Consider the following 57340-nt stretch of genomic DNA (forward strand, 5'->3'; position numbering starts at 1 on the left):
GGAAGAGCAGCGCGTAGCCGATCTGACCGGCCGCGCCGGTGACGGTGACATTGACGGGAGTGCGGGTCATGGCGATCTCCTGCTGCGAACTGGGGTTGGGTGTCCCTGCCCATATGAGGCGGACCTCTCTCGGTGTCAAGAGATCCGGCGTCAGGCTATCCGACGCCACCCTCCCAGAACGCCCGCCCCCATGTGGGACGCCTCACCGTTCGCCACGGCGGGCTGCCGCCGCTATGGGTGCCCCATTCCGCGCCGTGCGGGCGCAGCGCTGTCCTCAAACGCCGGACGGGCTGGACCGGGTACCCACTCCGGCTCCGGCCTGCCCCCGTTCCGCTCCGTGCGGGCGCAGCGCCTGCGGCGCTGTCCTCAATCGCCGGACGGGCTGGTTGTGGACTACGGTCCGCGAGAACCAGCCCGTCCGGCGTTTGAGGACAGCGCCCGGAGGGTGCTTCCCGCCGCAGGCGGCGAACCGGCCCGCACCAACCGTCAGGCCCGCGGCAGCGACACCGTGCAGCCCTTCGTCCCCGACGTGAGGGTGACGCACGCCGTCGCCTGCCCCGGCGCGGAAACGGCCACCATGGGCGTGTAGCCGTCCGCAGGATGCCCGGTCCCGCCCACCCGCCCCGCTTCGGTGCGGGCCGGCACCTCCCCATGTGCCCGTGCGTTTATGCGCACCGCGTCCCCCCGACCGGCCTGAGTTATCCGCCCCCAGGCCGCCCCGCACGCCTCGCTGTAGCGCACCTCGACGTGGGACGTGCCCACCGTCGCGGTGCCCGCCGTCGTCGCGTGGGCGCCGCCGCACCCCATCGCCTCGGGGTCCTTGCCCGCGCAGGCGTCGCCGGTGCACTTCACCCCGGCGGGCGGCGCCGCCGGGGCGCTCGTGGCGGGCGGCGGGGCGGGCGGCGGGGCCGCCGAGTCCTTGCCGTCGTCGCCCGAGCCCAGCAGCAGCACCACGGCGGCGGCGACGAGGAGGGCACCCACGACGCCGGTGGCGAACAGGACGGCCCGGCGGCGCGACGGCCGCTCGACGGGGATGGCCTCCGCCCGGTAGTCCGGCGGCCGCGCCGACCGCGGCACGGACGGCTTGCGGGGCTCCGGGGCCTCCTCGGCGAGCGCGGTCCGCACCTTCTCCGGCGCCTCCTGGCACAGCGGCTCGGAGTAGACCGGCTCGGGAGGTCCCGCCGGGGCGGCCGGCCCGAACTCGCCCAGCGCGGCCCGCGCCTGGGCCACCCGGAGGGCCTCCATCGTCACGTCGTGCCGCAGCTCGGAGCGGCTCCAGGAGCGCTCCGCGAGCTCCCACATGGTGCTCAGGTGGCCGACGTCGGTGCCCGTCGCCTCGGCGAGGGCCTCGGCGGCGCCGAGCGGCGGCAGCAGCCGCCCGTTCAGATAGCGTTCCCAGGACGTCTTGCTGTAGCCGGTGCGGTCCGCGACGGCGCCGAGGCTCAGCTTGCTGCGCTCGACCAATCTGCGCAGCTGTTCGGTGAATTCGCGGACTTCTGGATCGAGTTCTTCCGGTAAAGCCCTCCAACGAGGCATTGCCCTCCCCCTGTCCCCCGACGCGTTTCCCGTGGTCCCGTTCCGTGCCCCTCGTGCGGCCCCGGTGCCGACTACCCAAGGGGATGCCGCAACTCAGCATGGCAGTTCCCGGCCCGGGGGCGCACGGTCGCACCGGGTGCGAACGGCCGTCACGACACGCGCCCTTGTCACGGACACGGCACAACTGGTACGGAACGGCGACCTCGTACCGGAATGGTCACCCCCCGGCCACAGGAGGCTTGAAGATCTTGCCCGGCGTCGTCGTGATCATGATTCTCGGTACCGGGCGGTGCCGCGTCTTCCCACGGGGGTGGAAGACGGGGCACCGCGGCCGCTCACCAGCGGCGGGGGCGGTCCGTCCCCTCCCGGGACGGGCCGCCCCCGCCGTGCCGTCAGCCCGCGGCCATCGCCTTCCTGAGGTTCCCGTCCAGGGCGTCCAGGAACTGCTCGGTGGTCAGCCAGGGGGTGTCCTTGGAGATCAGCAGCGCCAGGTCCTTGGTCATCTGACCGCCCTCGACGGTCTCGACGCAGACCCGTTCCAAGGTCCGCGCGAACCGCGTGACCTCGGGCGTGCCGTCCAGCCCGCCGCGGTGGGCGAGGCCCCGGGTCCAGGCGTAGATCGAGGCGATCGGGTTGGTCGAGGTCGCCTTGCCCTGCTGGTGCTGCCGGTAGTGGCGGGTGACCGTGCCGTGCGCCGCCTCCGCCTCCAGGGTGCGGCCGTCGGCGGACATCAGGACCGAGGTCATCAGACCGAGCGAACCGAAGCCCTGCGCGACGATGTCGGACTGCACGTCACCGTCGTAGTTCTTACAGGCCCACACATAGCCGCCGGACCACTTCAGCGCCGCGGCGACCATGTCGTCGATCAGGCGGTGCTCGTACGTCAGGCCCGCCGCCTCGAAGTCCGCCCTGAACTCGGCGTCGAAGACCTCCTGGAAGATGTCCTTGAAGCGGCCGTCGTATTTCTTGAGGATCGTGTTCTTCGTGGACAGGTAGACCGGATAGCGCCGGTCCAGGCCGTAGCGGAACGAGGCGCGCGCGAACTCGCGGATCGACGCGTCGTGGTTGTACATGCCGAGCGCCACCCCCGCGCCCGGGAACGTGTGGACCTCCAGCTCGATCGGCTCGCCGCCGTCCTCGGGGGTGAAGGTCATGGTGAGGGTGCCGGGACCCGGGATCCTGAGGTCGGTCGCGCGGTACTGGTCGCCGAAGGCGTGGCGGCCGACGACGATCGGCTCGGTCCAGCCCGGCACGAGCCGCGGCACGTTCGCCATGATGATCGGCTCGCGGAAGATCACGCCGCCGAGGATGTTGCGGATCGTGCCGTTGGGCGAGCGGTACATCGCCTTGAGGTTGAACTCCTCGACCCGCGCCTCGTCCGGGGTGATCGTCGCGCACTTCACCCCGACGCCGTACTCCTTGATGGCGTGCGCGGCGTCGACCGTCACCTGGTCGTTGGTGGCGTCGCGGTGCTCGATGCCCAGGTCGAAGTACTTCAGCTCGATGTCTAGGTACGGCAGGATCAGCCGGTCCTTGATGAACGACCAGATGATGCGGGTCATCTCGTCGCCGTCGAGCTCGACGACGGGGTTGACTACCTTGATCTTGGCCATGGGGAAATCTTCGCCCCGAGCACCCGGCCAGTCACGTCTCCCACGCGCTTCCGACCGGGTGCGGCTGCGGGGAGCCGCGGCATCGGCCACATCCAGCCCGTCCTGGGGGCATCTCCTGGGGGTCCCCCCGGACGGAGTCTGGGGGAGGTAGCTGGGGGAGTTCGAGGACACCGCCGCGCAGCGGTGGTGCGGAACACTGCGGCCCGCGGACGGCGACGCGCCCCGGACACACACCACCGCTCAGACAGTGAAGTGCAGCACGTCGTCCAGGAACGGAATCTTCACCCAGGCGTGCGGCTGCGCCATCAGCGTCAGCAGCACGATCGTCAGCCCCAGCCCGCCGTACGTGACCATGTCGGTGAACCGCGAGCGCACGGCCAGCATGCCCACCGACGGGAGCGCCCAGCGCAGCACCGCGCCGCCGATCATCGCCAGCCCGATCAGCAGGGTGCCCACCCGGAACACGTCGCAGGCGACGAGCAGCAGGCCGACGCCCGTCACGGCCAGTACGGCCAGCAGCGGCCACTGCCGGGCCGGGGCGGGCGCGTCACCGGGGGCCGCGCGCCCGCCCCCCTCGGGGCGGGCGGTGTCCCGCGTGAGCTGGAAGCGGCGCGACTTGCCGGGCGTCGGGGCCATCTCAGCCCGCATGGCCGATCCCGGCGGCGCGCTCCGCGGCCTCCACGACGTTGACCAGCAGCAGCGCCCGCGTCATCGGGCCGACGCCGCCCGGGTTGGGGGAGATCCAGCCGGCGACCTCGGCGACGCCCGGGTCCACATCGCCCATGATCTTGCCCTCGCCGTCGCGGCTGACGCCGACGTCGAGCACCGCGGCGCCCGGCTTGACGTCCTCCGGCTTGATCAGGTGACCGACGCCCGCCGCCGCCACGATGATGTCCGCCTGGCGCAGCTGGGCGGACAGGTCGCGGGTGCCGGTGTGGCAGAGGGTGACGGTGGCGTTCTCGGAGCGGCGGGTCAGCAGCAGCCCGATGGAACGGCCCACGGTGATGCCGCGGCCGACGACCACCACGTGCGCGCCGTTGATCTCCACCTTGTGGCGGCGGAGCAGTTCGACGATGCCGTTGGGGGTGCAGGGCAGCGGGCCTGTCTCGTTGAGGACGAGACGGCCGAGGTTGGTCGGGTGCAGGCCGTCCGCGTCCTTGGCCGGATCCATCAGCTCGAGCACCCGGTTGGTGTCGATGCCCTTGGGAAGCGGGAGTTGGACGATGTAGCCGGTGCAGTCGGGGTTGTCGTTGAGCTCGCGGACGACCGCCTCGATCTCCTCCTGCGTGGCGGTGTCGGGCAGTTCGCGCTGGATCGACGCGATGCCGACCTGGGCGCAGTCACGGTGCTTCCCGGCGACGTACCACTTGCTGCCGGGGTCGTCACCGACGAGGAGGGTGCCCAGGCCGGGGGTGACGCCCCGGGCCCGCAGCGCTTCCACGCGGCTGGTGAGTTCGGACTTGATCGCGGCTGCGGTGGCCTTGCCATCGAGAATCTGGGCGGTCATGCCCCCCATACTCCCGGATGGACCGGCCCTCGTTCCAATCAGGTCACGTCCCCCGGCACGGCGCTTGTCGGCCATCGGGCTGTGCCTACGATGATCGGCGCCGCGGCGGAAGCCGCGGCCGTCCCCGTTCCGCCCGTGCCCGCTCGAAGGACCCACGTGACCCACCCGAACCCTCCCGGCCCGTACCCGTCGTACCCCCAGCAGCCCGGCCAGCCGCCCTACGGCCAGGTCCCGCAGCAGCCGGGCCCGCCGTACCCGGGCCAGCAGCCGTACCCGGGACAGGCCTACCCGGGGCAGCAGCCGTATCCGGGACAGCCGTACCCCGGCCAGCAGTACCCGGGCGGCGGTCACGGCTACGGCCACCCCGGGCACGACCCGTACGCCATGCAGCGGCCGCCGTACGCGAGCTGGGGCGCGCGCGTGGGTGCCACGCTGCTCGACGGGCTGCTCGGGTTCATCCCGGCGATCCTGTTCGTCATCGGCCTCGTCATGATGATCGCGGCTGCGCACGACAGCAGCTGCACGTCGTACGACGCGAGCCGGGGTCTGTGCACGCAGAGCACCGGCTCGGCGGGGCCCGGCCTGATCGTGATGTTCCTCGGCATGGTCGTCGGGGTCGCGCTCGGCTTCTGGATGCTCTACAAGCAGGGCAAGACCGGTCAGACGTGGGGCAAGAAGGTCGTGGGCATCAGCGTCCTGCGCGAGCGCGACGGCATGCCGACGGGCTTCGGCATGGCCTTCGTCCGCAACCTCTGCCACATGGCCGACGGTTTCTTCTACCTCGGCTACCTGTGGCCGCTGTGGGACGAGAAGAAGCAGACCTTCGCCGACAAGATCGTCAGCACGGTGGTCGTCCGCGTCAAGTGACGCCCCGAGTGACGCCTCAAGTCACCTGCTGATCAAGGCTGCTGGAGGCCGCGCCCCGGATCGTCCCGGGGCGCGGCCTCCCGCGCGTGTCAGTGGAACACGTGTCAGTGGATACGCGTATCAGTGGAAGAAGTGGCGCGTGCCGGTGAAGTACATCGTCACGCCGGCCGCCTTCGCGGCCTCCACGACCTGCTCGTCACGGACCGAACCGCCCGGCTGGACCACGGCCTTGACGCCCGCGGCGGTCAGCACCTCCAGCCCGTCCGGGAAGGGGAAGAAGGCGTCGGAGGCGGCGTACGAACCGGCGGCGCGCTCCTCGCCCGCGCGCTGCACCGCGAGCTTCGCCGAGTCGACGCGGTTGACCTGGCCCATGCCGACACCGACGGTCGCGCCGCCCTTGGCCAGCAGGATCGCGTTGGACTTCACGGCGCGGCAGGCGCGCCAGGCGAAGGCCAGGTCGGCCAGCTCGCCGGCGGACAGCGCCTCGCCCGTGGCGAGCGTCCAGTTGGCGGGGTCGTCGCCGTCGGCCTGGAGCCGGTCCTTGGCCTGCAGCAGCAGCCCGCCCTCGACGGGCCGGGACTCGCCGTGCGCCACGGGGGCGTCGGCGCAGCGCAGCACACGGATGTTCTTCTTGCGGGCCAGCACCTCGACGGCGCCGTCCTCGTAGGCCGGGGCGACGATGACCTCGGTGAAGATCTCCGCGACCTGCTCCGCCAGCTCGACCGTCACCGGGCGGTTGACGGCGATGACGCCGCCGAACGCCGACAGCGGGTCGCACGCGTGCGCCTTGCGGTGCGCTTCGGCGACGTCCGAACCGACCGCGATGCCACAGGGGTTGGCGTGCTTGATGATCGCGACGCAGGGCTCGTCGTGGTCGTACGCGGCCCGGCGCGCGGCCTCGGTGTCGACGTAGTTGTTGTAGGACATCTCCTTGCCGTGCAGCTGCTCGGCGTAGGCGAGGCCCTTGCCGGTGCCGTCGGTGTAGAGGGCGGCGGGCTGGTGGGGGTTCTCGCCGTAGCGCAGGACGTGCTTGCGCTCGTAGGAGACGCCCATGAAGTCCGGCCAGGGGCCCTCGTCGGCACCGTAGCCCTCGGCGAACCAGTTGGCGACCGCCACGTCGTACGCGGCGGTGTGCTGGAACGCCTCGGCGGCGAGCCGCTTGCGCTGCGGCAGGTCGAACCCGCCGTCCGCGGCGGCCTTGAGGACCTCGGCGTAACGGCCGGGGTTGACGACGACCGCCACGGAGGGGTGGTTCTTGGCGGCGGCCCGGACCATGGAGGGGCCGCCGATGTCGATCTGCTCCACGCACTCGTCGGGCGAGGCGCCGGAGGCGACCGTCTCCTTGAACGGGTAGAGGTTGACGATCACCAGCTCGAAGGGCTCGACGCCCAGCTCGGCGAGCTGTGCGCGGTGCGAGTCGAGCCGCTGGTCGGCGAGGATGCCCGCGTGGACGCGCGGGTGCAGGGTCTTCACCCGGCCGTCCAGGCACTCGGGGAAGCCGGTGAGCTCCTCGACCTTGGTGACCGGGACGCCCGCGGCGGCGATCCGCCCGGCCGTCGAACCGGTCGAGACGAGCTGGACGCCGGCCGCGTGCAGCCCCTGGGCCAGCTCTGCCAGCCCGGTCTTGTCGTAGACGCTGACCAGGGCGCGGCGGATGGGTCGCTTCGTACCGTTCTCGGCGGTCACGGGATTGTTACCTTTCGTCCCTCTATGCGGTAGCCGTGGCGGGCGAGACGCCCCACGACATCGACGAGCAGCGCTCGCTCGACTTCCTTGATCCGCTCGTGCAGCGCGGATTCGTCGTCCTCGTCCCGGACCTCCACCGCGCCCTGCGCGATGACCGGGCCGGTGTCGACGCCGTCGTCGACGAAGTGGACGGTGCACCCGGTCACCTTCGCGCCGTACGCGAGCGCGTCGCGCACACCGTGGGCGCCGGGGAAGCTGGGCAGCAGGGCGGGATGCGTATTGACCGTCCGGCCCCCGAAGCGGGCCAGGAACTCCTTGCCCAGGATCTTCATGAAGCCGGCGGAGACGACGAGGTCCGGCTCGTGGGCCGCGGTCGCCTCGGTCAGCGCCCGGTCCCAGGCGTCACGCGTCGGGTGGTCCTTGACCCGGCACACGAAGGTGGGCAGCCCGGCGCGCTCGGCGCGCTCCAGCCCGGCGATGCCGTCCCGGTCGGCGCCCACGGCCACGATCCGGGCGCCGTACCCCTCGGGGTCGGCGGCGATCGCGTCGAGCAGGGCCTGCAGGTTGGTGCCCGAGCCGGAGACCAGCACGACGAGGCGGGCGGGGGGCGCGGGAGGCGGGGAGGCCACAGCGGGGCCCTTTCTCGCGGGTGGAGCGGTTTGTATGGTCGTACAAGCCGGAGGGGTCCCCGAATACGGGGGACTCTACGAAGCCGCCGACCGCCAGCAACGATACCGGCACACCGAACGGCCCCCACGGGACGGGGGCACGCGCGGAAGGTAGCGTCTGGAAGCAGCGCACGGAAAGCGCGGGCAAAGCGCATGGAATCCGAGCGCGACGCCGTACGTTCGGTGTGCAGTACGTCATGGCGTGCGGGGCACGCCGGGGACGCACAGGACGACGACACAAGGGGAAGACACACTCCACATGCCGGACCGACGCCTCCACGCGGCTCACCGCTTCCCGCTGCCCACCGACCGGCAGGCGGCGATGAGGAACGCCCGCATGTCACCAGAACGCCCCTCGTCACCGTCCCCGGGCTCGGACGAGCAGCAGGACAACCCCTTCGCACCGCCGCCGGAGGGCAGGCCCGACCAGCCCTGGCAGCCGCGGCCGGAGGGGCGCGGCGGCGACGGCGACGGCGGCGACAAGGACGGCGAACGGCAGCAGCCGCCCGCGTGGGGCAGCCAGTGGAGCAGCAGGCAGCCGGGCCGCCACGACGGCGGCTTCGGCGGCGGTCAGGGCGGGCAGCGCCCGCCGAGCGGCCAGGGCGGCGGTCAGGGTGGTCAGGGCGGCGGGCTCCGCTGGGACCCGACGGACCCGGCACAGCGGCGGGCACGCTACGCGCTGCTCGCGGGCCTGTGGGGGTTCTTCTTCGCCCTGTTCAGCATTCCGCAGGTGGCCCTGCTCCTGGGTGCCCTGTCCGTCTACTGGGCCATCAGCTCGCTGCGCGCCAAGCCGCAGCGCGAGCGCCGCGCCGACCCGGACGTACCGCCCCCGCCCCCGCCCGCCCCCGGCACCCCGCGCCCCCAGACCACCGCGGCCGTCAGCGGCCTCGTCATGGGCGCCCTCGCCATCGCCATCGTCGCGGCCACCTTCGTCTTCCAGCTGGTCTACAGCGACTACTACACCTGCGTCGACGACGCCCTCACCCAACAGTCCCGCCAGTCCTGTGAAAACCACTTGCCGAAGCATTTGCGCCCCTTGCTGGGCACACAGGACTGACGCCGGTCAGGCCGGACGGGCTGAAAATTCAGCCCGTCCGGCGTTTGAGGACAAGCGGCGCAGCCGCTTCGGGGGTCCGGGGGTCTCCCCCGGTTTCGGGAAGGGGCGAGGCTGGGGAACAAGCCCGCCGCAGGCGCGAACCGGCCCGCACCCACAGGCCGGGGCCCGGGGGCGCAGCCCCCAGTCGCACACCGGCCCGCACCCGACAGCAGACCTCAGCCACCGTCCCGCGGCTCGAACTCCGGCATCAACCCACCCCCGGACTCCCGCAACGCCGCCCACCGAACCTGCCGCGCCCCCGAGTCGTGCCAAGCCCCCGCCCCCACGACGACCCCCTCCACAGCCTCCTCGGCCTCCTCAGGAACCCCCTCCACGACCCCTTCCACCGGCATCCGCGCCGTCGTCGCGGCGGAAGCCGCGTGCCTCCCCTTGGCCCGACGGCGCCGCCACCACCGCGAACGCCTCGGCTGCACAGGCTCAGGCACGGACGGAGGCACAGGCGCGGGCACGAACACGGGCGCCGCCACGGCGACCGGCTGCACCACCACCTCGGGCGAGGCCCGGACCGGCAGCTCCTCCACGGACCGCGGCACCCCGTCCGGCTGTCCCGAAGGCCGGGCCGGAGGCCAAACCGGGGGCTCTGCCACCGGTTCCGTCCGCACCCCGAAGCCGAACCACGCCGCCAGCGCCCGTACCGCCGCCGCGCCCGTCCACCAGCGCGCCCGCGTACCGACCGCCGGGGCGTCGGCCGCGGAACCACCCGTCAGCGGGGCGATCCCCAGGGCCGCCACGGCCCCCTTGCACCACGTCGGCACGAGCTCCTGCGCAGCGTCCTCGTCCTCGCGAACGTCCCCGCGAACGCTCTCGGGCACGGCCTGAGGCACGACCTCGGGCACGGCCGTACGCACGTTCTCGCGCTCCGCCTCCGCTTCGGCCGCCTTCGCCTCGGCCGCCTCCGCCTCGGCCGCTTCGGCCGCCTTCCGCAGGGCCCGGCGCCGGGTCCAGCGCAGGATCAGCGCGCCCGGTACGCCGAGGACCGCCGTCCAGGCCAGCGCCGCGCCGCCCACGAGCCACCACGGCGGGCCGAAGGCCGCGAGCCTGGACCGGCCGAGCGTGCCGGACGCCGCGTACGCCAGGAACGCCATCAGCACCGCGCACAGCGCCGCGCCCAGCGCGGCGGTACCGGCCGTGCGGGCCGGCTTCGACCGGTGCAGCGCCTCCGGGTCGCGCGGCACCGCCGCGTACGCGACCGACACACCCGTGGCGACGGACAGCGCCGAGGCCGCCGCCAGGGCAAGCGGTCCGGACGGGCCCGCCGCCGGGAGCGCCGCGAAGAGCGGGAACCGGGGCAGCAGCGGATACCCGGCCACCCCCAGCGGGGCGACGACGCCGACCGTACCGACCATGAACCCGGGCCCCAGCCCGTACGCCGCCGCCCAGACGACCGCGTTCGGCAGCAGCGCCACGCACAGGAGGATCACGGCGACGCGGCCCGACCAGGCGAAGGTCATCTGGAGGAGCGACTGCTGCGCCACCCCCGCGTGCAGGGCGAGGGAGACGACCAGCAGCAGCGTGCCGCCGCCGAGCAGGGCACCCGTGGCCGCCGCCCCGGTCCGTACGACGTCGTACAGCCGGGGGCGCGTGAACCAGCGCCGCACGCCCAGGGGAAGCGCCCCCAGCGCCCGGCGCGTAAGGGCGGGCCGTGTCGCGCCGGGGCCGTGCCCCGCCGCCCACGCCCCGATCCCGACGGACGCGCCCGCGAAGAGCGGCACATGGAGCAGGGCGCTCAGCGGATCGACCCGCAGGGGCCCCGACGAGACGTAGAGCGCGGCGGCCGCGGCCACGAACAGATAGCCGCCCAGCAGGGCCGCGACCGCCTTGCGCGGCGCGAGCCCCGCGGGGCGGCCCGCGGGCACGGCGTCGTACGGGCCGTCGTACAAGGCGTCGTACGGGTCAGGAGGAACGTCGCCCTCGGGCGGCTCGTCCGGGGCGTCGTCCGGCGGCTCGTCCGCCGGGTCGAGGGTGTGCCGGGCCGCCCGGTAGAGCAGCCAGCTCGGCAGGACCGTGAGCAGCAGCGGCGTCAGGCCGATCGGCGCGGGCGTCCCGGAGAGCGTCTCGGTCCGTACGAGGTGCGCGCCGTGCGCGAGCAGCCACAGGGCCGCGGCGACGCGCAGCGCCGTCGCGGGGCCGCTGTCGGGGTACGGGGAGGAGATCCACAGCGACAGCACGGCCACGGCGAGCGTGCCGAGCCCCAGGCCCGCGGCGACCATCCCGCCGAGGAACACCGTGCCCGCCGGCGGCGGCCCCGCGGCGGTGGACCGGCTCCGCGAGGACAACGGCGGGCTGTGATCGGCATATTGGGTCACAAGGCCATGCTGCCAACAACATGGCATTCATACGGGTAGCACGCAAATGGCCGTCGTGTCGCCCAAATACGTTTATGCACCTTTCATCCCGGAGGGTGCCCGGGGGAACGGGCGTGGGCCCGCACCCCCGAAGGGGTGCGGGCCCACGCACTCAGGACCGTACGGCTCAGGCGGACAGCGCCGCGCGCGCCAGGCGGGCCGTCTCGGACGGCGTCTTGCCGACCTTCACGCCCGCGGCCTCCAGGGCCTCCTTCTTCGCCTGGGCGGTGCCGGACGAACCGGACACGATCGCACCGGCGTGGCCCATCGTCTTGCCCTCGGGCGCGGTGAAACCGGCCACGTAGCCGACGACCGGCTTGGTGACGTTGGCCTTGATGAAGTCCGCGGCCCGCTCCTCGGCGTCGCCGCCGATCTCGCCGATCATGACGATCAGGTCGGTCTCGGGGTCGGCCTCGAACGCGGCGAGCGCGTCGATGTGCGTGGTGCCGATGACCGGGTCGCCACCGATGCCGACGGCCGACGAGAAGCCGATGTCACGGAGCTCGTACATCATCTGGTAGGTCAGCGTGCCCGACTTGGACACCAGACCGATGCGGCCGGGCTTGGTGATGTCGCCCGGGATGATGCCGGCGTTGGACTGGCCCGGGGTGATCAGACCGGGGCAGTTCGGGCCGATGATGCGGGTCTTGTTGCCCTTCGAGCCCGCGTACGCCCAGAAGGCGGCGGAGTCGTGGACGGCGATGCCCTCGGTGATCACGACGGCCAGCGGGATCTCGGCGTCGATCGCCTCGACCACGGCGGCCTTGGCGAACGCCGGCGGCACGAAGACGACGGTGACGTTGGCACCGGTCTTCTCCATCGCCTCGGCGACGGAGCCGAAGACGGGCACCTCGGTGCCGTCGAAGTCGACGCTCGTGCCCGCCTTGCGCGGGTTCACGCCACCGACGATGTTGGTGCCGTCGGCCAGCATGAGCTTGGTGTGCTTCATGCCCGTGGCGCCGGTCATCCCCTGGACGATGACCTTGCTGTCCTTGGTGAGGAAGATAGCCATGGTTGTGGAGTCCTCGTCCCTTACTTCGCAGCCAGCTCGGCGGCCTTGTCGGCCGCGCCGTCCATGGTGTCCACGCGCTGCACCAGCGGGTGGTTGGCGTCGGACAGGATCTTGCGACCCAGCTCCGCGTTGTTGCCGTCGAGGCGGACGACGAGCGGCTTGCTGACGTTCTCGCCCTTGGCCTTCAGCAGCTCGAGCGCCTGCACGATGCCCTTGGCGACCTCGTCGCACGCGGTGATGCCACCGAAGACATTGACGAAGACGGACTTGACGTCCGGGTCACCGAGGATGATCTCAAGACCGTTGGCCATCACCTCGGCGGAGGCGCCGCCACCGATGTCGAGGAAGTTGGCCGGCTTGACGCCGCCGTGGTTCTCACCGGCGTACGCGACGACGTCCAGGGTGCTCATGACGAGACCCGCGCCGTTGCCGATGATGCCGACCTGGCCGTCGAGCTTGACGTAGTTCAGGCCCTTGGCCTTGGCGGCGGCCTCCAGCGGGTTGGCCGCGGCCTTGTCCTCCAGCGCCTCGTGCTCCGGCTGGCGGAAGTCGGCGTTCTCGTCGAGCGAGACCTTGCCGTCGAGGGCCAGAACGTCGCCGTTGGCGACCTTGGCGAGCGGGTTGACCTCGACGAGGAGCGCGTCCTCGGCGACGAAGGTCTTCCACAGGGTCACCATGACCTCGGCGACCTTCTCGGCGACCTCGGCCGGGAACTTCGCCTGGGCGACGATCTCGCGGGCCTTCTCGATCGTCACACCCTCGTTGGAGTCGACCGGAACCTTGGCCAGAGCCTCGGGGGTCTTGGCCGCGACCTCCTCGATGTCCATGCCGCCCTGAACGGACGCCATGGCGAGGAAGGTGCGGTTGGTGCGGTCGAGGAGGTACGAGACGTAGTACTCCTCGAGGATCTCGGGAGCGGTCTCGGCGATCATCACCTTGTGGACCGTGTGGCCCTTGATGTCCATGCCGAGGATGTCCGTCGCGCGGGCGACGGCCTCGTCCGGGGTGGCGGCGAGCTTCACGCCACCGGCCTTGCCACGGCCGCCGACCTTCACCTGCGCCTTGACGACCGACTTGCCGCCCAGCCGCTCGGTCGCCTCGCGGGCCGCCTCAGGCGTGTCAATGACTTCACCGGCCAGCACCGGTACACCGTGCTTGGCGAAGAGGTCCCTCGCCTGGTACTCGAACAGGTCCACGCGCGTCCGTCCCTTTTCCATGGATATCGCGGTTCAGTGTCTGCGCGGGCGTGCCGCAGGCCAGCGTGACGACGCGATCTTTTACGAGGGCGGCACACGTTCACCGTTGACGCGGCATGTCCGTCTCGCAGGTTATCCCCGAGGGACGGAGGTCCCTAAATCGCAGGTCACACTCCGGCCGTGATTACCCTCACAGATCGCACACGGACCGCCACCGCGGCCGCCTCCCCCGACGCGCGCGCCGGGCCCGCCGTCAGGGCTCGGGGACGGGCAGCGGCCGGTTCTCCAGCGCGGCGGCCATCACCTCCGGGAAGAGGTCGGGAGTGCAGGCGAACGCCGGTGCGCCCAGGCCCGCGAGCGCCGCGGCACGGTCGTGGTCGTAGGCGGGGGCACCCTCGTCGGAGAGCGCGAGCAGCGTCACGAACCGCACACCGGACGCCTGCAGCGCGGCGACCCGCCGGAGCATTCCGTCGCGTATCCCGCCCTCGTGGAGATCACTGATGAGGACCACAACGGTCTCCGCCGGGCGGGTGATGCGGGACTGGCAGTAGGCGAGCGCCCGGTCGATGTCGGTGCCGCCGCCGAGCTGCGTGCCGAACAGGACGTCGACCGGATCGGCCAGCCGGTCGGTGAGGTCGGCGACAGCGGTGTCGAAAACGACGAGCCGGGTGTCGAGGGAGCGCATCGAGGCGAGGACCGCGCCGAACACGGACGCGTAGACGACCGAGGAGGCCATGGAGCCCGACTGGTCGACACAGAGGACCACCTCCTTGCGCACCGACCGCGCCGCCCGCCCCCGGCCGACGAGCCGCTCCGGGACGACCGTGCGGTGGGCGGGCAGATAGTTCTTGAGGTTGGCCCGGATGGTGCGGTCCCAGTCGATGTCCTGGTGCCGGGGCCTGCGGACGCGCGCCGACGACCGGTCGAGGGCACCGCCGACGGCGGTCCGGGTGCGCCGCGCCAGCCGCTCCTCCAGCTCCCGGACGACCTTGCGGACCACAGCGCGGGCGGTTTCCCGGGTGGTCTCCGGCATGACCTTGTGGAGCGACAGGAGAGTGCCCACGAGATGCACGTCGGCCTCGACCGCCTCCAGCAGCTCCGGCTCCCGCAGCAGCGCGGCCGGCCCGAGCCGGTCGAGGGCGTCCCGCTGCATCACCTGAACGACGGACACCGGGAAGTACGTACGGATGTCCCCCAGCCAGCGGGCGACCCGCGGCACGGACCCGCCGAGCCCCGCGCCTCCGCCCGCCTCCCCGTAGAGCGCGTCGAGCGCCCGGTCGATGACGACGTCACGACCACCGAGCACCTGCCCACCGCCGGAACCGGCACCCCCGAGCACAAGCCGCCAACGCCGCAGCCGCTCACTCCCACCGACGGCGGGGGCGCCCTCTTGCACGTCACTGTCCGGGCGGAGCCCGGGAAAACCCGATGCGGTCCCCGGGCGAAGCCCGGCAAAACCCGATGCCCGAGCCCCACTACAAAGCCCCGACTCCGACGCGCCCGCCTTCGCCGGTCCGGCATCGGACGGCTGAAGCCCGGAGCCAGGCTCCGACTCCAACGCGCCCGCCCTCGCCGACCCGGCGCCCGACGGCCCAGCACCCGACAGCCTGGGCCCAGGGCCGAGCCCCGACTCCGGCGCGCCCACCCCCGCCTGTCCGGCATCAGACCGCTGAAGCCCGGAGCCAAGCTCCGACTCCAACACGCCCGCCCCCGCCGGCCCGACGCCCGACGGCCCGGCACCCGACGACCTGGGCCCGGGGCCGAGCCCCGACTCCGACGCGCCCGCCCCTGCCGGTCCGGCGCCCGATGACCGTGGCCCGGGGCCGAGCCCCGACTCCGGCGCGCCCACCGGCCCGGCGCCCGACGGCTGAGGCCCGGAGCGAAGCCCAAGCCCCGGCGCGCCCTTCCCCGCCGACCCGGCATCAGACAGCTGAGGCCCGGAGCGAAGCTCCGACTCCAGCACATCCGCCCCCGCCGACCCGGCGCCCGGCAACCCGGGTCCAGGGCGAAGCTCCGGCTCCGGCACATCGCTCCCCGTCGACCCCGTACCCGATGGCCGGGGTCCGGGGCGGAGCTCCGGTTCGGGAAGGGGCGGGGTGGGGAAGAAGTCCGCCTCCCCCAGCAGCAGCCGCACCGTGGGCAGTACGGCCCCCGCCCGCCCCTCGTCGAGCCCCGCTCCGAACCCACCGTCCTCACCGTCCCCGCCGATGCCGCCGACACCGCCGTGACGGCCCGGCGCAGCCGAACTGCGGAGCAGATCCCCCAGCGCCCGCAGCACCCCCGGCTCGAAGGCGGAGAACGCCCGCCGCAGCAGTGGCAGCACGCCGGTGAAAGAGTCCTCCGGGAGCGCTGCCAGCCAGGAGTCGACCAGCCCGAGCAACCGCTCGTCGTGCACGAGCAGCATCCCCCCGGCCGCGCCGTCGCCCAGGAAGCCCTCGATCCAGGCGGCCGCCTCCCCCGCCGCGACCGCGGGCGAGAGCGCGAGCCCCATGAGCGTGGTGGCCTGGTCCTCCGTCAGCCCCCCGTCGTCCAGCAGCAGCCGCGCGGCCCGCCCCCGTATCCCGCCGGGCAGCCCGTCCCGCCCGGCGAGCAGCCGCAGCACTCCGGCCCAGCGCTCCCGCGTGCCGGCGGCCGGGCCCGTCCCGGCCGACAGGCCCACCGCGTGGTGCACGGCGTCCAGATGGCCCCGCATGTCCGCCGCCGCGTCCGGGTCCAGGCCCGCGCAGGCGGCGGGGAGGCCGACGAAGACCCGCTCCGCCAGCCCCGCGGCCACCTCGGCGAGGGCGGCGGTGTCCGTGCGGCGCACATCGCCGTACCGCACCGCGCGGACCAGCGCGGGGAGGGCCCCGGCCAGGTGCGCCACGTCCGTGTCGAGCGCGGCGCGGTCGGCGAGGACGCGCATCACGGCCGGGAGGGCGTCGGACAGGCCGGCGAGCAGGCATCGTTCGGCGAGCGCGGTGAGGTCGGCGAGGGCCGGGGATCCGACGGCCGCCGCCTCGGCCCGCGCCGTGGCGGCGGCCGCCACGGTGGTCCCCCACACTCCGGCCTCGGCGACCCGCACGGACAGCTCGGGGGTCCAGCGCAGCCGCCAGGACTCGCGGAAGGTACCCGTGCCGCCGCGGGTGCGCACCGGCTCTCCCCAGTGGACACCGAGGAGCCGCAGCCGGTGCAACAGGCGGCTGCGGGCCACGTCGTTGTCCTCGCGCAGGTCGAACTCGCGGTCCCGCGCGGCGGCCTCCGGCTTGAGCCGCAACGTGCGCTGAAGGCGGGTCAGGTCCCGCTGCAGGGGGGCGGCGGGGGCGGACTCCGGTACCTCGCCCAGGGCGTCGCCGACGACGAGGCGCTCCGCCACGAGCGCGAGGGGCGCGCCGGAGCCCTCGCACATGACGGCCCGGACCGCGTCGAGGGTCTCCGTGAGCCCGGCGAGCGGGCGGCCGCGCAGCACGGCCAGGGCCTCGGCGAGCCGTACGGCCTCGATGACGTGGGCGGAGGAGACGGGGTGGTCCTCGGCGCGCAGCAGCCGGGCGACCTCGGTCATCCAGCGCTCGACGGGCCGGTCGGGGGCATGGAAGAGGTGGTCGTACCAGCCGGGCGCGTCGATCCCCGCGCCGTAACCGCTGTGGCGGGCGAGGCGCCCGTGGGTCCACGGCACCCAGCTGACGTGGACTTTGACCTTGGGCAGCCCCTTGAGCTCCGCCCGGTCGGCGGCGACCGTCCGCTTCTCCGTCAGGGCCGGTACGTGCCAGGCGCCGCAGACCACGGCGAGGGCGTCGCCGAACTCGCGCCGGGCCGCCCGCAGTTCGAGCCGCATATGCGCTTCGCGGGCCGCGTCCCGGCCGGGGCCGGGGCGGAGGGCCCGCAGCTCCGCCATGGCCTCGGCGAGGGCCTGGAACGGCGCGAGCGCGTCGCCGGGACGGGCACGGCCGCGGTGCTCGACGGCGTCCTCCCACCACCGTTCGGGATCGTCGTGCCCGGCGGCGGCCGCGAGCGCGGCCAGCGGGTCGGCGCCCGACGGGGCGGCGTCCGGCGACGGTTCCCCGGACGCGACGGACGGGGCGTCCCGGTCGGGGCCGTCCTGGGCCCGGAGGGCCAGGGTGTGCGCCGCGGGCAGGTCGATGAACCGGACGGGGACGCCGCGGGCGAGGGCCCAACGGATCGCGGTCCACTCCGGGGAGAACGCGGCGAGCGGCCAGAACGCGGAGTGGCCGGGGTCGTCGGCGGCGTGCGCGAGGAGGGCGACGGGCGGCCGCATGCCCTCGTCGGCCGCGAGGTGGACGATCGCGTCGGCCTCGGGCGGGCCCTCGATCAGCACGGCCTCCGGCGCGCACTGGTCGAGCGCCGCGGCGACGGCCCGCGCGGAGCCGGGCCCGTGGTGCCGGACGCCCAGCAGGGCCGGGCCGGGCCCGGTCATGCCGCGGCCTCCCGGCACGCGCGGTAGAAGTCCTTCCAGCCGTCCCGTTCGCGGACGACCGTCTCCAGGTACTCCTGCCAGACGAGGCGGTCCGCCGCCGGGTCGCGGACCACGGCGCCCAGGACGCCGGCGGCCACGTCGTCCGCCCGGAGGACGCCGTCGCCGAAGTGCGCGGCCAGGGCGAGCCCACCGGTGACGACGGAGATGGCCTCCGCCGTGGACAGCGTCCCCGAAGGGGACTTGAGCTTGGTGCGGCCGTCGGCGGTGACCCCGGCGCGCAGCTCACGGAAGACGGTGACGACGCGCCGGATCTCGTCGGCACCCTCGGGCACGGCGGGCAGTTCGAGGGAGCGCCCCATCTGCTCGACGCGCCGGGCGACGATCTCGACCTCCGCCTCCGCGGTGGCGGGCAGAGGGAGGACGACGGTGTTGAACCGGCGGCGCAGGGCGCTGGAGAGCTCGTTGACCCCGCGGTCCCGGTCGTTGGCGGTGGCGATCAGATTGAAGCCGCGCACGGCCTGCACCTCCTCCCCCAACTCGGGGATGGGCAGGGTCTTTTCTGACAGCACAGTGATGAGCGTGTCCTGTACGTCGGCGGGCACGCGGGTGAGCTCCTCCACCCGGACGGTCAGGCCCGCGGCCATGGCGCGCATGACGGGGCCCGGCACGAGCGCCTCGCGGCCGGGGCCGTGGGCGAGGAGCCGGGCGTAGTCCCAGCCGTAGCGCATGGCCTCTTCCGGAGTGCCCGCCGTGCCCTGCACCAGCAGGGTGGAGTCGCCGCTGACCGCGGCGGCCAGATGCTCGGACACCCAGGTCTTGGCGGTGCCGGGCACCCCGAGCAGGAGCAGCGCCCGGTCGGTGGCGAGCGTGGCGACGGCCACCTCGACGATGCGGCGCGGGCCCACGTACTTGGGCGTGATCACCGTGCGGTCGGGCAGCGTGCCGCCGAGGAGGTAGGTGGCGACGGCCCACGGCGAGAGCCGCCAGCGCTCGGGGCGGGGCCGGTCGTCGGCGGCCGCGAGGGCCGCGAGCTCTTCCGCGAAGGCGTCCTCGGCGTGTGGTCGCAGGACGTCGGTATCGGTTCCGGGCACGGTCACAAGTCCCCCTCGTCGTGCGGCTCCGGGTGCTGTGAACAAGCCTGCACCACCCCACTGACAATCGGCCCCGGCGAGGGAAGTTCGCAGGTCAGGGCGATTGTCAGTGGGGGGTCGTAGCGTGTGGGGCATGGAGCGGACGGCTGCGCCACCCGAGGGTGGCCCATCGGACACGGACGCGGCCCGGGGGCGCGCGGAGCGCCGCGCGCGGCGAATGGCCGCCGGTGCCGCGGAGTTGGAGCGGCGGCTCGGCGATCTGCTGCGCGGCGGCCTCGCGGCCGCCGACGGGCCGGGGTACGGGCAGTGGGAGGAGACGGCGGCGCGCATGGTCGACGCGCAGGCCCCCGGACTCGCCTCGCGCGTACGGGAGTTGGCGGCCGCGCGCGGTTCGGACGGGGACTGGGCGTCGCGGCTGTTGGCGGAGTGCGCCCTGTTGCACATGCTCAACCAGGGGTTCCTGCGCCTCGATCGGCTGCCGGAGTCCTTGGCGGCCACGGTGCGGACGCGGGTCGGCATCCCCGTGGACACGGCCGCGCTGCTCGCCTCCGTCCCCCCGGTCCGTGACCACTGGCTGGTCCTGGCCCGTACGGACGGCGACGACGGCCGGCTGATCACCCGGAAGATCTGGCTCCGCGGCCGCCGGACGGGCCGCATGGCGCTGCTCCTCTCGTACGGGGCGGGCGGGCGGGCACCGGAGTTGTCGCTGCCGACGGGCAGCGTGCTGGACGCGGACCTCGCCTATTACCCGGCGGCGCGGCCGCTGCGTGCCGCCCTGGCGGCCCGGCACGCGGCTCCCGAGCCCTGCCCCGGGCAGCCGCCGGGCGGCGACGTCCGGCAGGCCCTGGCCGCGTACGGCGACGCGCTGCGCGACGACCCGTGGCTGGACGCGTGGCCGGTGCTGCTCGACGCCGTGGTCCCGGTCCCCGGCCCGGACGGCCGCTGGCAACTGGTGGACGCCCAGGGCGGGTCGGCGCTCCCCGTCGACCACCGGCACCGGGAGCGCACGGCCCTGTGGCAGCTCACCGCGATATCCGGCGGCCACCCAGTCACGGTCTTCGGCGAGTGCGGCCACCGCGGCTTCACCCCGCTGACCACATGGGCGCCCGAACCGGTGGCGCTCTGACGGGGCCGGCGGCGACGAACGGCGGCGCCGCGGGCCGACGGACACACGAAAGGGCAAGCGCATGAACACCACTTGGGACGAGCTGGTCTCCGCCGCCCTCCTCGGCACCGAGCGGCGCACCCCGCCCGTACAGCCACGGCCCGGTCAGGACGCCGCCGCGGCGCTGCTCGACGCGGCGGCCGCGCAGACCGTCCGGCGGCGGGCCGGGCTGCTCCCGGCCGTGGCCCGGCCACGGCCCGAGGCGGCACCCCCCGATCCCCGGCCCCCGCTGCCACCCGCCGCCGGACGGCGGCTGGAGCTGCTGCTCACCGACCGCTCGGCGGACGGCGGGCGCCGCGGCACCGCGCCCGATCTCACCGAGCTGCTGCCCCAATGGCTGGCCGCCGCCAACCGGCACGGCTACCGGGCGCCCGCAGCCCTGCTGCCCGCCCTGCTCGACGCGGCCCGCGCCCGTACCGACCTCCGCCCGGGAGCACTCGCGCTCGGCGGGCCCCGCGCGCGGTGGCTGGCCGCGCTCAACCCGCAGTGGAAGTACGCACTGCGCGCCGGTCCGCCCCCGGCGCCGGGCCGCGCGACGGGGCCGCTCGACGGCCCGGGGGCGCGACAGGTGTGGGAGGAGGGGCTGTTCGCCGAGCGCGTCGCCCTGCTCGTCTCCGTGCGGCGCCACGACCCGGCGGCCGGGCGGGAGCTGCTCACGGCCACCTGGCGGACGGAGCGCGCCGAGGACCGGCTGATGTTCCTGGACTCGCTGCGCGAGGGGCTCTCCCCGGCCGACGAGCCGTTCCTGGAACAGGCCCTGGACGACCGGAGCCGCACCGTGCGGAGCACCGCGGCGGAGCTGCTGACGGCCCTCCCCGGCTCCGCGCTGGCGCGGCGGATGGCCGGGCGGGCGCGTACGTGCGTGGCCCTGGAGCGCACGGGCGACGCCGCCCGCATATCCGTCGAGGCACCGCACGAGTGCGACAAGGACATGCGGCGGGACGGCGTCGTCGCACGGCCGCCGTCCGGGCGCGGCGAGCGGTCGTGGTGGCTGGGCCAGGTGGTGGAGGCGGCACCGCTGGCCGTGTGGCGCGAGCGGTTCGGTGGCAGGAGTGCCGCGGCGATCGTGGCCCTGCCGGTCGCCGACGGCTGGCAGCCGGACCTCCATGCGGCCTGGTGCCGGGCGGCCGTCCGGCAGGGGGACGCGGAGTGGTCGCGGGTCCTGCTCGGTCCGGCGTCGGCGGCCCCCGCGGCGGAGGGCGCGTCGTGGCGGGACCAGGCGAAGCTGCTCTCCGCGCTGCCGCCCGGGGAGCGCGCGGAGTGGGTGGCGGAGTTCATCGCGACGCACGGGCTGCCGGAGGCGTTCCGGCTGCTCGGGGTGTGCGAGGTGCCGTGGCCGGAGCCGCTGGGCACGGCCCTGGTGGACGCCCTCGGCGCCGCCCGGGACGCGGGCGGCTATCCGTGGAGCTTCAGCGGGGTGATGGGGCTGGCGGAGCGCTGCCTCGACCCCGCACTGGCCGACCGCATGGAGGTGCTCACCGCGGCCCCCGACGACGCCCTGGGGGGAGCCGCGTACTGGACGGAGGCGTTCCAGCGCCTCGTCGCCACGCTGCGGCTGCGCGCCGCGATGCACGCCGAACTGGCGGGCTGAGCAATGGGCCCCTCCCGTCGGTGCGCGGCCGCGCGGCGCTGCCGGTCACGCCTCCGCGGCGTGGCGGACGTTGGCGTTGACCCAGTCGACGATGGACGTCGTGGTCGCCCCGGGGGTGAAGATCTCCGCGACCCCCTGCGCCTTGAGCGGAGCGATGTCCGCCTCGGGGATGATGCCGCCGCCGAACACCTTGATGTCCTCCGCGTCGCGCTCCCGGAGCAGCTCGATCACCTTGGCGAAGAGCGTGTTGTGGGCTCCCGAGAGGATGGACAGGCCGATCGCGTCGGCGTCCTCCTGGATCGCGGTGTCCACGATCTGCTCCGGCGTCTGGTGGAGGCCGGTGTAGATGACCTCCATGCCGGCGTCGCGCAGCGCCCGGGCGATGACCTTGGCCCCGCGGTCATGACCGTCGAGCCCCGGCTTGGCCACCACCACACGGATCGGACCGGTCACTCCCATCACTGCCTCCAAGTACGAGAAGTACGGCTGCCGGTGACCGGCCGCGGGGATTCCCGGCCCCTCGGGGCCAGGGACGTGAACGAACGTTATCCCCAGCATCCCGCACCCGGCCGTTTCGCGGTGGAGAGGGAGGGGGAAATCACACGTGGGACAACACGTTCGCTACGCACCACCCTCGCGCTTCCGTATCTCACGGGTCATGGAGCCACTCGCGCCACCGGGACAGCGGGACGGCGGGTGGTTGCGAGGGGAGCCGCAGCGAGGTGGCCGCGCCCCTGTGCCGACAGCCGCACGGCGCAGTGGTGCGGCCGGCCGCGCACAGCTTCCCGATGTCTGCGCACCGGGGGGAGAGAGCCGCCTTCTGTGTGCCGTTCCGGAGGTCGGCCATGGTGGCCCTGCGCTTGCTCATCCTCTTCTCGGCCCTGTTGCGTCCCAGGGCGGTGCTCGTCCGCTCCACGCTGCTGGAGCTGGCGATCCTCACCGGCCACGCGCTGCTCTACCCCACGGGCCTGACCCAGGAGCGCCGCCCTCCGCCACTGCCGCCACCACCCACAGGGCCCAACGACACGCCCGAAGCCGCATCCGAATCCGGAACGAACGGCAGGACGGCGCAGGAAACAGAACACGGCTCCCACCCGCCCGTCGTCCTGCTGCACGGTTTCATCGACAACCGCTCGGTCTTCGTCCTGCTCCGCCGCTCCCTCCGCGGGCACGGCTGGGAGCACGTCGAGTCCCTCAACTACTCCCCGCTGACCTGCGATGCCCGCACCGCGGCCGAACTGCTCGCCCGGCACGTGGAGGAGCTCTGCGCGCGCACCGGCCGGCCGGAGGTCGATGTGGTGGGGCACAGCCTCGGGGGCCTGATAGCCCGCTATTACATCCAACGGCTCGGCGGCGACGCCCGGGTGAGAACGCTGGTCACGCTCGGCACCCCGCACAGCGGCACCCGCGTCGCGTCATTGGCGTACGCCCATCCGCTGGCCCGGCAGATGTACCCCGGGTCCGCTCTCCTTACGGAACTCGCCGCGCCCGCGCCCGATTGCCGAACGCGTTTCATCAGCTTCTGGAGCGACTTGGACCAGATCATGGTGCCGGTCGAGACGGCCCGTATCGACCACCCGGATCTGCTCACCCGCAATGTGCGCGTGACCGGCGTGGGGCATCTCGCCCTCCCGGTCCACTGGGCCGTGGCGGCGGGCATCCGCCAGGCCCTCAGCACGGAGGAAACCGCGGCCGACACGTCCGGCGCCGCGTCCGTCGCCTGACGTCGCCCGACCTCCGGCCGGTCCGCCCGCCGGTCCGCGACCGGCCCCGTACACCCCTGCCCGGCGCACACGCCATACGACACGCCGAAAAACCGAACAGCCATCGAACGTCAAATCGATTTTCGGGGGTTCAGTCCGCCGAAAGACGGCCAAATGCCCGCCCCGCGCCCACCTGAAACGTGACGAAGATTGTCGCCATCCCGAACCGCCGGGTACAGTCGCCGCTAATTCTCCTGCTCCCGAGGCGAAAGAGAAGTGGTGGTGAACGACCGTCACCCGTCGGCGGGCTCGAGCCCGACCGGTCCCGCTCAGGATTTCTCCTACGGGCACTGCACGTCGTACGAGCAGCAGGGCACCCCGCACGGCTATCCCGGCTACGAGGGCTCCGGCCAGTGGGACACCTCCGGCTGGGGGCACTCCCCCGACGCCTCCTGGGGCGCGAACACCACGGGCTGGGAGCACTTCCAGGACGGCGGCTGGGCCACGGGCGCCTCCGGCCACACCCAGACCTGGGAGTTCACCGGCTACGACACCGGGCACACCGGCCAGTGGGACACCTCCGCCTGGGGCGGCCCCGACGGTACCCGGGCCACGGACACCAACTCCTGGAACACGCCCGGCGCGTACGACACGTCGAACGGCGCCGGCTGGGCGCACCCCGCGGACGGCAGCTGGGCCGGCGGCGCCTCGGTCCACGGCCAGAGCTGGGACACCGGGGCCCACCCGGCCGGGGACACCTCCGGCTGGGGCCACCCCACGGACAACGGCTGGGGCGACGCCCCGCAGACGCAGACCTGGGACACCAGCGCGTACGCGGATCCGGAGGAGCCCCAGCGCACCCCCACCGTCATGGTCGACCTCTCCGCCGCCGACCCCGGGCCCGGCGCCCGGTCCGTCGCCGACGCCGAGACCCGCACCATGTCCGTGGTCGAACCGCCGGAGCCCGCGGACGAGCAGGACGGACAGGACCGACAGGGCGGACAGGACACACCGGCGCGGGCGGACATCCCGGCGCAGAGCCGCAGCCGCCGCAAGGGCGCCCCCTCCCGTACGGGCTACCGGCCGCGCCGCAAGGCGCTGTTGACGGTGGCCGTGCCCTCCGTCGCCGTGATGGGCGTCGCGGGGATCGCCGCCGCGTCCGTCTCCGGCGGCAAGGACGACGCCCAGAAGACGCAGGCGGCCTCGGCCCCGGACAACGCCGCCGTGTCCTCGCTCGCCAACAGCAAGCTGGACACCCAGCTCGCCGGCCTCAGCCGGGGCGCCGACGACTTCGCCACCCGCGCGAGCCGCAACCAGGAGCGCATCGACCTCAAGCTGCGGCAGGAGGAGGAGAAGAAGCGCAAGGCGGAGGAAGCGGCGCGCAAGGAAGCGGAGCGCCCCAAGTTCTCGCTCCCGGTCAACCAGCACGGGCTGAGCGCGTACTTCGGCCAGGCAGGCGTCAACTGGATGTCGGTGCACACCGGCATCGACTTCCCCGTCAGCTACGGCACGCCCGTCATGGCCGCGACCGACGGCACGGTCCGCACGCAGTACAACGTCGCCTACGGCAACATGGCCATAGTGACGTCACCGGACGGCACGGAGACCTGGTACTGCCACCTCAGCAGCACCAAGCTCCGCTCCGGGCAGGTCAAGGCGGGCGATGTCATCGCCTATTCGGGCAACTCCGGCAACTCCACGGGCCCGCACCTGCACTTCGAGGTGCGCCCCGGCGGCTCGGCCGTCGACCCCCTGCCCTGGCTCCGGGCCCACGACCTGGACCCGACGTAGGCATCACCCACCGGGCTCCGACGCCGGGCGGGCCGGATCCTCCGGCCCGCCCGGCGTTTTTCGCGGCCCCCTCGAAGGGCTAGAGCTTCTCCACCGGCGCGTAGCGCAACAGCAACCGCTTCGGCTTCTCCTCGCCGAAGTCCACCGTCGCCTCCGCGTTGTCGCCGCTGCCCTTGACCGCGACGACGGTGCCCAGCCCGAACGAGTCGTGCGTGACACGGTCACCGACGGCCAGCGCCACCACCTGCCGGTCCTTGGTACGCCGCGTCGCGAAACCGCTCGGGCCCGCCTTCGCGCCGCCACCGCCGCGCGAGGACGAGAAGCCGGACGTGAGCCCCGAGACCGCGCCCATCGACGCCGAGGGCGTGGCCGGGCCGGTGCGGCGCCACTGGAGGAACTCGCCGGGGATCTCCTCCAGGAACCGCGACGGCGGGTTGTACGCGGGCTGGCCCCAGGCGCTGCGCATGCTCGCCCGGGTCAGGTACAGCCGCTCGCGGGCGCGGGTGATGCCCACATAGGCGAGCCGCCGCTCCTCCTCCAGCTCCTTCGTCTGCCCGAGGGCCCGCATGTGCGGGAAAACACCGTCCTCCATGCCGGTGAGGAAGACGACGGGGAACTCCAGGCCCTTCGCGGTGTGCAGCGTCATCAGGGTGATGACGCCCGTGCCCTCGCCCTCGGCGCCAGCCGCTGATCTCTCAGCCTCGTCGGGGATCTGGTCGGAGTCCGCGACCAGCGCGACCTTCTCCAGGAACTCCGCCAGCGTGCCCTGGTCCTCCTCGCCCTCCCGCTCCTGCTCGAACTCCAGGGCGACGGCCGCCAGCTCCTGAAGGTTCTCGATGCGGGTCTCGTCCTGCGGGTCGGTGGACGCCTGGAGCTCGGCGAGATAGCCCGTGCGCTCCAGGACCGCCTCCAGGACGGTGGCGGGCCCGGCACCCGACTCGACGACGGTGCGCAGCTCCTCCAGCAGGACGTTGAAGCGGTTGACCGCGTTGGCCGAGCGCGCGGCCATGCCGTACGCCTCGTCCACCCGCCGGAGCGCCTGCGCGAAGCTGATCCTCTCGCGCAGGGCCAGCGCGTCGATCATGGCCTCGGCGCGCTCGCCGATGCCGCGCTTGGGGACGTTGAGGATGCGCCGCAGCGGCACGGTGTCCTCGGGGTTGGCGAGCACCCGCAGGTACGCCAGGACGTCGCGGACCTCCTTGCGCTCGTAGAAGCGCACTCCGCCGACGACCTTGTAGGGCAGGCCGACGCGGATGAAGATCTCTTCGAAGACGCGCGACTGGGCGTTGGTCCGGTAGAAGATCGCGACGTCACCGGCCTTGGCGTCGCCCGCGTCCGTCAGCCGGTCGATCTCGTCGGCGACGAACTGCGCCTCGTCGTGCTCGGTGTCGGCGACATAGCCGGTGATGGTCGCGCCCGCCCCGGCCTCGGTCCACAGATTCTTCGGGCGGCGGTTCTGGTTGCGCTCGATGACGGCGTTGGCGGCGCTGAGGATCGTCTGTGTGGAGCGGTAGTTCTGCTCCAGCAGGATCGTCGTGGCGTCCGGGTAGTCCTCCTCGAACTGGAGGATGTTGCGGATCGTCGCCCCGCGGAAGGCGTAGATCGACTGGTCGGCGTCACCGACGACGCACAGCTCCGCGACCCCGTCCTCGGGGGCGCTCTCCGGGGTGCCGACCAGCTCGCGCACCAGCGTGTACTGCGCGTGGTTGGTGTCCTGGTACTCGTCGACCAGGACGTGCCGGAAGCGGCGGCGGTAGTGGTCGGCCACGTCCGGGAACGCCTGCAGCAGGTGGACCGTGGTCATGATGATGTCGTCGAAGTCCAGCGCGTTGGCCTCGCGCAGCCGCGACTGGTACATCGCGTACGCCTGCGCCAGCGTCTTCTCGAAACCTCCCCCAGACTCCGTCTGGGAGGTGCCCCCAGCCGCCTGCCCGGCGAAGCTCTCCTCGTCGATCAGCTCGTTCTTGAGGTTGGAGATCTTCGCGCTGAACGACTTCGGCGGGAACTTCTTCGGGTCGAGGTCGAGGTCCCGGCAGACCAGCGCCATCAGCCGCTTGGAGTCGGCGGCATCGTAGATCGAGAACGAGGACGTGAAGCCCAGCTTCTTGCTCTCGCGGCGCAGGATGCGCACGCACGCGCTGTGGAAGGTCATCACCCACATCGCGTTGGCGCGCGGGCCCACGAGCTCCTCGACGCGCTCCTTCATCTCGCCCGCGGCCTTGTTGGTGAAGGTGATCGCGAGGATCTGGCCGGGGTGGACGTCGCGCGCGCCCAGCAGGTGCGCGATGCGGTGGGTGAGCACGCGCGTCTTGCCGGACCCGGCGCCCGCGACGATCAGCAGCGGCGAGCCCGTGTGCACCACGGCGGCGCGCTGCTGGTCGTTCATCCCCTCCAGCAGCGCGGCCGGGTCGACGGGCGGCCGCGCGGCGCCGTCGCGGTAGTACGCCTCCCGCGGCACGGGCGCGTCGAAGACGCCCCCGAAGAGGTCGTGCGGCACCGGCTCCGGGGCTCCGTCGTCCTCCGGGGGCGGCGGGGGCTCCTCGCCCGAGGTGCCGAGATCCGCCAGGAAGCTGTCGTCAAAGAGGCTGCTCATCGCCTCCCGAGTCTAGGCCGCCCCACTGACAGCGGGTCCCACTTCCCCGGACACCCCGCGAACCGGCCAGGATCCACAGGGCGCGAGGGCGGTGCGGCTACGTCCAGAGGACGGCGATGAAGATGTTCGCCGCGGTCAGGGCGCCCACCGTACCGAAGGCCGCAGCCTCCACCTTCTCGTCGTCCCGCTTCACATAGACCAGCCCGAGGATCACCACCAGGAACGCCAGCTTCACACCGATCTTGAAGGTGTCCGGGGCGTGCCCGTCGGCCTTGTCGAGGCCGTACAGCGCCGCGCCCGTCACCAGCATCGTCAGCGCCCCGTGCAGCATCGCCGGGACCATGCGCGCCTCGCCCTTGCCCATGGCCTTCATCTGGGTCATGAAGCCGCCGAGCAGGGCGGCGATGCCGATGATGTGGAGGCCGACGACGGCGTGAATGAGTACGTCCATGGGACCCGACCCTAGCCGGGGCTCTAGCACTCCCTCACGGCGAGGTAGGGCTCAATAGCCACTTCGATCACACACGACATATATCCCTCCGCACCGGGGCGAGTTATCCGATCAGGGGCAGTCACATCATGGCCGGTTCCAGCCAGTACCGGTCATGTGCGTTCTCGGGCGTGACCCCACCCATAGCGTCCTGCCCCAGACGGCGGCGGTCCGCTCTCTCCCCCCTCATGGCGGGCCGCCGCCGCTGCGCCGCACGGCGGGAAACAGCCCTACGGCAAGGACAGCGCGACCCTGCGCCAGCAGGTTGTGGAAGGAAGAGTGACGGCCGACGTGGCATCGCACCGAAAGCCCAAGCAGCACCAGTTCGCCGGCAGCACCGCGCGGACAGCGGCCACCCTGGCCCTGGCGGGCGCCGCGACCGCCACCGCGTCCGTCGGCACCGGCCATGCCGCCCCCCACCTGACCACCGCCCAGCTGCGGGACCGGGTCGACCTGTACTACCAGCAGGCGGAGGTCGCCACCGAGCGCTACAACGGCGCCAAGGAGAAGGCCAGGGCCGCGGAGTCGGCGATCGGCGGGCTCCAGGACGAGGCGGCCCGCAAGACCCAGCGGCTGAACGCCACCCGCGACGCCCTGGGCTCCGTCGCCACCGCCCAGTACCGCGACGGCGGCGTCCCGGCCGGCATGCGGATCCTGCTGACGTCCGCCCCGGACCAGTACCTGGAGCGGGCGTCGCTGGCCGACCGGGCGGGCAGCCGCCAGGCCGTCACCGTCAACCGGCTCCGCCACGAGCTGCGGGACGTCCAGCAGGTGCGCAGCACCGCGGACACCCGGCTCGCCGAGCTCAGGCGCCAGGAGTCCTCGCTCGCCCGGAACAAGCACACCATCGAGGCGAGGCTCAACGACGCCCGGCAACTGCTGAACCAGATGCCCGCCCCGGTCCGTACGGCCGTGGAGCAGGGGGACATCACCTCCGCGCCCGCACGCGGCGTCACGGCCGTCGCGCACACCGCCGCCCGGTCCGCGGACAAGATCGCGAGCAGCGGCGCGCAGGCGCTGGCCTCCACGGAGCGTGCCGCACGGGCCGTGGCCTACGCCTACGCCGCGCTGGGCAAGCCGTACGTCTGGGGGGCCACCGGGCCGTCGGCGTTCGACTGCTCCGGGCTCGCGCAGGCGGCCTGGCAGGCGGCGGGGGTGTCGCTGCCGCGCACCACCTACACGCAGATCAACGCCGGGCGGCGCATCGCACGGGGCCAACTGGCCCCCGGCGACCTGGTGTTCTTCTACCCCGGCATCAGCCACGTCGGCATCTATGTCGGCAACGGCCAGATGATCCACGCCCCGCACCCCGGCGCCCCGGTCCGCGTCGCCCCGGTCGACGAAATGCCGTTCGCGGGCGCTGTCCGCCCGGCGTGACGCGGTTCGCGGGGTACGGCGGGCTCGTGACCGCCCCGACCGGACAAGGGCGGGGCGAGGCGGGGGCAGGGCGGCGGAACGGTCCGCTGGGCGGACTCGTGGAAGCGTGGAAGCCCGGTGCGGTACCGCGCTCCGAGGGGGCGCGGGGCAGCGCCGATCCGCGGCTCCGCCGTGCGGGCGCGGCCGGCCGCCGACGGCCCGCGGCCGAACGACCGCGCTTCCGGCGGAGCGCTCAGTGCTGCACGTGTTTCGTCAGCCAGCGGAAGACGTCCGGCACCTGCCGCTCCCACACGGCCGTGCCGTGCCCGCCCGCTCCCGCCGGGACCTTGACGACGTCCACCGTCGTCGGCGCCTTCGCGGCATCCTTGAGCGCCATACCGCCCTGGTAGCCGTCCCCCTCCGCACCGGAGACGAACAGCGCCACGTTCGGCGGGGTCTTGGCCCGCTGGAGCATCTTCCAGGGGTTGTTCTCGTCGCGCAGCTCGGGCGTCTTCGCGGTGAGGGAGGAGGGCTCCCCCGCGGGGTCGTTGTAGCCGGAGAGGCTGACGCCCGCGCGGTAGCGGTCGGGGTGGGCGACGGCCAGCTTGGCGGCGCAGTGCGCGCCCGCCGAATAGCCCGCGACCGCCCAGCCGTCGGGCTTCTCCTCCGCCCGGAAGTTGTCGACGACCATCTTGCGGACGTCGACGCTCAGCCAGGTGTCGGCGTTGACCTTGCCGGGGATGTTGGCGCAGCCGCTGTCCACGTCACCGAGGAGGGTGGTGCGGGGCGCGACGATGATGAAGGGCGCGACCTCGCCCTTCTCCATCATCGGCTTGAGCTGCGTATTGACGTCGAGAGAGCCGAACCACGCCTTCGCGGAGCCGGGGAAGCCGGGCAGCACCTCGACGACGGGGAACGTCTTGTCCCGGTAGGCGGGGTCCTCGTACTGCGGCGGCAGCCAGACGTAGACCTCGCCCTCCACGCCCGATATGCGGCCCTTGAGCTGGGTCTGCTGAACCCCTGGGCCCATGCGCTTGTCCGACACCGGCTGGAACTTCTGGAGGACCTTCGGCTCGTCCTTGACCGACTTGCCACCGGTCCCGTCCGGCCCGAGGTCGGCGGCCGCGCTCACGTGGTTGCCGGTGCCGAGGAGGTCGGCCCAGGTGTCGAAGAGCCCGTTGGCGTTGTTGACGATCACGAAGACCAGCGTGATCGCGGTGGCCTGCGCGAACAGCAGCATGAAGAACCGGGCGACGTGCCGGACGAGCCTGGGCCCGCCGATCCTGCCCCACAGGGTCATGGGCAGCGCGAGGGCGACCGCGACCAGCACGATCGTGGTGAGGAGGAAGGGCGTACCCGTCAGACTCATCGGGCTCTCGTTTCGGATCGTCGGCCCGGTACGGGCCCCGGCCCTGCGGGAGTGAGAGCCTCTCGTCCGTTGTAGATGGGCAGGGAGCCGAGGTGGTTCCGTCCGGCCCGGCCGCCGGGCGGCGCGGCGGGCCGGACGGGACGGGTCAGACCAGGCGGCGGGCCGTGGCCCAACGGGTCAGCTCGTGGCGGTTGGACAGCTGGAGCTTGCGCAGCACCGCCGACACATGGGACTCCACGGTCTTCACCGAGATGAAGAGCTGCTTGGCGATCTCCTTGTACGCGTAACCGCGGGCGATCAGGCGCAGCACCTCGCGCTCGCGCTGGGTGAGACGGTCCAGGTCCTCGTCGACCGGCGGGGCGTCGGTGGAGGCGAAGGCGTCGAGCACGAAGCCCGCCAGCCGGGGGGAGAACACGGCATCGCCGTCCTTGACCCGGAAGACCGCGTCGACGAGATCCGTACCGGTGATGGTCTTGGTGACGTAGCCGCGGGCGCCGCCGCGGATGACGCCGATGACGTCCTCGGCGGCGTCCGACACGGACAGGGCGAGGAACCGCACCGGGTGGTCCGGGTCGGCCATCAGGGGCGCGCTGCGGCGCAGCACCTCCACCCCGCCGCCGCCGGGGAGGTGGACGTCCAGGAGGACGACCTCCGGGCGGGTCGCGGTGATGACGGTGATCGCCTGGTCGACGTCGGCCGCCTCACCGACCACCTCGACGCCCGTGCGGTCGGTGGCCCCGATCTCCGCCTGCACCCCCGTCCGGAACATCCGGTGGTCGTCCACCAGCACGACCCGTACATGGCGCTCCGCCGTCTCTTCGGTCGTCGTCATGCCGTCTTCTCCGCCCTCTCCATTTCGAGCTCCACTTCGGTTCCCCCATCGGGCACGGAGCGCAGTCTCGCCGTGCCACCGTTGCGCTGCATCCTGCCGATGATGGACTCGCGGACGCCCATCCGGTCGTCCGGCACCGCGTCCACGTCGAAGCCCGGTCCGCGGTCGCGCACGGAGACGAAGACCGTATGCCCCTCGACCTCGGCGTAGACCTGGACGGCGCCGCCCTCGCCACCGTACTTGGCGGCATTGACCATGGCTTCACGGGCGGCCTGCATCTGTGCCGCCAGCCGCTCGTCGAGGGGGCAGTCGCCGACGACCACGACCTCTATGGGCACTCCGTGGTGGTCCTCCACCTCGGCGGCGGTGGCCTTGACGGCCTCGGCGAGGGTGCTGGGCTCCTCCGCCTCGTCCTTGCCGCGGCCCTCCGGCCGGTAGAGCCAGGCGCGCAGCTCACGCTCCTGGGCCCGCGCGAGGCGGGCGACCTCGCGGGCGTCCTCGGCGTTCCGCTGAATCAGGGTGAGGGTGTGCAGGACGGAGTCGTGGACGTGGGCCGCGACCTCGGCACGCTCCTGGGCCCGGATGCGCAGGGTGCGCTCGGCGGAGAGGTCCTGCGTCATCCGCACCAGCGACGGGCCCGCGAGCAGCGCTATGCCGACGAGGACGGCCAGCGCGGACTGGAGGACCGTGCCCAGGTGTTCGGCGGAGCCCTGGAGGACGACGATGCCGGTCACGCCGACGCCGGCGAGGACGACGCCCGCCGCGCCACGCGCGAGGGGCAGGACGCGCTTGCGGCGGCTGACCTCCATCCAGTGGGCGCGCCGGGCGTTGTCCGCCTGCCGCCATACGAGGGCGACGCCCGCGCCGACCAGCAGCAGCGGCCAGATATAGGCGTTGGCGCGGCCCAGGTGGAGGTTGTCGGCGAAGATGGCGACGCCGATGACCAGCGCGATCAGCGCGAAGAGCTGACCACGGTCGGGGTTGCGCGCGAAGAGGCGGCGGCGCCCGTCGGGGTGGGTCTCGACGGGGGCGGGGCGCGGGGCGTCGACCCCGCCGACGCCGAGCGGCACGACGAACCAGAAGACGGCGTAGAGCACCGCGCCCATGCCCTGGGCGAGCAGCAGCGCCAGGAACACTATGCGCACCCAGGAGACGGGCACGCCGAGGTGGCCGGCGAGGCCGCGGCAGACGCCGCCGAGCAGCCGCCCTTCGGCGCTGCGGTAGAGCTTGCGCAGGGGGCGGTCGTCGGGAGCGGGGACGGTGGTCATGTATCCGATCGTCACATGTCGGGGCCTGCGGGAACATCAGGGACGACCCTGACGGGACCCGGGTTCGTCCTCGGGGCGCGCACGCTCCGGCGCGTCCGGTCCGGCGCGTCTGGTCCGGCGCGTCCGGCACCGGGTCAGTGCTTGGCGCGGAAGCCGTCGCACGCCGCGTCGAAGACGGGCCGGTACCGGTCCCAGTCGGCGGCGGGGGCCGAGAGGTAGATGGCGTACTCCTTGCCGCCTTCCTTGCCGAATCCCAGGTCCGCCGCCCGGTACCTCCGGGCCCGGCCCTCGAACGTGAACTCCCAGTACGCGGCCCGCTCGCCCTGGAACCTGGTCTCGTGCATCCGGTCCAGCCTGTACCCGCCGACCTGTGTCCTGGTCTGGACCTCGACGTCCTTCCAGTGCTGGAGGGGGTCGGCGCCCGCGAGGGGAAGCGCGTTGACCTTGAGGGCGGCCCGGCCGGTGCGGTCGACATAGTTGACCTCCGTGGACGGCTTCTCCTCCCTGGTCCAGCCGTTCGGTACGGGGAAGGAGGCGTCCAGCTTCTTCTCCTCCACCATGCGGTAGCCCGCGGGCGCCGAGGGCGGGGCGGAGGCCGCAGGCGTCGGCCGGGTCCCGGACCCTTCGGACGCGGTGTCCTTCCCGGGCGCGGAACGGGCCACGGTGTCCTCGTCCGCACCGCCGCCGCCCTGAAGGGAGAAGAAGAGCCCGATCCCGGCCCCGGCGACGGCGACCAGGGCCACCGCGCTCCAGAGGAGCGCCTTCCGCTTCCGCCCGCCGTCACCGCCGCCCGTGCCCGCGGAGGAGTCCACGACCGTGGCCTCGGGGCCGGTCTCCGGTACGGCCTCGCGCCTGGTCCGGGGCGGGTCCTGCTCCTCGCGGCCGGGCGCGGCCAGTGGCTCCGGCACCCGCATGTACGCGGTCTCCGGTTCGGCGGCGGGCTCCCGCAGGATCTGCTCGACGAGTTCGGCCGGGGGCCTCAGCTCCGGCTCCTTGGCCAGCAGGGTCTCGATCAGCTTGGCGAGCGGGCCCGCGTTGCGGGGAGGTTCCAGCGGGTCGATGGCGATCGCGTAGGCGGTCTCGACCGCCGTGTCCTTGCGGAACGGCGGCCTTCCCTCCAGCGCCTGGTAGAGGGTCGCGCCCAGCGCCCACAGGTCGGAGGCGGGGCCGGGCTTGGCGCCCTTGACGCGTTCGGGCGCGATGTAGTCGATCGAGCCCACCATCTCGCCGGTCTTGGTCAGGGTGGAGGTGCCGGTGGAGCGGGCGATGCCGAAGTCGGTGAGGACGACGCGGCCGTCGTCGCCGAGCAGGACGTTGCCGGGCTTGACGTCACGGTGCAGCACCCCGGCCGCGTGGGCCGCGCGCAGGGCGGCGATCATGCCGCGCCCTATGCGGGCCGCTTCTTCCGGAGTGACGGTGCCGTCCTTGAGGACGTCGCCGAGGGTCGTCGACGGGACATACTCCATGACGATGCAGGGCAGGCCGCGGTCCTCGACGACATCGTGGACGACGACCACATTGGGATGGTTGATCCGGGCGGCGCTGCGGGCCTCGCGGCGGGTGCGCTCGTAGAGCGTGGCGAGCTCGTCCTCGTCCAGATAGGGGGAGACGCGCAGTTGCTTGAGGGCGACCTGCCGGTCGAGCAGCGAGTCCTCGGCGCGCCACACGGTGCCCATGCCGCCGCGGCCTATCAGCTCCAGGAGCCGGTACCGTCCGGCGACCAGTCGGCCGCGGTCCGGCCCCGGCTCCGACGCCGCGGACCCGGACACTGACTCAGACACCGTGCACCCCTCCGGTTCCCCCGTAAGTGTTCGACGCGTCACGATATCCGGCAGCGTCTCAGGGGTGATCTCAGGGAACGGCCAGGGTTGTCAGGTGTGCCGAAAGCGCGTTCCGGTTGACACCATGTTCTGTATGACCGACACACCCACCACCGAGGACGCGCAGCAGGCGGGCGCGGTTCACGGCGGCTCGCCGACCGCTTCGCCACCACTGCGGCGCAGCCGTGAGCACAAGGTGGTCGCGGGCCTGTGCGGCGGCCTCGGCCGCTGTTTCGACCTCGACCCCGTCATCTTCCGCGTGGTGCTGGGTGTGCTCGCGGCCACCGGCGGCCTGGGGCTGATCATCTACGGCTTCGCATGGCTGCTGATCCCGATGGAGGGCGAGGAGGAGAACGAGGGGCGGCGGCTGCTGTCGGGCCGCGTCGAGGGCCCGGCCCTGACGGCTGTGCTGTGCGCCCTGGTGGGCTGCGGGCTGTTCCTCTCCATGCTCAACAACGGCACGGTGATGACCTTCGCGCTGATGCTGACGATAGCCACGGTGGGAGCGGCCTACTGGTCGAGTCACCGTCACCGGCCGGAGGGCGAGGAGGCCGCCGCCACCGCGCAGAAGCCCCAGAAGACGATGGAGGCTCCCCCGGAGACCAAGGCGCCCCCCGCCCCGGGCACCCCGTCATGGTGGCGCGACCCGATCGTCAAGGACGGCACCACGGGCCCCATGGGCACGGCGACCGGCTATCTGTGGGGTCCGGACGAGAGCCCGTACGACAAGGAGCTCGCCAAGCGCACCCGGTCCCGCCGGGTCGCCCCCGTGGGACGCCCGCTCGGCGGCTGGACGTTCCTGCTGGCGATGATCGCCCTCGCGATCGGCACCGGGCTGTCCTGGCACCACCAGCCACTGGGCACCAGCCTGGAGATCGGTCTGGCCTGCGCGCTGGGCGTCTTCGGCCTCGGCATCACGGTCAGCTCGCTGTACGGGCGCACGGGCGGCGGCACGGTCGTCGCGGCGGTGCTGACCGCGGCGCTGCTGGTGGGCGCTGCCGCACTGCCCAAGTCGGTCACCTCCGACTGGAGGCGGGCGACCTGGCACCCCGTGAGCGCTCCCGCCGTGCAGGGCGCCACCTACAAGGTGGGCTCCGGCGTGGGCGTGCTCGACCTGACGGGGTTGCAGTGGCCGAAGGACGCCCCGGTCCGCACGGGCGCCGAGGTCGGGGCCGGGCAGCTCAGGCTCGTGGTCCCGGAGGACGTGACGACCAAGCTGACCATCGAGGTGGGCGTGGGTGACATCCGGATGCCCGGCGAGGGCCGCGACAAGGTCGACGTCAAGCCGGGCCAGAAGCAGCACCTGACGCTGGAGCCCCGCGTCGGGCAGTCCTCGCGCGGCACCCTGGAGATCCGGTTGAAGGTCGGCATCGGCCAAGTGGAGGTGGACCGTGCGCAGGCATGATTTCGAACCGGGCAAGCTCGTCGTCGGGCTGATGCTCCTGGGCGGCTGCTTCGCCTATCTCGCCGCGGCCCACGGCTCGTGGCACTTCCCCTCGTATGCGCTGCTGCCCGCCCTGGGCGTCGGCTTCTGTCTGGCCGGCCTGGCCTCCTCCCTCGCCCTGCTGGTGCGCCGCCGCCGGGGCCGCGGCGGCGAACTCTCCGAGCCGGTCGACTGAGCCGGTCCCCGGATCGGTCGAAGGCCCGCGTTATCGGTCGAGCGGCCTGCGCCGCCGCACGGTGGCGCCGCGTATCGCGTCCACCGAGAGGTACGGCGCGCCCGCGAGTATCAAGGGCAGCCAGGCCATCAGATAGGCCAGGTCGTTGCCGTAGTAGTAGGGCGTGGCCACCCAGCTCACGGTCAGCCACAGGCTCAGCGAGATCAGCGCGCCGCCCACGGCCGCGGCCCTGGCGAACACACCGAAGAGGGTGCCCAGGCCCACCGCCAGCTCACCGAGGGCTATCGCCCAGCCGAAGCCGACCGGGCTCTTCAGCGCCAGGTCGACCAGAGCCGGGATCGCGCTGGAGTCCCGCACCGAGCGCATCAGCTCGCCGAGGGAGCCCGGCCCGCCGCTCGCCAGGAAGGCGGAGTCGGTGAGCTTGTCGAGCCCCGCGTAGATGAAGGTGACGCCGAGGAAGACCCGCAGGGGCAGCAGCGCGTACCGGGAGAGCGCGGGCCGCCGTCGGTCCACGCCTGTCCCCACCGCTTCCCCTTGCCCCAGGAGTGTCATGCCGTCCGCCGCCTCTCGTCGTGCCGTCATCCGACGATACGTACGAGAGGCGCCCCGTGTTCACCCCTGTGGATAACCTGCCTGTGGAAAACCCTTCCGGCTCACCGCCGGCAGCCCCCGACGGCCCGGCTCAGCCGGTGCGGACGCCGAGCGCGCTGCCCTCCAGCCACTCCTGCCAGCTCAGGTTCCAGTCGCCGTAGCCATTGCCGAAGCGGTCCATCGGCTTGGGCTTGGAGCCGCCGGTGACCTGCACGACGTCGCCCTTGAGGCTCAGCCCGTACAGCCACTTGGCATCGTCCGTCGACATGCCGATACAGCCGTGACTGACGTTCTCCTTGCCGAAGGACTCGGCGTTGTCGGGGGCCGCGTGCACATACTCGCCGCTGACCGTCTCGCGCATGCTGTAGTCGTACGAGCCGTAGAACCCGTCCGGATGGTTGCGCGGGATGCCGATGGAGAGCGAGTCCATGACGACCCGGCCCTCCTTGGCGAGGATGGTCTTGATGCCCTCGCGGGTCTGGAAGTTCTTCGACTCGTCGCCGCCGCTGATGGGGATGGTGCGCAGCGTCTTGCCGTTGCGGACGACGGTCAGCTTGTGGGTCTTGAGGTCCACGGTGTTGACCATCGAGTCGCCGATGGTGAAGGACACCGTGCGGTCGCCGCCCGCCGCCGTGCCGTCGGCGAGCTTGACGCCGTCGAGGCGGGCGTCGAGGGTGACCTTGGTGCCCGCGGGCCAGTACTTCTCGGGGCGGAAGTGGACGCGGGTGTCGCCCTTGGTCTCGTTCCAGTGCCAGGCCCCGGGAACGTTCGGGGAGGTGGAGACCTTCAGCCGGCCCTCGATGCCCGCGCGCAGTTCCTTGGAGACCTTCTGCTGCTTGAAGACCAGGGAGATGGGCTGGCCGACGCCGACCTTCTCACCGTTGGCGGGGGCGATCTCGGGCCGTACGACCCTGGCAGCGCCGGTCAGCAGCTGAGCGGGCGGAGCCGGCTTCTCCGTGACGGGGGTGGCGGACGGGGACGGCGCGGAGGGAGCCGACGAGGAGGACTTCGCGGCGGGCCTCTCCTCGGCTTCGGCGCCCCCGCCACAGCCAGTGACGGCGAGGCCGGCCACGGCCAGGACGGCGGACAGCCCGATGGAACGGGAGAGGCGCATGGTTCTCCAACCGGTTCATTGCTTCCAGGCACGGCGGAGCCGAGGCGGCTGCCGCCTCGGCTCCCGACCATCGTAAGCAGGGCGAATGACCCGAAATGGCGCCCGGAAGGACGAGCCACCCCCGCCGACGGGTGGGGGCGTTCCCGGAGATCGAACCCGTACGTGATCCGGCCCTCGACCGGGCACCCTCAGTTCAGCAGGGCCGGTTCCGCACGGGTGATCTGCTGATGGAGGGGCTGGTAGTTGATCCAGCCCGCCAGGTCGTTGCCCAGGCTCTCCCTGGTGGCCTTCGCGCACTCCGGGTCTATGGGGACCGGCCTGCCCGCGGCCTTGGCCAGGAGCTGCACCTGACAGGAACGCTCCATGGTGATGAACCACCAGGCCGCCGCGTCCACCGAGTCCCCGACCGTGAGCAGTCCGTGGTTGCGCAGGATCACCGCCTTGCGCGGCCCGAGGGCGGTCGCGATGCGGCGCCCCTCCTCCGGGTCCACGACGACGCCCGTGTAGTCGTCGAACAGCGCGTGGTCCTCGTAGAACGCGCAGGCGTCCTGGGTGATCGGCTCCAGCAGCTCCCCCAGGGTGGACAGGGCCCGCCCGTGGACGGAGTGGCTGTGCGCGGCGGCCACGACGTCGGGCCGGGCCTGGTGGATCTGCGAATGGATCGCGAACGCGGCCTGGTTGACGTGGTGGCGCCCCTGCACGACCTGACCCTCGTGGTTCACCATGATCAGATCGCTGACCGTGATGTGTTTGAAGGACATCCCGAAGGGGTTCACCCAGAAGCAATCGGTGAACTCCGGGTCCCGCGCGGTGATGTGTCCCGCCACGCCCTCCTCGAAGCCGAGCCGCCCGAAGAGCCGCAGCGCGGCGGCCAGTCGCTCCTTGCGGTGGCGCCGTTCCTCCTCGACGCTCTCGTGCTTCGGCGGCAGCGCGAACTGCAGCTGGTCCATGGGTACGGGCTCGGGCTTCTGCGACATGACCTGCTCTCCTCCGCCTCGACGGCACGCGCCGTGCGCGCGGCGCGTACGCAACGGAAGCTACCTTCGGGTAGGCGGGGAGAACAGGGGGTTCGGCGTGCGGGATCAAATCGCCGCGCGTACACCGTTGTTCGACTACAACCGATCGATCTCCGTGAGATCGATGTTGATGGCGAAGGGATCGGAGAGCTTGAGGGTGTCGCGGTGCGTCCCGGTCGGGCCATAGACGCGTGTTTCACGATCGAGCTCGAAGGTCTGGACGATCGGCCGTTCGTCCTCACTGGCCATTTCGACCCGCCAGAAGTAGGGGATGCCCGCGGCGGCGTACTTGTGCGGTTTGGTATCGCGATCGCGGGCCTCGGAGTCCGGGGAAACCACTTCGACCGCAAGCAGCACGTCCCGGGCCTGGTAATAGGTCTGCACCATGCTCTGCACCGACAATGCGCGCACGACCATGACGTCCGGCTCCGGCCCGTTGCGCCTGTCGATCACCACCGTCATCTCCCGCCGAACCCTGAACTCAGGCGGCGCGGCACGGCGTAGGCCGTCCACCAGCAGGTCGATCACGATGCTGTGAAAGCTTCGCTGAGGACTCACGAAAACCAGGCTCCCGTCGATCAGCTCCGTGTGCGGCGGGAGGTCGGGCAGCGTCAGCAGGTCGTCCACGGTGTAACCGTCCTGCGGCGGCACCGGCCAGGGGTGCGCGGTCTCAGCGGTCATAAGTCCTCCCATGAACGGGATTCTGGAGCCGTACAGTCAGCGTACCCACCCCAAATGACAGTGCCGCCACCCAAACGAATGAGCGACGGCACTGGCGTTTGACCCCAAGGAGCTTCAGGGGGGTCTCAGGGGAGGACTACTCCCACTCGATCGTCCCCGGCGGCTTGCTGGTGATGTCGAGGACGACGCGGTTGACCTCGTCGACCTCGTTGGTGATGCGGGTCGAGATCTTCGACAGGACGTCGTACGGCAGGCGCGACCAGTCGGCCGTCATGGCGTCCTCGGAGGAGACCGGGCGCAGCACGATCGGGTGGCCGTAGGTGCGGCCGTCGCCCTGGACGCCGACGCTGCGGACGTCCGCGAGCAGGACGACCGGGCACTGCCAGATCTCGCGGTCGAGACCGGCGGCGCTCAGCTCCTCGCGGGCGATGGCGTCGGCCTCGCGCAGCAGGTCCAGGCGCTCCTTGGTGACCTCGCCGACGATGCGGATGCCGAGGCCCGGGCCCGGGAAGGGCTGGCGCTGGACGATCTCGTCCGGCAGCCCGAGCTCGGCGCCGACCATGCGGACCTCGTCCTTGAAGAGCTGGCGGAGCGGCTCGACGAGCTCGAACTCCAGGTCCTCGGGGAGGCCGCCCACGTTGTGGTGGGACTTGATGTTCGCGGTTCCGGTGCCGCCACCGGACTCGACCACATCGGGGTAGAGCGTGCCCTGGACGAGGAACGCGACGTCCTCGCCCTCGGCGCCGGCCTCGGCGACGATCTCCGCCTGGGCCTGCTCGAAGACGCGGATGAACTCCCGGCCGATGATCTTGCGCTTGGTCTCCGGCTCGGTGACGCCCGCGAGGGCGGTCAGGAAGCGCTCCTGCGCGTCGACGACCTTCAGCTGGACGCCGGTCGCGGCGACGAAGTCCTTCTCGACCTGCTCCGTCTCGCCCTTGCGCATCAGGCCGTGGTCGACGTAGACGCAGGTGAGCTGGTCGCCGATGGCCTTCTGGACGAGGGCGGCGGCCACGGCGGAGTCCACGCCGCCGGAGAGGCCGCAGATCGCGCGCTTGCTGCCGACCTGGGCGCGGATCGCGGCGACCTGCTCCTCGATGACGTTGCCGGTCGTCCAGGTGGGCTCGATGCCCGCACCGCGGTAGAGGAAGTGCTCCAGGACCTGCTGGCCGTGCGTGGAGTGCATGACCTCGGGGTGGTACTGGACGCCGTAGAGCTTCTTCTCGTCGTTCTCGAAAGCGGCGACCGGCACGACGTCCGTGGACGCGGAGACCGTGAACCCCTCGGGGGCGGCGGAGCAGGCGTCGCCGTGCGACATCCACACCGACTGCTCGACCGGGGTGCCCTCGAAGAGGGTCGAGCCCGGCTTGGCGACGGTCAGCGGCGTACGGCCGTACTCCCGCGCGCCGGAGTTGTCGACGGTGCCACCGAGCGTGGTGGCCATCAGCTGGAAGCCGTAGCACATGCCGAAGACGGGGACGCCCGCCTCGAACAGGGAACGGTCGACGGTGGGAGCGCCCTCTTCGTACACGGACGAGGGGCCGCCGGAGAGGATGATCGCCTTCGGCTTCTTGGCGAGCATCTCGGCGACGGGCATCGTGCTGGGCACGACCTCGCTGTAGACCCGCGCCTCACGGACACGACGGGCGATGAGCTGGGCGTACTGCGCACCGAAGTCGACAACGAGCACCGGTTCCGCGGTGTTGTCGTGGGCGGCGGCGGGGGGTGCTGCTGACACGGGGGCGGCCTTCCGGCGATCGAGAGGGGGTCTGTATTTGTCGATTCTACCGGGGCGCGGGAACTCGCTTTTGTCTCACCATCCGAATCCGCCTTGGACCCGGGGCCTCCTCCGGGCCATACTGTGCGCCATGCGCAAGCACCCGACCTTCGTCTTTACCTATGGCAACCGGCCCGTCCGGCTGCCATGGTCGTGCTGCTTGAGCAACTGACAAGCGACTTCCCAGGCGCCCCGGGCCGACAAGGCCCGGGGCGCCTGCCGTTTTCCGGACCTTGCCGTTCCGGGGGGCCATGCCCTTTGGAGGAACAGACAATGAGCACCCGGACCATCACGGAGACCGGTGCCCGCACCGACGAGGCGGCGGGCGTCATCACGGACGCGCGCGGGCGGATCGACGACCTCGACGGCCGCATCATCGGGCTCGTGCAGGAACGTATGGCCGTCTCGGCGGTGATCCAGCGCGAGCGCATCGCCTCCGGCGGCAGGCGCGTGAACCTCGCGCGCGAGATGGAGATCCTCACGCACTACAGCGACCAGTTGGGCAAGCCGGGCACGGCGCTCGCCATGACGCTGCTGGAGCTGTGCCGGGGGCGCATCTGAGGAGCCGCCCGCTCCCGTACCACCCCCGCGTCACCCGTACGGCGCGTGTCCGCTCCGGGAACCCTTCGTTGGACCCGGTGTCGCGCCAGCCAGGAGCGGCCCACCTGAAATCCACGCGTGGCTTCCGTCCCTGTTCATCTGGGCGCCCGGCAACGACAGGGCGGATCCACCGGAGCGCGAGACGTACGCGTACGTACGTCGTGGGACCGCGCTCCGGTGCCTCGGCGGCCGGTCGGCAGGGGACAGCAGCCCGGCCGCCACCCGAAGGACGGTCGGTTCCGGGGACGCCTGGAACCGACCGTATCCGGTCGAAACGGTTGCGCTCAGCGCGGCGCATCCCGCACGATGCAAAGGGAACACCAAAACCCCGGTTCCGTACCGCCATTGGTCGGACCTCTGCCGGTCGGCCGGGGTGCCGACAGCACCACCACCGCAGCCCGCGGCGCTCCCCCCGGCGCCGCTCCGCGGCACCGACCCTGCCCTGACCTCGGTGCCGGCAGTCAAGGGCCCCGTGGCCGCCCGCACGCCCCCGCGGAGGCGGCCCGGGGCCCTTCGCCGTGTTCCTTCCGCTCCCGATGTGAGCTCGAACACGTGCACTCTCCCGGCGATCATGGCCCGCTCAGGGGATTAGCATCGCCATGCACCTGCAAAGCGGCTATAACGCGCTTTCCCCCCACCGCGACGGCCTTTGCTCACTTTCCGGACCTGAGAGAGGTCTTCATGAAGCTTCGTCGCGCTCTGGCGACCGCCGCCGTCACGGCTGTCATAGGCCCCGTCGCGCTCCTCGCGGCACCCGCCGCCCACGCGACCGGCGAGCAGTCCGCGACCGGCACCGGCCCGGCCGCCGCCAGCCCGGCGCCCGGTGCCGACCACAGGACCACCCCGGACGCGCCCAAGGGGGACGGCGCCAAGACGTCCGCCGACACCGCGGCCACTCCGGGCGACGCCAAGAACGACACCAAGAACGACACCAAGGACGACGCCAAGAACGACAAGGGCGACTCCGGGAGCGGCAAGAAGCCGTCCACCGCGCCGTCCCAGCCGGGTGACAGGACGGATGCCGGGCCCTCCGCCGCACCGTCCCCGGAGTACACCCGGCCGACCTTCTGCTCCGGCCTCATGGACGAGGACCGCGGCAAGACGTCGCTGCGCGGCCTCCCGAGCAGGATCGTCGCAGGCTCCGGCTGGCACGAGTTCACCTACCGGGTGACCAACGTGTCCAAGGTCAAGGTCATGGAGACCGATGTCTCCCTCTACCTCGGCAGCGCCGACCCCAAGGTCGACGACGTCTCCCAGCTGTCCGTCACGGTCGAGTGGTACGACCCGAACAGCGGCAAGTGGGAGCGCATCGAGGGCGACGGCGCCAGGTTCGACGCCGAGCACGAGTTCGCGACCGTCAAGAGCCTCAAGCCGGGCGAGTACGCGGATGCCAAGATGCGCATCAGCATCGGCGGGAAGGCCAAGGCGGGCTCCGGCTACTTCTTCACCATCGGCCACTCGTACGGCGAGGACGGCCAGTGCGGCTTCGACGAGATCAGCCAGTTCGACTTCTCCGTGCTGGCCCCCGGCAGCACGCCGGGCAAGGTCGGCGACGCCACGGGCAAGCCGGGGAAGCCGAGCACGTCCGGACACGGGGCGAAGGGGAGCCAGGGCGGTGACGCCGGGAAGAACCCCGGGCACAAGCCGGCCGGGCAGGGCCCGCTCTCGGAGATCCCGGTGTCCGGGAGCCTCGCGAAGACGGGTTCGTCGTCCGACATGCCGATGATCGCGGGGATCGGCGGCGCCGCGGTGGTCGTGGGCGCGGGCGCGCTCTTCGTCGTGAAGCGCCGCAAGGGCAACGCCTCCGCGTAGCCGACGACTTGTAAGGACCGTGCTCCTGGGGCACGGTCCTTACTGCTGCCCCTCCTCGGAAGCCTCCGGGGCCGCGGGCGGCACCGGGGGAACCGGAGGCACCGGCAGGAACGGCAACCGCAGTGCCGCGAACGCGCCCTTCGGCACCGCCGGGTTCCGCGGCTCGACCGCGGCCACCCGTGCGTACGCGCTCCCCTGTGGCGGACGCGGGTCGGCCTCCCCCTTGTTGGGCCAGAGGGACATCGCGCGCTCCGCCTGCGCGGTGATCGTCAACGACGGATTGACCCCCAGGTTCGCGGACACGGCCGCACCGTCGACGACCGAGATCCCCGGGTGCCCGTACAGCCGGTGGTAAGGGTCGATGACACCCCGGACCGCGTCCGGCCCGATCGGACAGCCGCCCAGGAAGTGCGCGGTGAGCGGAGTGCCCATCAGCTCACCGACGTTGCTGCCCGCGAATCCGTTGATCTCCTGTGCGATGAGCGTCGCGGCCCGGGTCGCCTCGGGGATCTGCTGGGGGTTGGGGGCGCCGTGCCCCTGTCGCGCGGTGAGCAGCCCTTTGCCGATGCCGTGCTTCTTGCGGTACGTGGTCAGGGAGTTGTCCAGCGACTGCATGACGAGCCCGATGATCGTCCGCTCGGACCAGCGGCGGTTGGACAGCGACCGCAGCAGCAGCACGGGATGGCGCGCGCAGTGGGCGGCGAAGGCGACGGCGCGCGGCGCGCGCGTGCCCACGGGAACCTGGAGGATGGACAGCGCGCCCATCGCGTTCGATCCCTTGCCGTAACGGACCGGCTCGATATGGGTGTTGGCGTTCGGATGGATCGACGACGTGATCGCGACGCCGCGCGTGAAGTCGACCTCCGGCACGCCGTGAGCCGCCCGGTAGCGGCGGTTGTCGGTCTGGGCGCCGACCAGTGCCTCCGAGTTGGTCCGGGTCAGGCTGCCGAGCCGGTCCGGGACGCGCGGCAGCAGCCCCTTGTCCTTCATCGTGTGCAGCAGCGTCTGCGTACCGTACGTACCGGCCGCGATCACCACGTGCTCCGCGCGCAGCACCTTGGGACGGGCCTTGCGCCGCTTGTCGGTGGGGACGGTGACGACGCGGTGGCCGCCGTCCCGGTGCTCGGTGACGGCGACGACCGTGGTCATCGGGTGGATGACGGCCCCGGCCCGCTCGGCGAGGTGGAGGTAGTTCTCGTTGAGGGTGTTCTTCGCGCCGTGGCGGCAGCCCGTCATGCACTCGCCGCACTCGGTGCAGGCCCTGCGGGCCGGGCCGGCTCCCCCGAAGTACGGGTCGGCCACCTCCTCGCCCGGCCGCGCCCGCTCCGTGCCGTCGGCGTCCTTCCCGTCCCCGAAGAACACGCCCACCGGTGCCCGGTGGAAGGTGTCCCCCACGCCCATCTTCTCCGCCGCCGCCCGGAGATGGACGTCCGAGGGGGTCATCGTCGGGTTGAGCCGCACGCCCAGCATGCGCTGCGCCTGTGCGTAGTACGGCCTCAGTTCCTCCTGCCAGTCGGTGATCCCGGCCCACTGCGGGTCGTCGAAGAACGCCTTCGGCGGGACGTACAGGGTGTTGGCGTAGTTGAGCGAGCCGCCGCCCACCCCCGCGCCCGCCAGGACCATCACGTGCCCAAGCAGGTGGACGCGCTGGATGCCGTAGAGGCCCAGCGCGGGGGCCCACAGGTAGTTGCGCAGGTCCCAGGAGTTCCTGGGCAGGGTGTCGCGGGTGAAGCGGCGGCCCGCCTCCAGCACTCCGACGCGGTAGCCCTTCTCGGCCAGGCGCAGGGCGGACACCGCGCCGCCGAAGCCCGAGCCGACGACGATGACGTCGTAGTCGTAGGCGTCCTCACGGTCCTGTTCGTCGGCGGTCGCCGGCACCACTACCTCCGTCTGAGCGTCCGGTCAGCGCAGGCGCAGTGCCTTCAGCGCGCGCAGGCCGTGGGTCATCAACTCCGCGTACTTCTCGTCCGTCAGCCCGAAGGACGGTGCGAGCGGGACGATCCGCTGTTGGGCGACGGTCTGTGACTCGGTGTACTTCAGGATGCCCTCGGAGCCGTGTCTGCGGCCCAGTCCGGAGTCGCCCATGCCGCCCATGGGCGACTGCGCGCTGCCGTACGCGGCCGCGTACGCCTCGTTGATGTTGACGGTACCCGCCCGCAGCCGTGCGGCGAGCGCGCGGCCCCGGCGGCCGTCCCGGGTCCAGACGGACGCGTTGAGTCCGTACGGGGTGGCGTTGGCGAGCTCGACGGCCTCGTCCTCGTCGTGGAACCGGTGGACGGAGACGACGGGGCCGAAGGTCTCCTCGGTGCAGACGGCCATCGGGGGTTCGACACCCTCCAGGACGGTCGGCTCGTGGAAGAGGGGGCCCACGTCGGGCCGGGGGCGGCCGCCCGCGAGGACGGTGGCGCCCTTGGCCACGGCCTCCTCCACGTGCCGGATCACGGTCTCCAGTTGGCGTTCCGAGGCGAGCGAGCCCATGTCGGCGCCGTACGCGAGGCCCGTGCCCAGTCGCATCGCCCGGGTGCGGGCGACGAACCGCTCGACGAACGCGTCGGCGACCGACGCGTGGACGTACAGCCGCTCGATGGATACGCACAGCTGGCCCGCGGAGGAGAAGCAGCCGCGCACCGCGCCCGCCGCCGCCCTGTCGAGGTCCGCGTCGTGCAGGACCAACATGGCGTTCTTGCCGCCAAGTTCGAGCGAGCAGCCGACCAGGCGGTCGGCGGCACCCCGGGCGATCTCGCGGCCGGTGCGGGTGGAGCCGGTGAAGGAGACGTAGTCGGCGTGGGCGACGACGGCCGGGCCGACGACCGGCCCCTCGCCCAGCACGATCTGCCAGACCTCTTCGGGCAGCCCCGCCTCGATCAGCAGCTCGCGGGCCCACAGGGCGGTCAGGGCGGTCTCGGTGTCGGGCTTGGTCACCAGGGCGTTGCCCGCGGCCAGGGCGGGCAGCGCGTCACCGGCGGACAGCTCGAACGGGTAGTTCCAGGGGGAGATCTGGCCCACGACACCGCGCGGCTGCCGCAGTTCGGTGACCTTGGTGAGCGCCGGGAGGACACCGGTGTGCCGTCTGGGCCGCAGATACGCGGGCGCCTGCCGCCCGTAGTGGCGGGCGGCGACGGCGACGGCCTGCACCTCCTCGTGCGCGTGCAGCCGGGTCTTGCCTGTCTCCAGCTGGATCAGGTCCAGGACCTCCGACTGGCGGGCCAGTACGAGGTCGTGGAAGCGCAGCAGGACGGCGGCACGCGCGCGTACCGGTGCGTCCGCCCACTCGCGCCGTGCCGCGCGGGCCCGCGCGAAGGCCGTCGCCACGTCCTCGGGGGCCGCTTCCGGCAGGTCCGCCAGTTTCTCCCCGGTGAACGGCGTGTGGTTGGCAGTGGTGCCGGAGCCCGTGAGCCCCCGGGTGAGCCGGGCGACGAGGGCGGGCGTGACGACGTCCGCGGCGGTGCGGGCTCCGGGCGGGGCGACGGGATTGCCGCCGGACGTCGGTATCGCTGTCGCTGCTGCGCTGGGCCGCGAGTCGGTCATGAGGGCGAGCGTAGGCGGGGTCGCACCGTTTGGGTACCCGGCAGTAACCGTTTTCCGCCGGATGGGCCCCAGTTGCGGCCGGTGCGCGTTCCGCGCGTCACTGCTCCTGGAGCTTCAGATACTTGATCACGTCGTCGAAGAGCCGGTCGCCGTCCAGGCGGGCCTTGCCGTCCGCGGGCATCCACACCTCCAGCAGCCAGGAGACCTTGGTGTCCTCGTTGACGATGACGTGGGAACGGCGGCAGCGCCTGGGGTCGTCGTCGCTGCTGCCGGCCGCGCGGTAGACGGTGGTGACGTCGGCGGTGTCCGCCCACTGCCCGGACTCCTCGTCCAGGGTCGGCTCCGCTTCGCTCAAGGAGTCGGGGCCCTCCTGGTAGCGGGCCATCAGCTTCTTGGCCTCCTCGGTGGCGGAGCCGATGCGGGGCGGCTTGTCGGTGGACGACCTGGGCTGCTCCGTCTTCTTCCCCAGGAAGACGGTGAAGACCCCACTGGGGTCCCTGAAGACGACGTCGCCCTTGTCGTCCTCGACGGTGCGCTGGTAGTCCCCGGGGACGGCGAGCGACGCGTCGACCACTTCGCGCTCGTCGCGGACCGTCCAGCCCTGCGGGATCGTCGCGCGCGGCGCGAAGGGGTCCGCCAGTACGAGCCCCGCGGCCACTGCCGCCGCCAGCAGACCTCCGGCGAGCCCCCATTGGGCCTTGCGGTTGCCCTGGAGCACGGGTGGCACCCACTTGCCGCCGGCGGGCGCCGGGGACGGCAGCACGGCGGTCGGCGGCTGCGGCACCGGCCGGGCCACGGCCTCCAGCGTCCGCCTGATCCCGTCCGCCGTCGGGCGGTCGGCCGGGTCCTTGCGGAGGAGCTGCATGACGAGCGTGCCCAGCGCCCCGGCCCCGGGGGCGGGCGCCTGCGGCTCGGCGGTGAGGACGGCCTGGAACGTCCCGTGGGCGTGGGAGCGACGGAACGGGGACACGCCCTCGATCGCCGTGTAGAGCACCACGCCGAGCGACCAGAGGTCGGACTCGGGTCCGGGCCGTCGGCCCAACAGCCGCTCCGGGGCGATGTATTCCGGCGAGCCGACGAAGGCGCCCGTCTCGGTCAGCCCCTGCTCGCCCTCGATCTGGGCGATGCCGAAGTCGGTCAGCACCACCCGCTCGCCCTGCCCGAGCAGCACGTTGTCCGGCTTCACGTCGCGGTGGAGCACGCCCGCCGCGTGCGCCGCCGTGAGCGCGTCCAGCACCGCCAGCCCGATGCGGGCGGCCTCGCGCGGCTCCAGCGTTCCCTCGGTGAGCACGTCGCCGAGGGAGCGCCCGCGCACCAGCTCCATGACGATCCAGGGGCGGCCGTCCTCGACGACCACGTCGTGCACCGTGACGACGGACGGGTGGCCGATGCGGGCCGCGGCACGCGCCTCGCGCTGCATCCGCAGATGGACGGTCTCCTGCTGCTCGGGCAGGTGCTCGGGGACACGCGGTTCCTTCACAGCCACGTCGCGGTCCACGACCTCGTCACGGGCCTTCCAGACGGTGCCCATGCCGCCGTGTCCGAGCCGGGAGACGAGGCGGTAGCGGCCGCCTATCCAGCGGTCGGCGCCGGGGTCTCCGGTGACGTGGCCGGTGGGGGTGTACGTGCCGCCCTGGTGGCCGGCGGCCGACGGCTGAAGCTCGTAACTGGTGGGCTGGTCGGCCCCTCCCCCATCGTTCGTCATGCCCCCATCATCACCGACGGTGACCCGTGCGGTGTACAGCGATCCTTGGACAGCAGCCGTCGTGGGCGATGTGACGGCCGTCAAGGAATCAGTACGGCAACGGTCGGGGCGTCCTCGGCGGCGGCCCGCACGGGACTCGTCGGGCCGCCGCCGTCCAGGCATCCGGGGATCGTCCCAGGACGGAACTCCCTGCCGGGCGGGCAGGAGAAAGCGCGCGGACGCTAGTGGACGCGGGTGGAGCCGTCCGGAACGGCGGGCGGGACGCCGCCGGGGGCCCGGACCGTGTGATGGCCGAGCGGAACGGTGGCCGGTGGAATCGACGGTGCCGCGGCGGTCGGTGGCGGCACGGTGACCGGTGGAGTGGAAGGGGTCCTGGTGACCGGCGGGGAGGAGGCGTCCCTATCGGTCACAGCGCTGCTCGTCGCCTGTGTCGGCCGGTGGTCCGGCTCGCCGGAGCCCCGGTCCGCGAGCATCGCGGTGATCCCGGCGCTCATCCCCGCCAGCGTCACCACGGCCACGCCCGTCATCAGGGCGATCCGGGCGCGGGGCGGCGGGCCGGGTGCGAGGGGCGCCGGCGGAACGCGCGGGGGCGGACCGGGCACCCATGGCCGTTGCGCGGACCGCGGCCGCTGTACGGACACGGGAGGCGGGGCCACGGGCACGCGTACGGTGGCCCCACGGTGCACGAACGCGCCACCCCGCCCGGGGGCTTCGCACCCGCATCCGCGCCCGGACCCGATACGGGCGAGCAGCAGCCGTTCCGCCTGGTCCAGGCCCATCCGGCGCCCGGGGTCGCGCTCCAGCAACCCTCGCACGACCGGCATCAGCGGCCCCGCGGCGGCAGGTGGCCGGATCTCGTCGTGGACGACCGCCTGAATGATGCCGCCCAACGAGTCACGGTGGAACGGGGATTCACCATGGAGCACCACGCACAACAGCACCCCCAGCGACCACAGGTCCGACGCGGGTCCGGTGGCTCCGCCCGAGATACGTTCCGGCGCGGTGTACTCGGGCGAGCCGACGAACGCCCCGGATTCCGTGATCGTCGGCGAGCCGGACACCTGGGCGATGCCGAAGTCCGTCAGCACGACACGTCCGGTGCCGGTCTCCAGCAGGACGTTCGCCGGTTTGATGTCCCGGTGCAGCACGCCACGCGCGTGCGCGGCCCGCAGCGCGGCCAGCAACGCGAGCCCGATGCGGGCCGCTTCGCCCGGTCCGGCCGGGCCGTCCGCCGCCAGCGCGTCGGACAGGGCGCGGCCCTCGATCAGCTCCATCACGATCCACGGGCGCCCCTGCTGCATCACTATGTCGTGCACGGCGACCACGTTCGGGTGGCTGATCAACGCGGCCGCGCGGGCCTCGCGCAGAGTGCGGTCGACCCGGGAGGCGGGCAGGGTGGCGGCCCCGGACGGTGTGCGGCCGTCGTCCATGTGCAGCTCTTTGACCGCGACTTCACGGGCCAGCAGCTCATCGGTGGCACGCCATACGGTGCCCATGCCGCCGCGCCCGATCATCTCTCTGAGGCGGTAGCGGCCTGCGAGCAGACCATCGTGTGCGGCGAAGGTCCCCATGAAACACATCTTTCCCCGCCTTCCCCCGCCCCACCGTGTCCGTACCGGCCGCTTCCGCTCGCCCACCCCCGGTCCTCCGGGGCGGACCTCCGGGGAATCCCTGAGAGGGGGTGGGGGGTGGTTCAGGGAGGGCCCGGATGGCCGGGTGGTCTCCGGCGGGAAGACTTCTCGGCATGAGGAACGGCACGGGGGAGACCGGCATGAACACACTGACGCGAAAGCCGACGGCGTGGCAGGCGGCCACGCGGGAGATCCGCGTGGGCCCGCCCGCGCGGCCCACGGGCAGAGGCCGCCGCCGCGGTCTGTGGTCGGCCACCGCCGGCCTGCTGGCGGCGGCCGCCCTCGGCACCACCACCATGGCGAGCGCCGCCTCCCACCACCTCGACACCAAGGCCCTGCGCCAGTCGCTGGACGGCATTCCCAACGCCGAGGTCAGCGGTGCGCTCGTCCGGGTGGCGGGCTCGGACGGCAACTGGTGGGGCGTTGCGGGAGTCGCGGACAAGGACACGAAGGCGCCCGTGCGGGCGGATTCCTCCTTCCGCATCGGCAGCATCAGCAAGCTCTTCACCGGCACCGTGATGCTCCAGCTCGTCGCAGAGCGCAAGGTCGACCTGGCGGCTCCGGTCCACCGCTATCTGCCGGACCTGCTGCCCGACGCGTTCCGGGACGTGACGGTGGGGCAGTTGCTCAACCACACCAGCGGACTGCCGGGCCCCTCGCCGGAGATGACCGGCGCCGACTCCGCCGACCCCGACCAGTGGTACGTGGAGAACCGCTTCCGTTCCTGGACGCCCACGGAGATCGTCAAGCTCGCGGTCACCGGCAAGCAGCCGGTCTCCGCCCCGGGCACGACCCAGCAGTACAACGGCATCAACACCCATGTGGCGGGCCTGATCATCGAGCGGGTCACGGGGCGTACGTTCGCCCAGGAGGTCCGCGACCGCATCACCCGCCCCCTCGGCCTGGGCCGTACATACGTCCCCGCCGCGAACGACTTCACCCTGCCCGAGCCGCACGCGCACGGCTACCGCACGGTGCGGGGCCGACTGGTCGACGTCACCGAGCAGAGCCCGTACGCCTGGGCCGAAGGCGGCATGATCTCCACGGCCTCGGAGCTGGACCGCTTCATCAGCGCGCTCTTCCGGGGCAAGCTCCTGCCCCCGTCCCAGCAGAAGCTGCTGTTCGAGCTGCCCGACCCGGCCAAGGTCGTCAACGGTCGTGGCAACAAGCACTGCGCGAGCCTCACCGACCCCAAGGACCCGGGCGTCCCCTGCTTCAGTGCCATCGGCCTGATGCGCACCCAGTTGAAGGACGGCACCGTCGTCTGGGGCAAGACGGGCTCCGAACCGGGCTACACCAACGCCGTCTTCGCCACCAAGGATCTGTCCCGCCGGGTTGCCTACTCCCTCAACTACACCAGCCCGCCGAACTCCAGCGAGCTGCCGTACATCCTGCGCATAGTGGGCGCGGCCTTCGCGTCGCGCGGGAAGTAGCACACGGACGAGCCACGGTCGCGAGCCACGTCACGAGGCGGATCGCGAGCAGACCGCGAGCAGACCGCGAGGCGGGTTGCGGGGCAAACAGAAACGGGAGCCGGTGATGTCCGGCTCCCGTGGGACTCCCGAAGGAGGTGGTGCACTCGGCAGGATTCGAACCTGCAACCTCTTGATCCGTAGTCAAGTGCTCTATCCGTTGAGCTACGAGTGCTCAGCGTCCCCGATGGCCGAAATTCGACCGCCCGGTCGGCGTTGCGGAAGCAATCTTACCCGAAGAATTCCATGATCCTTCCCGGGCGTCGATCAGTTCGAGGAGCGCCTGGGCGAGGAGCCGTCAGGCGGAGCGGCCGGCGAGGTTCTCCAGCAGGGTGAGCGCCTCCGCGGCCCGGTCGTGCGGGACGAAGAGGTGGTCGTGGTGGAAGCCCGCCACGACGTTGCAGCTGAGTCCCGCGGCGGCGAGCTCCTGGGCCACGGCGGCGGTGAGGCCGACGGCGTCGAGCGCGGAGTGGACGCGCAGGGTGAGCCAGCCCGCGACGTAGTCGTACGGCAGGCCCGCCGCGTCGGCGTCCTCCTGCCGTACGACGAGGGTGAGCCCTTCGGGTTCGACGACGGTGACCACGGGCGCGAGCCCGGCCGGTGGGTCACCGGCGACCGCCGTGAAGACGTAGCGCCCGGGGTTGAGTTCCGGGCGCATGCCGGTCAGCAGTTTCCGCAGGTCTTTCTCGCCGCTCATGACGATCACCGTAGTGATGGACACGGGTGACCGCGACTCCACGAAGGAGGACGGGAAACAGACGGAGGATGACAGGAGAGGACGGGAACCGGAGGAGGACAGGAATCGACCTACTTCACCCCTACCCTCACCCCCATGAGCAGCCCGTGGATCACCGATGACCAGCGCCGTGCCCGCCTCGGGCGGCGGCATCTCCTCTCCCCCGCCCATCGCGCCGGCGCCGTCGAGGAGGTCGCGGACGCCCTGGTCGGGCTGCATGCGACCGATGCGGCGACCGTGTATCTGTCGGCGTGCGCGCGGCTCGTGGAGCCGTCGGTGGCGGAGGTGGAGCGGGGGCTGTACGAGGACGCGACGCTGGTGAAGCTGCTGTCCATGCGGCACACGATCTTCGCCGTGAGTTCCGGGCTCGCCCCGTACGTGAACGCCTCGACGGCGCGTGCGATCGCGGCGCGGGAGCGGGCGGCGTTCCTGAAGTTCCTGCGGCAGGGCACGGAGGGCGCCTGGGACGAGCGGCGGCTGGCGCGGACCGAGCGGGAGGTGCTGGCCGCGCTGGCCGCGCGCGGCGAGGCGACGACCGCGGAGCTCGCCAAGGACGTGCCCGCGATGCGGGAGTCGATCGCGGTCTCGGTGGGCAAGCCGTACGAGAGCCGGCAGAGCGTCGGCAGCAGGCTGTTGCGGCTGCTGGCCTCGGACGGGCATGTGCGGCGCGCCCGTCCGCGCGGTTCGTGGACCAGCAGCATGTACGCGTGGGCGCCCGTCGCCCCGCTGCCGGACGTCCCGGTGCGGGAGGCGAAGGCGGAGGTGGCGCGGCGCTGGCTCGCGTCGTTCGGGCCCGCGACGGAGGCGGATCTGAAGTGGTGGACGGGCTGGACGCTCGGCGACACGCGCCGGGCGCTGGCCGATGTGGGCGCCGGGGAGGTGCGTCTGTCGGAGGGGCCCGGCTTTGTGTTGCCGGACGACGTCGAGGAGGTGGCGCCCGCGGAGCCGTGGGCCGCGCTCCTGCCGGGGCTCGACCCCACGGCCATGGGCTGGCGCGGCCGCGACTGGTATCTGTCGCCCGGCCATGTGCCCGCGCTCTTCGACCGTGCGGGCAACATCGGCCCGACCGTGTGGTGGAACGGCCGGATCGTGGGCGGCTGGGCGCAGCGGGCGGACGGCGAGATCGTCCTGCGGATGCTGGAGGACGCGGGGCGTGGGGCGGCTTCCGCGATCGCCGCGGAGGCCGCCCGGTTGTCCGCCTGGCTGAGCGGTGTACGGGTCACGCCGCGGTTCCGTACGCCGCTGGAGCGGGAGTTGGTGCGTTAGGGCGGTGGTTCAGAGCCAGGTGGGGTGCTTCATCCCACTGGCCGGGATCTCGGCGTAGGGGGTGGTGATGAACTCGACGGCACAGGTGCCTCCGGGGTCCAGGGTGTAGACGCCGCGGCCGCCGTAGTTGTGGTTGATCTCGCCCTCGCGGCTCATCGCGGGGTCGGCCCAGTAGGACAGGCCCTGTTCCTGGATCCGGCCGAAGATGGCGTCGAACTCGGCGTCGGTCACCAGGTAGGCGAGGTGGCTTCCGTTGATGTTGTCCGCGGGCACCAGGTCGTCGGCGAAGTCGATGCCGACGCCGTTGGAGCTGGTGATCTGGGTGAAGGGGCCCCAGTCCACGGGCGGCGCGGTGGCCATCAGGCCGGCGACGAAGGCGGCGCTCGCGTGGCGGTCCTTCACGTGCACGATGATGTGGTTCAACTCATTGGGCATGGTTCAACCTTCCTTCTTGTGGTGGCTCCGCGCATTCTGCCGGGGCACGGCGAGCGCCCCGAGAGCGGCGCAGGCCGTGAACGCCGCGGCGATGAGCAGGGCCCTGCCGTATCCAGCGGCCAGCGCCGACTGGACGTCATGGGGGTGACCGGCCAGCCGACTTGCCGTCACATGCGAGGCGACCGTGGCCAGGAGCGCGAGTCCGAGCGCGCCGCCGACCTGCCGGGAGGTGTTGACGAGGCCCGAGGCGAGTCCGGCCTCGGCGCGGGCGGTGCCGCTGGTCGCGGCGACGGTGGCGGGCATCATGGCGAGGCCAGCGCCGAAGGTGGCCAGGACGAACGGTGCGAGCACGTCGGCCGCGTAGCTTCCGTCGGCGCCGATCCGGGAGAGCCAGACGAAGCCGACGGTGCTGAGCGCCATGCCAGTGACCAGCAGCGGGCGCGGGCCGGTCCGGGGGACGAGCCGGGTGGCGAGCTGCGCGCCCGCGATGATGGAGAGCGAGCCGGGCAGGAAGCACAGGCCCGCTTCGACCGCGCTGTAGTCCAGGATCTGCTGGAAGTAGAGCGACAGCAGGAACCACATGGCGAAGGTGGCCGCGCCCATCCCGAGCACGACGAGGTTGGCGGTGGCCAGGCTGCGGCGGCGCAGGATGCCGAGCGGCACGAGCGGGTGGGCGACCTTCGCCTCGACGGCGAGGAAGGCCAGGAGCAGCAGCACACCGGCGGCGAGCGGCACCCACACCGCCGGGGAGCCCCAGCCGTGGGTCTCGGTGGAGATGATCCCGTAGACGAGCGCGGTCAGGCCCGCGGTCACGGACACGGCGCCGGGGAGGTCGAGGCGGCGCAGCCCGCCCCGCCCGGCGGCGGTGGCCGGCACGTACCCCAGGGCCGCGGCCAGCAGGGCGACGCCGATGGGCACGTTGACGAACAGCACCCAGCGCCAGCCCGCGTACTCGGTGAGCACGCCGCCGATGACCGCGCCCGCGGCACCGCCGGCCGCCATGACGGCGCTCCACGCGCCCATCGCGCGGGTACGGGCCGCGGGCTCGGTGAACGTCGTCATGATCAGGGTGAGGGTGGCGGGGGCGAGCACCGCGCCGCCGACGCCCTGCACGGCGCGGGCGGCGATCAGCAGGGTGCCGTCGGTGGCGAGACCCCCGGCGAGGGAGGCCGCGGTGAAGGCGGCGAGCCCGGCCAGGAAGGCGCGCTTGGTGCCGACGAGGTCGGCCGCGCGGCCGCCGAGCAGCAGCAGTCCGGCGAAGCCGAGCGTGTAGGCGTTGACGATCCACTGCTGGCCCGCGCCGCTGAGGTGGAGTTCGGCGCGTATGGACGGGAGCGCCACGTTCACGATCGACACGTCGAGGATGACCATGAACTGGGCCGCGCAGGCGATGAACAGGACGGCCGCGGCGGACCGGGGGGCTCTGCCGGACGGGCCGGGGGCCGGGGTCGCGGAGGAGGGCCGTACGGGCGTCCGGGCCGGCGCCGGGGCCGGAATCGGTGGGGCTGAGCGATCAGGCATGGCGTGGACGTCCTCACGAGCGTTTCGGCGGCACCCTAAAATTAGAGCTGCTCTAAAAATGTAGCACCTCTATTTTTTATTCCCGGGGACGTATCCTGAGCCCATGACCACGCACGCCTCCGTCGACCCTCTGACCCCTGTGGCCGCATCGCCTGCGACCGGGATACGCGGTCGCAAACGGGAGCGCACGCGACAGGCGATCGCCGAAGCGGCCTTCCGCCTCTTCGCCGAGGAGGGTTTCGACGCCGTCACCCTCACCCGGATCGCCGCCGAGGCGGACGTGGCGCCGGCCACCGTCTTCACGCACTACGCCTCGAAGGAGGACATCTTCTTCGGCCGCCGCGAGGAGTTCGACGCCCAGCTGTGGGAGGCCGTACGGGACGCACCGGCCGGCACCGGGTTCGTCGACAGGCTGCGCCGGTCCTGCCTGGCCGCCTGCGAACTGGCCCTGAACAGCGAGGAGTCCATCGCGCAGGGCCGCGTCTTCTCGCGCGTGCTGCTCGGCAGCCCCGCGCTGGAGCGCAGCTATCTGCCCTTCACACAGCGGCGGCAGGAGCGGCTCCTGGACCTCCTCGTCGCACAGGCCGGCGCCCGGGTACGGGAGGAGCCGGGGCTCCACGCGGAGCTGGCGGTGTTCGCTTCATTCGCTGTCGCGACGCGGCAACTGGTCTTCGACGTCCTCCATGAGAAGCTCGCGGCGGGCGAACCGGCGGCACGCATCCGCGAGGCGTTCACGGACACCCTCGACCGCGCGTGCGCGCGGCTGGAGCGGGCCTATTCGGGGTCGGACGTATTCGACGCGGGCTGACCGA

General features: G+C 72.5%; 44 protein-coding genes, 1 tRNA gene and 1 pseudogene. 14 read left to right on the forward strand and 32 right to left on the reverse strand.

The window, feature by feature from the left end:
• Positions 1-486: 486 nt before the first annotated feature.
• The 4 genes from ACWD4A_RS09135 to ACWD4A_RS09150 form a co-directional block, all read right to left on the reverse strand.
• Entirely contained in the window at positions 487-1536 is a 1050-nt protein-coding gene (locus ACWD4A_RS09135; protein ID WP_451191405.1) for a helix-turn-helix domain-containing protein, read from the reverse strand.
• A 392-nt stretch (positions 1537-1928) separates the two neighbouring features.
• The gene (locus ACWD4A_RS09140) at positions 1929-3149 is read right to left on the reverse strand and encodes an NADP-dependent isocitrate dehydrogenase (protein ID WP_451191407.1); all 1221 of its coding nucleotides are present in this window, start codon (positions 3147-3149) and stop codon (positions 1929-1931) included.
• A 240-nt stretch (positions 3150-3389) separates the two neighbouring features.
• On the reverse strand, positions 3390-3797 hold the full coding sequence (locus tag ACWD4A_RS09145) for a DUF3017 domain-containing protein (protein ID WP_451191409.1): 408 nt from the start codon (positions 3795-3797) through the stop codon (positions 3390-3392).
• Complete coding sequence (locus ACWD4A_RS09150; protein WP_451191411.1) at positions 3787-4656, reverse strand: bifunctional methylenetetrahydrofolate dehydrogenase/methenyltetrahydrofolate cyclohydrolase; 870 nt, start codon at positions 4654-4656, stop codon at positions 3787-3789. Before ACWD4A_RS09150 ends, ACWD4A_RS09145 begins: the two co-directional genes overlap by 11 nt.
• Positions 4657-4812: 156 nt before the next feature.
• On the opposite strand from ACWD4A_RS09150, the gene ACWD4A_RS09155 reads away from it, so the two are divergent.
• On the forward strand, positions 4813-5523 hold the full coding sequence (locus ACWD4A_RS09155; RefSeq protein ID WP_451191413.1) for an RDD family protein: 711 nt from the start codon (positions 4813-4815) through the stop codon (positions 5521-5523).
• Between the two features lie 120 nt (positions 5524-5643).
• Here the strand turns inward: ACWD4A_RS09155 and purH are convergent, their stop codons facing one another.
• A complete protein-coding gene (gene purH / locus ACWD4A_RS09160; RefSeq protein ID WP_451191416.1) occupies positions 5644-7209 on the reverse strand; it encodes a bifunctional phosphoribosylaminoimidazolecarboxamide formyltransferase/IMP cyclohydrolase in 1566 nt (521 codons plus the stop codon).
• Complete coding sequence (gene purN / locus ACWD4A_RS09165; protein WP_451191418.1) at positions 7206-7838, reverse strand: phosphoribosylglycinamide formyltransferase; 633 nt, start codon at positions 7836-7838, stop codon at positions 7206-7208. Before purN ends, purH begins: the two co-directional genes overlap by 4 nt.
• Positions 7839-8136: 298 nt before the next feature.
• Between purN and ACWD4A_RS09170 the strand changes: the two genes are divergently transcribed.
• Positions 8137-8934, forward strand: a complete 798-nt coding sequence (locus tag ACWD4A_RS09170; protein WP_451191420.1) for a hypothetical protein — start codon at positions 8137-8139, stop codon at positions 8932-8934.
• Between the two features lie 215 nt (positions 8935-9149).
• Here the strand turns inward: ACWD4A_RS09170 and ACWD4A_RS09175 are convergent, their stop codons facing one another.
• The 6 genes and pseudogenes from ACWD4A_RS09175 to ACWD4A_RS09200 form a co-directional block, all read right to left on the reverse strand.
• Positions 9150-11300: a cell division protein PerM gene (locus ACWD4A_RS09175; protein ID WP_451191423.1), complete on the reverse strand. Its 2151-nt coding sequence runs from the start codon at positions 11298-11300 to the stop codon at positions 9150-9152.
• Between the two features lie 166 nt (positions 11301-11466).
• Positions 11467-12351: a succinate--CoA ligase subunit alpha gene (sucD, locus tag ACWD4A_RS09180; RefSeq protein WP_451191425.1), complete on the reverse strand. Its 885-nt coding sequence runs from the start codon at positions 12349-12351 to the stop codon at positions 11467-11469.
• A gap of 20 nt (positions 12352-12371) precedes the next feature.
• Positions 12372-13547, reverse strand: coding sequence for an ADP-forming succinate--CoA ligase subunit beta (gene sucC / locus ACWD4A_RS09185; protein WP_451191427.1), 1176 nt, complete (start codon positions 13545-13547; stop codon positions 12372-12374).
• A 253-nt stretch (positions 13548-13800) separates the two neighbouring features.
• A complete protein-coding gene (locus ACWD4A_RS09190; protein ID WP_451191564.1) occupies positions 13801-14700 on the reverse strand; it encodes a vWA domain-containing protein in 900 nt (299 codons plus the stop codon).
• A gap of 963 nt (positions 14701-15663) precedes the next feature.
• Positions 15664-17958: pseudogene (locus tag ACWD4A_RS09195) on the reverse strand (DUF5682 family protein); the annotation flags it as partial.
• Positions 17955-19049 (reverse strand): ATP-binding protein, encoded by a 1095-nt coding sequence (locus ACWD4A_RS09200; RefSeq protein ID WP_451191429.1) that lies wholly within the window; start codon positions 19047-19049, stop codon positions 17955-17957. The pseudogene ACWD4A_RS09195 and the gene ACWD4A_RS09200, both read right to left, overlap by 4 nt.
• A gap of 103 nt (positions 19050-19152) precedes the next feature.
• Here ACWD4A_RS09200 and ACWD4A_RS09205 point away from each other — a divergent pair, with 103 nt between their 5' ends.
• Together ACWD4A_RS09205 and ACWD4A_RS09210 are read left to right on the forward strand one after the other, a co-directional pair.
• Positions 19153-20175: a hypothetical protein gene (locus ACWD4A_RS09205; protein WP_451191432.1), complete on the forward strand. Its 1023-nt coding sequence runs from the start codon at positions 19153-19155 to the stop codon at positions 20173-20175.
• Between the two features lie 61 nt (positions 20176-20236).
• Positions 20237-21805 carry a DUF5691 domain-containing protein gene (locus ACWD4A_RS09210; RefSeq protein ID WP_451191434.1) on the forward strand — a complete coding sequence of 523 codons (1569 nt, stop codon included), beginning with the start codon at positions 20237-20239 and terminating at the stop codon, positions 21803-21805.
• Positions 21806-21850: 45 nt separating this feature from the next.
• On the opposite strand, the gene ACWD4A_RS09215 is transcribed toward ACWD4A_RS09210, so the two are convergent.
• On the reverse strand, positions 21851-22264 hold the full coding sequence (locus ACWD4A_RS09215) for a cobalamin B12-binding domain-containing protein (protein ID WP_451191436.1): 414 nt from the start codon (positions 22262-22264) through the stop codon (positions 21851-21853).
• Between the two features lie 386 nt (positions 22265-22650).
• Between ACWD4A_RS09215 and ACWD4A_RS09220 the strand changes: the two genes are divergently transcribed.
• On the forward strand, positions 22651-23529 hold the full coding sequence (locus ACWD4A_RS09220; protein ID WP_451191438.1) for an esterase/lipase family protein: 879 nt from the start codon (positions 22651-22653) through the stop codon (positions 23527-23529).
• Positions 23530-23790: 261 nt separating this feature from the next.
• Positions 23791-25299 (forward strand): peptidoglycan DD-metalloendopeptidase family protein, encoded by a 1509-nt coding sequence (locus ACWD4A_RS09225; RefSeq protein ID WP_451191440.1) that lies wholly within the window; start codon positions 23791-23793, stop codon positions 25297-25299.
• A gap of 79 nt (positions 25300-25378) precedes the next feature.
• On the opposite strand, the gene pcrA is transcribed toward ACWD4A_RS09225, so the two are convergent.
• Together pcrA and ACWD4A_RS09235 are read right to left on the reverse strand one after the other, a co-directional pair.
• On the reverse strand, positions 25379-27892 hold the full coding sequence (gene pcrA / locus ACWD4A_RS09230; RefSeq protein WP_451191441.1) for a DNA helicase PcrA: 2514 nt from the start codon (positions 27890-27892) through the stop codon (positions 25379-25381).
• Between the two features lie 97 nt (positions 27893-27989).
• Positions 27990-28343: a hypothetical protein gene (locus tag ACWD4A_RS09235; RefSeq protein WP_451191443.1), complete on the reverse strand. Its 354-nt coding sequence runs from the start codon at positions 28341-28343 to the stop codon at positions 27990-27992.
• Positions 28344-28673: 330 nt separating this feature from the next.
• On the opposite strand from ACWD4A_RS09235, the gene ACWD4A_RS09240 reads away from it, so the two are divergent.
• On the forward strand, positions 28674-29759 hold the full coding sequence (locus ACWD4A_RS09240) for an NlpC/P60 family protein (RefSeq protein WP_451191445.1): 1086 nt from the start codon (positions 28674-28676) through the stop codon (positions 29757-29759).
• 232 nt (positions 29760-29991) lie between these two features.
• Here ACWD4A_RS09240 and ACWD4A_RS09245 read toward each other — a convergent pair whose 3' ends face one another.
• From ACWD4A_RS09245 to ACWD4A_RS09260, 4 genes are all read right to left on the reverse strand, one after another.
• On the reverse strand, positions 29992-31107 hold the full coding sequence (locus ACWD4A_RS09245; RefSeq protein WP_451191446.1) for an alpha/beta hydrolase: 1116 nt from the start codon (positions 31105-31107) through the stop codon (positions 29992-29994).
• 145 nt (positions 31108-31252) lie between these two features.
• Positions 31253-31939: a LuxR C-terminal-related transcriptional regulator gene (locus ACWD4A_RS09250; protein WP_451191449.1), complete on the reverse strand. Its 687-nt coding sequence runs from the start codon at positions 31937-31939 to the stop codon at positions 31253-31255.
• Entirely contained in the window at positions 31936-33207 is a 1272-nt protein-coding gene (locus tag ACWD4A_RS09255; protein ID WP_451191451.1) for a PspC domain-containing protein, read from the reverse strand. Before ACWD4A_RS09255 ends, ACWD4A_RS09250 begins: the two co-directional genes overlap by 4 nt.
• Before the next feature lie 134 nt (positions 33208-33341).
• Positions 33342-34883 (reverse strand): protein kinase domain-containing protein, encoded by a 1542-nt coding sequence (locus tag ACWD4A_RS09260; protein ID WP_451191567.1) that lies wholly within the window; start codon positions 34881-34883, stop codon positions 33342-33344.
• 238 nt (positions 34884-35121) lie between these two features.
• On the opposite strand from ACWD4A_RS09260, the gene ACWD4A_RS09265 reads away from it, so the two are divergent.
• Positions 35122-36432 (forward strand): PspC domain-containing protein, encoded by a 1311-nt coding sequence (locus ACWD4A_RS09265; protein ID WP_451191453.1) that lies wholly within the window; start codon positions 35122-35124, stop codon positions 36430-36432.
• Positions 36419-36646, forward strand: a complete 228-nt coding sequence (locus ACWD4A_RS09270; protein ID WP_451191454.1) for a hypothetical protein — start codon at positions 36419-36421, stop codon at positions 36644-36646. The genes ACWD4A_RS09265 and ACWD4A_RS09270 overlap by 14 nt, the downstream gene beginning before the upstream one ends.
• Positions 36647-36676: 30 nt before the next feature.
• Here the strand turns inward: ACWD4A_RS09270 and ACWD4A_RS09275 are convergent, their stop codons facing one another.
• The 5 genes from ACWD4A_RS09275 to guaA all read right to left on the reverse strand — a co-directional run bounded on the left by ACWD4A_RS09275 (position 36677) and on the right by guaA (position 41783).
• The gene (locus ACWD4A_RS09275; RefSeq protein WP_451191570.1) at positions 36677-37198 is read right to left on the reverse strand and encodes a DoxX family protein; all 522 of its coding nucleotides are present in this window, start codon (positions 37196-37198) and stop codon (positions 36677-36679) included.
• Positions 37199-37328: 130 nt separating this feature from the next.
• Complete coding sequence (locus ACWD4A_RS09280) at positions 37329-38351, reverse strand: L,D-transpeptidase (RefSeq protein WP_451191456.1); 1023 nt, start codon at positions 38349-38351, stop codon at positions 37329-37331.
• Positions 38352-38539: 188 nt separating this feature from the next.
• Positions 38540-39328 carry a class II aldolase/adducin family protein gene (locus ACWD4A_RS09285; protein ID WP_451191458.1) on the reverse strand — a complete coding sequence of 263 codons (789 nt, stop codon included), beginning with the start codon at positions 39326-39328 and terminating at the stop codon, positions 38540-38542.
• 135 nt (positions 39329-39463) lie between these two features.
• Entirely contained in the window at positions 39464-40048 is a 585-nt protein-coding gene (locus ACWD4A_RS09290; protein ID WP_451191459.1) for a Uma2 family endonuclease, read from the reverse strand.
• Between the two features lie 136 nt (positions 40049-40184).
• Complete coding sequence (gene guaA, locus ACWD4A_RS09295; RefSeq protein ID WP_451191460.1) at positions 40185-41783, reverse strand: glutamine-hydrolyzing GMP synthase; 1599 nt, start codon at positions 41781-41783, stop codon at positions 40185-40187.
• A 312-nt stretch (positions 41784-42095) separates the two neighbouring features.
• Here guaA and ACWD4A_RS09300 point away from each other — a divergent pair, with 312 nt between their 5' ends.
• The gene (locus ACWD4A_RS09300; RefSeq protein WP_451191462.1) at positions 42096-42383 is read left to right on the forward strand and encodes a chorismate mutase; all 288 of its coding nucleotides are present in this window, start codon (positions 42096-42098) and stop codon (positions 42381-42383) included.
• Between the two features lie 720 nt (positions 42384-43103).
• On the forward strand, positions 43104-44234 hold the full coding sequence (locus ACWD4A_RS09305) for an LAETG motif-containing sortase-dependent surface protein (RefSeq protein WP_451191465.1): 1131 nt from the start codon (positions 43104-43106) through the stop codon (positions 44232-44234).
• Positions 44235-44273: 39 nt separating this feature from the next.
• Here ACWD4A_RS09305 and ACWD4A_RS09310 read toward each other — a convergent pair whose 3' ends face one another.
• From ACWD4A_RS09310 to ACWD4A_RS09325, 4 genes are all read right to left on the reverse strand, one after another.
• Positions 44274-46112: a GMC family oxidoreductase N-terminal domain-containing protein gene (locus ACWD4A_RS09310; RefSeq protein WP_451191467.1), complete on the reverse strand. Its 1839-nt coding sequence runs from the start codon at positions 46110-46112 to the stop codon at positions 44274-44276.
• A gap of 24 nt (positions 46113-46136) precedes the next feature.
• Entirely contained in the window at positions 46137-47762 is a 1626-nt protein-coding gene (locus ACWD4A_RS09315) for a succinic semialdehyde dehydrogenase (protein ID WP_451191469.1), read from the reverse strand.
• Between the two features lie 97 nt (positions 47763-47859).
• The gene (locus tag ACWD4A_RS09320; RefSeq protein WP_451191470.1) at positions 47860-49467 is read right to left on the reverse strand and encodes a serine/threonine-protein kinase; all 1608 of its coding nucleotides are present in this window, start codon (positions 49465-49467) and stop codon (positions 47860-47862) included.
• A 221-nt stretch (positions 49468-49688) separates the two neighbouring features.
• Positions 49689-51038, reverse strand: a complete 1350-nt coding sequence (locus tag ACWD4A_RS09325; protein ID WP_451191471.1) for a serine/threonine-protein kinase — start codon at positions 51036-51038, stop codon at positions 49689-49691.
• A 200-nt stretch (positions 51039-51238) separates the two neighbouring features.
• Between ACWD4A_RS09325 and ACWD4A_RS09330 the strand changes: the two genes are divergently transcribed.
• Positions 51239-52531 carry a serine hydrolase domain-containing protein gene (locus ACWD4A_RS09330; RefSeq protein ID WP_451191473.1) on the forward strand — a complete coding sequence of 431 codons (1293 nt, stop codon included), beginning with the start codon at positions 51239-51241 and terminating at the stop codon, positions 52529-52531.
• Between the two features lie 138 nt (positions 52532-52669).
• Here ACWD4A_RS09330 and ACWD4A_RS09335 read toward each other — a convergent pair.
• Positions 52670-52745, reverse strand: a tRNA-Arg gene (locus ACWD4A_RS09335).
• A gap of 123 nt (positions 52746-52868) precedes the next feature.
• Positions 52869-53267, reverse strand: a complete 399-nt coding sequence (locus tag ACWD4A_RS09340) for an ACT domain-containing protein (protein WP_451191474.1) — start codon at positions 53265-53267, stop codon at positions 52869-52871.
• A gap of 135 nt (positions 53268-53402) precedes the next feature.
• Here ACWD4A_RS09340 and ACWD4A_RS09345 point away from each other — a divergent pair, with 135 nt between their 5' ends.
• Entirely contained in the window at positions 53403-54572 is a 1170-nt protein-coding gene (locus tag ACWD4A_RS09345; RefSeq protein WP_451191475.1) for a winged helix DNA-binding domain-containing protein, read from the forward strand.
• 9 nt (positions 54573-54581) lie between these two features.
• On the opposite strand, the gene ACWD4A_RS09350 is transcribed toward ACWD4A_RS09345, so the two are convergent.
• Complete coding sequence (locus tag ACWD4A_RS09350; protein WP_451191477.1) at positions 54582-55007, reverse strand: VOC family protein; 426 nt, start codon at positions 55005-55007, stop codon at positions 54582-54584.
• 3 nt (positions 55008-55010) lie between these two features.
• A complete protein-coding gene (locus tag ACWD4A_RS09355; RefSeq protein WP_451191478.1) occupies positions 55011-56528 on the reverse strand; it encodes an MFS transporter in 1518 nt (505 codons plus the stop codon).
• Between the two features lie 103 nt (positions 56529-56631).
• Here ACWD4A_RS09355 and ACWD4A_RS09360 point away from each other — a divergent pair, with 103 nt between their 5' ends.
• The gene (locus ACWD4A_RS09360; RefSeq protein WP_451191480.1) at positions 56632-57336 is read left to right on the forward strand and encodes a TetR/AcrR family transcriptional regulator; all 705 of its coding nucleotides are present in this window, start codon (positions 56632-56634) and stop codon (positions 57334-57336) included.
• Positions 57337-57340 lie beyond the last annotated feature (4 nt).

The organism is Streptomyces sp. NPDC002537, assembly GCF_053594975.1.

Excerpts from the sequence above, each read along its gene's own strand:
- ACWD4A_RS09290 (WP_451191459.1), bottom strand. The coding sequence starts at position 40,048 with ATGACCGCTGAGACCGCGCACCCCTGGCCGGTGCCGCCGCAGGACGGT.
- ACWD4A_RS09135 (WP_451191405.1), bottom strand. The coding sequence starts at position 1,536 with ATGCCTCGTTGGAGGGCTTTACCGGAAGAACTCGATCCAGAAGTCCGC.
- ACWD4A_RS09280 (WP_451191456.1), bottom strand. The coding sequence starts at position 38,351 with ATGCGCCTCTCCCGTTCCATCGGGCTGTCCGCCGTCCTGGCCGTGGCC.
- ACWD4A_RS09355 (WP_451191478.1), bottom strand. The coding sequence starts at position 56,528 with ATGCCTGATCGCTCAGCCCCACCGATTCCGGCCCCGGCGCCGGCCCGG.
- ACWD4A_RS09325 (WP_451191471.1), bottom strand. The coding sequence starts at position 51,038 with ATGGGGACCTTCGCCGCACACGATGGTCTGCTCGCAGGCCGCTACCGC.
- ACWD4A_RS09265 (WP_451191453.1), top strand. The coding sequence starts at position 35,122 with ATGACCGACACACCCACCACCGAGGACGCGCAGCAGGCGGGCGCGGTT.
- ACWD4A_RS09260 (WP_451191567.1), bottom strand. The coding sequence starts at position 34,883 with ATGGGCACCGTGTGGCGCGCCGAGGACTCGCTGCTCGACCGGCAGGTC.
- ACWD4A_RS09140 (WP_451191407.1), bottom strand. The coding sequence starts at position 3,149 with ATGGCCAAGATCAAGGTAGTCAACCCCGTCGTCGAGCTCGACGGCGAC.
- ACWD4A_RS09285 (WP_451191458.1), bottom strand. The coding sequence starts at position 39,328 with ATGTCGCAGAAGCCCGAGCCCGTACCCATGGACCAGCTGCAGTTCGCG.
- ACWD4A_RS09210 (WP_451191434.1), top strand. The coding sequence starts at position 20,237 with ATGAACACCACTTGGGACGAGCTGGTCTCCGCCGCCCTCCTCGGCACC.
- ACWD4A_RS09150 (WP_451191411.1), bottom strand. The coding sequence starts at position 4,656 with ATGACCGCCCAGATTCTCGATGGCAAGGCCACCGCAGCCGCGATCAAG.
- ACWD4A_RS09190 (WP_451191564.1), bottom strand. The coding sequence starts at position 14,700 with ATGCAGCGGGACGCCCTCGACCGGCTCGGGCCGGCCGCGCTGCTGCGG.
- sucD (WP_451191425.1), bottom strand. The coding sequence starts at position 12,351 with ATGGCTATCTTCCTCACCAAGGACAGCAAGGTCATCGTCCAGGGGATG.
- ACWD4A_RS09330 (WP_451191473.1), top strand. The coding sequence starts at position 51,239 with ATGAACACACTGACGCGAAAGCCGACGGCGTGGCAGGCGGCCACGCGG.
- ACWD4A_RS09350 (WP_451191477.1), bottom strand. The coding sequence starts at position 55,007 with ATGCCCAATGAGTTGAACCACATCATCGTGCACGTGAAGGACCGCCAC.
- ACWD4A_RS09275 (WP_451191570.1), bottom strand. The coding sequence starts at position 37,198 with ATGACACTCCTGGGGCAAGGGGAAGCGGTGGGGACAGGCGTGGACCGA.
- ACWD4A_RS09345 (WP_451191475.1), top strand. The coding sequence starts at position 53,403 with ATGAGCAGCCCGTGGATCACCGATGACCAGCGCCGTGCCCGCCTCGGG.
- ACWD4A_RS09220 (WP_451191438.1), top strand. The coding sequence starts at position 22,651 with ATGGTGGCCCTGCGCTTGCTCATCCTCTTCTCGGCCCTGTTGCGTCCC.
- ACWD4A_RS09145 (WP_451191409.1), bottom strand. The coding sequence starts at position 3,797 with ATGCGGGCTGAGATGGCCCCGACGCCCGGCAAGTCGCGCCGCTTCCAG.
- ACWD4A_RS09255 (WP_451191451.1), bottom strand. The coding sequence starts at position 33,207 with ATGACCACCGTCCCCGCTCCCGACGACCGCCCCCTGCGCAAGCTCTAC.
- ACWD4A_RS09300 (WP_451191462.1), top strand. The coding sequence starts at position 42,096 with ATGAGCACCCGGACCATCACGGAGACCGGTGCCCGCACCGACGAGGCG.
- ACWD4A_RS09215 (WP_451191436.1), bottom strand. The coding sequence starts at position 22,264 with ATGGGAGTGACCGGTCCGATCCGTGTGGTGGTGGCCAAGCCGGGGCTC.
- ACWD4A_RS09170 (WP_451191420.1), top strand. The coding sequence starts at position 8,137 with ATGCCGGACCGACGCCTCCACGCGGCTCACCGCTTCCCGCTGCCCACC.
- ACWD4A_RS09315 (WP_451191469.1), bottom strand. The coding sequence starts at position 47,762 with ATGACCGACTCGCGGCCCAGCGCAGCAGCGACAGCGATACCGACGTCC.
- ACWD4A_RS09305 (WP_451191465.1), top strand. The coding sequence starts at position 43,104 with ATGAAGCTTCGTCGCGCTCTGGCGACCGCCGCCGTCACGGCTGTCATA.
- ACWD4A_RS09320 (WP_451191470.1), bottom strand. The coding sequence starts at position 49,467 with ATGACGAACGATGGGGGAGGGGCCGACCAGCCCACCAGTTACGAGCTT.
- ACWD4A_RS09235 (WP_451191443.1), bottom strand. The coding sequence starts at position 28,343 with ATGGACGTACTCATTCACGCCGTCGTCGGCCTCCACATCATCGGCATC.
- ACWD4A_RS09250 (WP_451191449.1), bottom strand. The coding sequence starts at position 31,939 with ATGACGACGACCGAAGAGACGGCGGAGCGCCATGTACGGGTCGTGCTG.
- ACWD4A_RS09360 (WP_451191480.1), top strand. The coding sequence starts at position 56,632 with ATGACCACGCACGCCTCCGTCGACCCTCTGACCCCTGTGGCCGCATCG.
- ACWD4A_RS09340 (WP_451191474.1), bottom strand. The coding sequence starts at position 53,267 with ATGAGCGGCGAGAAAGACCTGCGGAAACTGCTGACCGGCATGCGCCCG.
- pcrA (WP_451191441.1), bottom strand. The coding sequence starts at position 27,892 with ATGAGCAGCCTCTTTGACGACAGCTTCCTGGCGGATCTCGGCACCTCG.
- ACWD4A_RS09245 (WP_451191446.1), bottom strand. The coding sequence starts at position 31,107 with ATGAGTCTGACGGGTACGCCCTTCCTCCTCACCACGATCGTGCTGGTC.